Annotated in this window: 62 protein-coding genes and 2 pseudogenes (2 of these 64 running past the window's edge); 16 read left to right on the plus strand and 48 right to left on the minus strand. The window is 68.6% G+C overall.

The features are described 5' to 3' along the window. The 6 genes from N802_RS06055 to N802_RS06080 all read right to left on the minus strand — a co-directional run. Positions 1-264, minus strand: the start of a protein-coding gene (locus N802_RS06055) for an NADH-quinone oxidoreductase subunit D (RefSeq protein ID WP_035913614.1). The gene continues 1,164 nt to the left of window position 1, outside the view; 264 of the gene's 1,428 nt are visible here — the first part of the coding sequence; the start codon lies at positions 262-264; its stop codon lies beyond the left edge, outside the window. Further along, positions 264-1,076, minus strand: coding sequence for an NADH-quinone oxidoreductase subunit C (locus N802_RS06060; protein WP_035913619.1), 813 nt, complete (start codon positions 1,074-1,076; stop codon positions 264-266). Before N802_RS06060 ends, N802_RS06055 begins: the two co-directional genes overlap by 1 nt. Beyond that, on the minus strand, positions 1,073-1,669 hold the full coding sequence (locus N802_RS06065) for a NuoB/complex I 20 kDa subunit family protein (RefSeq protein WP_035913621.1): 597 nt from the start codon (positions 1,667-1,669) through the stop codon (positions 1,073-1,075). Before N802_RS06065 ends, N802_RS06060 begins: the two co-directional genes overlap by 4 nt. Positions 1,670-1,754: 85 nt before the next feature. Beyond that, positions 1,755-2,117: an NADH-quinone oxidoreductase subunit A gene (locus tag N802_RS06070; protein ID WP_035913623.1), complete on the minus strand. Its 363-nt coding sequence runs from the start codon at positions 2,115-2,117 to the stop codon at positions 1,755-1,757. Further along, entirely contained in the window at positions 2,114-3,418 is a 1,305-nt protein-coding gene (locus N802_RS06075; protein ID WP_035913626.1) for an FAD-dependent oxidoreductase, read from the minus strand. Before N802_RS06075 ends, N802_RS06070 begins: the two co-directional genes overlap by 4 nt. Before the next feature lie 105 nt (positions 3,419-3,523). After that, positions 3,524-4,219 carry a demethylmenaquinone methyltransferase gene (locus N802_RS06080; RefSeq protein WP_035913629.1) on the minus strand — a complete coding sequence of 232 codons (696 nt, stop codon included), beginning with the start codon at positions 4,217-4,219 and terminating at the stop codon, positions 3,524-3,526. 72 nt (positions 4,220-4,291) lie between these two features. Here N802_RS06080 and N802_RS06085 point away from each other — a divergent pair, with 72 nt between their 5' ends. Together N802_RS06085 and N802_RS06090 are read left to right on the plus strand one after the other, a co-directional pair. After that, positions 4,292-5,587 (plus strand): isochorismate synthase, encoded by a 1,296-nt coding sequence (locus N802_RS06085; protein WP_035913631.1) that lies wholly within the window; start codon positions 4,292-4,294, stop codon positions 5,585-5,587. Between the two features lie 158 nt (positions 5,588-5,745). Next, positions 5,746-6,414, plus strand: coding sequence for a SanA/YdcF family protein (locus tag N802_RS06090; protein WP_035913634.1), 669 nt, complete (start codon positions 5,746-5,748; stop codon positions 6,412-6,414). 157 nt (positions 6,415-6,571) lie between these two features. On the opposite strand, the gene N802_RS06095 is transcribed toward N802_RS06090, so the two are convergent. The 7 genes from N802_RS06095 to N802_RS06125 all read right to left on the minus strand — a co-directional run bounded on the left by N802_RS06095 (position 6,572) and on the right by N802_RS06125 (position 12,529). Then, positions 6,572-6,952: a hypothetical protein gene (locus N802_RS06095; protein ID WP_035913636.1), complete on the minus strand. Its 381-nt coding sequence runs from the start codon at positions 6,950-6,952 to the stop codon at positions 6,572-6,574. Beyond that, positions 6,952-8,184 (minus strand): geranylgeranyl reductase family protein, encoded by a 1,233-nt coding sequence (locus N802_RS06100; RefSeq protein WP_035913638.1) that lies wholly within the window; start codon positions 8,182-8,184, stop codon positions 6,952-6,954. Before N802_RS06100 ends, N802_RS06095 begins: the two co-directional genes overlap by 1 nt. 25 nt (positions 8,185-8,209) lie before the next feature. Continuing rightward, positions 8,210-9,997: a 2-succinyl-5-enolpyruvyl-6-hydroxy-3-cyclohexene-1-carboxylic-acid synthase gene (gene menD / locus N802_RS06105; RefSeq protein ID WP_035913640.1), complete on the minus strand. Its 1,788-nt coding sequence runs from the start codon at positions 9,995-9,997 to the stop codon at positions 8,210-8,212. Beyond that, positions 9,997-10,455 carry a DUF3817 domain-containing protein gene (locus tag N802_RS06110; RefSeq protein WP_035913643.1) on the minus strand — a complete coding sequence of 153 codons (459 nt, stop codon included), beginning with the start codon at positions 10,453-10,455 and terminating at the stop codon, positions 9,997-9,999. Before N802_RS06110 ends, menD begins: the two co-directional genes overlap by 1 nt. Next, entirely contained in the window at positions 10,452-11,663 is a 1,212-nt protein-coding gene (locus tag N802_RS19350) for a PGAP1-like alpha/beta domain-containing protein (protein WP_052109477.1), read from the minus strand. The genes N802_RS06110 and N802_RS19350 overlap by 4 nt, the downstream gene beginning before the upstream one ends. After that, the gene (locus N802_RS06120) at positions 11,660-11,902 is read right to left on the minus strand and encodes a hypothetical protein (RefSeq protein ID WP_035913645.1); all 243 of its coding nucleotides are present in this window, start codon (positions 11,900-11,902) and stop codon (positions 11,660-11,662) included. Before N802_RS06120 ends, N802_RS19350 begins: the two co-directional genes overlap by 4 nt. 123 nt (positions 11,903-12,025) lie before the next feature. Then, entirely contained in the window at positions 12,026-12,529 is a 504-nt protein-coding gene (locus N802_RS06125) for a shikimate kinase (protein WP_035913648.1), read from the minus strand. 115 nt (positions 12,530-12,644) lie between these two features. On the opposite strand from N802_RS06125, the gene N802_RS06130 reads away from it, so the two are divergent. Beyond that, positions 12,645-14,069 (plus strand): mycothione reductase, encoded by a 1,425-nt coding sequence (locus tag N802_RS06130; RefSeq protein ID WP_035913869.1) that lies wholly within the window; start codon positions 12,645-12,647, stop codon positions 14,067-14,069. Between the two features lie 8 nt (positions 14,070-14,077). Here N802_RS06130 and N802_RS06135 read toward each other — a convergent pair whose 3' ends face one another. The 4 genes from N802_RS06135 to N802_RS06150 are packed head-to-tail and all read right to left on the minus strand — an operon-like array spanning position 14,078 to position 17,486. Then, positions 14,078-15,364, minus strand: a complete 1,287-nt coding sequence (locus N802_RS06135) for an MFS transporter (RefSeq protein WP_035913649.1) — start codon at positions 15,362-15,364, stop codon at positions 14,078-14,080. A 9-nt stretch (positions 15,365-15,373) separates the two neighbouring features. Next, the gene (locus N802_RS06140; RefSeq protein WP_052109478.1) at positions 15,374-16,105 is read right to left on the minus strand and encodes a VOC family protein; all 732 of its coding nucleotides are present in this window, start codon (positions 16,103-16,105) and stop codon (positions 15,374-15,376) included. Beyond that, positions 16,102-17,085, minus strand: a complete 984-nt coding sequence (locus N802_RS06145; protein ID WP_035913651.1) for an o-succinylbenzoate synthase — start codon at positions 17,083-17,085, stop codon at positions 16,102-16,104. The genes N802_RS06140 and N802_RS06145 overlap by 4 nt, the downstream gene beginning before the upstream one ends. Beyond that, on the minus strand, positions 17,082-17,486 hold the full coding sequence (locus N802_RS06150) for a VOC family protein (RefSeq protein ID WP_035913655.1): 405 nt from the start codon (positions 17,484-17,486) through the stop codon (positions 17,082-17,084). The genes N802_RS06145 and N802_RS06150 overlap by 4 nt, the downstream gene beginning before the upstream one ends. A gap of 104 nt (positions 17,487-17,590) precedes the next feature. Here N802_RS06150 and N802_RS06155 point away from each other — a divergent pair, with 104 nt between their 5' ends. Continuing rightward, a complete protein-coding gene (locus tag N802_RS06155) occupies positions 17,591-17,827 on the plus strand; it encodes a hypothetical protein (RefSeq protein WP_156971303.1) in 237 nt (78 codons plus the stop codon). Between the two features lie 7 nt (positions 17,828-17,834). On the opposite strand, the gene N802_RS06160 is transcribed toward N802_RS06155, so the two are convergent. Next, positions 17,835-18,722, minus strand: coding sequence for a hypothetical protein (locus tag N802_RS06160; RefSeq protein ID WP_035913661.1), 888 nt, complete (start codon positions 18,720-18,722; stop codon positions 17,835-17,837). Positions 18,723-18,858: 136 nt separating this feature from the next. Here N802_RS06160 and N802_RS06165 point away from each other — a divergent pair, with 136 nt between their 5' ends. The 5 genes and pseudogenes from N802_RS06165 to N802_RS19865 form a co-directional block, all read left to right on the plus strand. Next, on the plus strand, positions 18,859-19,101 hold the full coding sequence (locus tag N802_RS06165; protein ID WP_035913664.1) for a hypothetical protein: 243 nt from the start codon (positions 18,859-18,861) through the stop codon (positions 19,099-19,101). Then, entirely contained in the window at positions 19,098-19,559 is a 462-nt protein-coding gene (locus tag N802_RS06170) for a TA system VapC family ribonuclease toxin (protein WP_052109480.1), read from the plus strand. The genes N802_RS06165 and N802_RS06170 overlap by 4 nt, the downstream gene beginning before the upstream one ends. Further along, positions 19,556-20,500 (plus strand): 1,4-dihydroxy-2-naphthoyl-CoA synthase, encoded by a 945-nt coding sequence (locus tag N802_RS06175; RefSeq protein WP_035913667.1) that lies wholly within the window; start codon positions 19,556-19,558, stop codon positions 20,498-20,500. The genes N802_RS06170 and N802_RS06175 overlap by 4 nt, the downstream gene beginning before the upstream one ends. Before the next feature lie 13 nt (positions 20,501-20,513). Further along, a pseudogene (locus tag N802_RS21155) lies at positions 20,514-20,648 on the plus strand (hypothetical protein); the annotation flags it as partial. A 35-nt stretch (positions 20,649-20,683) separates the two neighbouring features. Next, positions 20,684-20,857, plus strand: a pseudogene (locus N802_RS19865) (DUF3024 domain-containing protein); the annotation flags it as partial. A 6-nt stretch (positions 20,858-20,863) separates the two neighbouring features. Here N802_RS19865 and N802_RS06185 read toward each other — a convergent pair. Then, positions 20,864-21,505, minus strand: coding sequence for a hypothetical protein (locus N802_RS06185; RefSeq protein ID WP_035913669.1), 642 nt, complete (start codon positions 21,503-21,505; stop codon positions 20,864-20,866). A 123-nt stretch (positions 21,506-21,628) separates the two neighbouring features. Between N802_RS06185 and radC the strand changes: the two genes are divergently transcribed. Beyond that, positions 21,629-22,276, plus strand: coding sequence for a RadC family protein (gene radC, locus N802_RS06190; RefSeq protein ID WP_035913670.1), 648 nt, complete (start codon positions 21,629-21,631; stop codon positions 22,274-22,276). Here radC and N802_RS06195 read toward each other — a convergent pair. From N802_RS06195 to N802_RS06220, 6 genes are all read right to left on the minus strand, one after another. Beyond that, a complete protein-coding gene (locus N802_RS06195) occupies positions 22,260-23,405 on the minus strand; it encodes a restriction endonuclease subunit S (protein ID WP_035913671.1) in 1,146 nt (381 codons plus the stop codon). The two genes, radC and N802_RS06195, sit on opposite strands and share 17 nt — an antisense overlap. After that, positions 23,402-24,904, minus strand: a complete 1,503-nt coding sequence (locus N802_RS06200) for a class I SAM-dependent DNA methyltransferase (RefSeq protein ID WP_035913674.1) — start codon at positions 24,902-24,904, stop codon at positions 23,402-23,404. The genes N802_RS06195 and N802_RS06200 overlap by 4 nt, the downstream gene beginning before the upstream one ends. Further along, positions 24,901-25,764, minus strand: a complete 864-nt coding sequence (locus tag N802_RS06205) for a nucleotidyl transferase AbiEii/AbiGii toxin family protein (RefSeq protein ID WP_052109485.1) — start codon at positions 25,762-25,764, stop codon at positions 24,901-24,903. The genes N802_RS06200 and N802_RS06205 overlap by 4 nt, the downstream gene beginning before the upstream one ends. Then, a complete protein-coding gene (locus N802_RS06210; RefSeq protein ID WP_035913676.1) occupies positions 25,761-26,357 on the minus strand; it encodes a type IV toxin-antitoxin system AbiEi family antitoxin domain-containing protein in 597 nt (198 codons plus the stop codon). Before N802_RS06210 ends, N802_RS06205 begins: the two co-directional genes overlap by 4 nt. A gap of 63 nt (positions 26,358-26,420) precedes the next feature. Further along, complete coding sequence (gene hsdR / locus N802_RS06215; RefSeq protein WP_035913680.1) at positions 26,421-28,847, minus strand: EcoAI/FtnUII family type I restriction enzme subunit R; 2,427 nt, start codon at positions 28,845-28,847, stop codon at positions 26,421-26,423. Between the two features lie 40 nt (positions 28,848-28,887). After that, positions 28,888-29,343 carry a hypothetical protein gene (locus N802_RS06220; protein ID WP_035913681.1) on the minus strand — a complete coding sequence of 152 codons (456 nt, stop codon included), beginning with the start codon at positions 29,341-29,343 and terminating at the stop codon, positions 28,888-28,890. Between the two features lie 45 nt (positions 29,344-29,388). Between N802_RS06220 and menE the strand changes: the two genes are divergently transcribed. The 3 genes from menE to N802_RS06235 are packed head-to-tail and all read left to right on the plus strand — an operon-like array spanning position 29,389 to position 31,741. Further along, a complete protein-coding gene (gene menE / locus N802_RS06225; RefSeq protein WP_035913685.1) occupies positions 29,389-30,588 on the plus strand; it encodes an o-succinylbenzoate--CoA ligase in 1,200 nt (399 codons plus the stop codon). A 4-nt stretch (positions 30,589-30,592) separates the two neighbouring features. Then, positions 30,593-30,844, plus strand: coding sequence for a PLDc N-terminal domain-containing protein (locus N802_RS06230; RefSeq protein WP_035913688.1), 252 nt, complete (start codon positions 30,593-30,595; stop codon positions 30,842-30,844). A gap of 12 nt (positions 30,845-30,856) precedes the next feature. Beyond that, positions 30,857-31,741, plus strand: a complete 885-nt coding sequence (locus tag N802_RS06235; protein ID WP_035913692.1) for a 1,4-dihydroxy-2-naphthoate polyprenyltransferase — start codon at positions 30,857-30,859, stop codon at positions 31,739-31,741. A gap of 101 nt (positions 31,742-31,842) precedes the next feature. Here N802_RS06235 and N802_RS06240 read toward each other — a convergent pair whose 3' ends face one another. The 8 genes from N802_RS06240 to N802_RS06275 form a co-directional block, all read right to left on the minus strand. Next, a complete protein-coding gene (locus N802_RS06240; RefSeq protein ID WP_052109488.1) occupies positions 31,843-32,190 on the minus strand; it encodes a DUF4229 domain-containing protein in 348 nt (115 codons plus the stop codon). A gap of 13 nt (positions 32,191-32,203) precedes the next feature. Next, positions 32,204-33,199 carry a c-type cytochrome biogenesis protein CcsB gene (ccsB, locus tag N802_RS06245; protein ID WP_035913695.1) on the minus strand — a complete coding sequence of 332 codons (996 nt, stop codon included), beginning with the start codon at positions 33,197-33,199 and terminating at the stop codon, positions 32,204-32,206. Then, positions 33,196-34,788: a cytochrome c biogenesis protein ResB gene (gene resB / locus N802_RS06250; protein ID WP_035913698.1), complete on the minus strand. Its 1,593-nt coding sequence runs from the start codon at positions 34,786-34,788 to the stop codon at positions 33,196-33,198. Before resB ends, ccsB begins: the two co-directional genes overlap by 4 nt. After that, complete coding sequence (locus tag N802_RS06255; protein WP_035913701.1) at positions 34,788-35,525, minus strand: cytochrome c biogenesis CcdA family protein; 738 nt, start codon at positions 35,523-35,525, stop codon at positions 34,788-34,790. Before N802_RS06255 ends, resB begins: the two co-directional genes overlap by 1 nt. 22 nt (positions 35,526-35,547) lie before the next feature. After that, the gene (locus N802_RS06260) at positions 35,548-36,168 is read right to left on the minus strand and encodes a TlpA family protein disulfide reductase (protein WP_084071913.1); all 621 of its coding nucleotides are present in this window, start codon (positions 36,166-36,168) and stop codon (positions 35,548-35,550) included. After that, positions 36,165-36,824 carry a histidine phosphatase family protein gene (locus tag N802_RS06265; protein ID WP_035913703.1) on the minus strand — a complete coding sequence of 220 codons (660 nt, stop codon included), beginning with the start codon at positions 36,822-36,824 and terminating at the stop codon, positions 36,165-36,167. Before N802_RS06265 ends, N802_RS06260 begins: the two co-directional genes overlap by 4 nt. Positions 36,825-36,859: 35 nt before the next feature. Then, positions 36,860-38,200 carry a glutamate-1-semialdehyde 2,1-aminomutase gene (hemL, locus tag N802_RS06270; protein WP_035913882.1) on the minus strand — a complete coding sequence of 447 codons (1,341 nt, stop codon included), beginning with the start codon at positions 38,198-38,200 and terminating at the stop codon, positions 36,860-36,862. A gap of 71 nt (positions 38,201-38,271) precedes the next feature. Next, positions 38,272-38,766, minus strand: a complete 495-nt coding sequence (locus tag N802_RS06275; protein WP_035913705.1) for a MarR family winged helix-turn-helix transcriptional regulator — start codon at positions 38,764-38,766, stop codon at positions 38,272-38,274. A gap of 165 nt (positions 38,767-38,931) precedes the next feature. On the opposite strand from N802_RS06275, the gene N802_RS06280 reads away from it, so the two are divergent. After that, positions 38,932-39,474: a YceI family protein gene (locus N802_RS06280; protein WP_052109490.1), complete on the plus strand. Its 543-nt coding sequence runs from the start codon at positions 38,932-38,934 to the stop codon at positions 39,472-39,474. A 142-nt stretch (positions 39,475-39,616) separates the two neighbouring features. Here the strand turns inward: N802_RS06280 and hemB are convergent, their stop codons facing one another. The 11 genes from hemB to N802_RS06335 all read right to left on the minus strand — a co-directional run bounded on the left by hemB (position 39,617) and on the right by N802_RS06335 (position 50,591). Beyond that, positions 39,617-40,597, minus strand: a complete 981-nt coding sequence (gene hemB, locus N802_RS06285) for a porphobilinogen synthase (protein WP_052109515.1) — start codon at positions 40,595-40,597, stop codon at positions 39,617-39,619. A gap of 14 nt (positions 40,598-40,611) precedes the next feature. Then, a complete protein-coding gene (locus N802_RS06290; protein WP_035913708.1) occupies positions 40,612-42,237 on the minus strand; it encodes a bifunctional uroporphyrinogen-III C-methyltransferase/uroporphyrinogen-III synthase in 1,626 nt (541 codons plus the stop codon). A gap of 3 nt (positions 42,238-42,240) precedes the next feature. Beyond that, positions 42,241-43,248, minus strand: coding sequence for a hydroxymethylbilane synthase (hemC, locus tag N802_RS06295; RefSeq protein WP_035913709.1), 1,008 nt, complete (start codon positions 43,246-43,248; stop codon positions 42,241-42,243). After that, a complete protein-coding gene (locus N802_RS06300; RefSeq protein WP_035913712.1) occupies positions 43,245-44,570 on the minus strand; it encodes a glutamyl-tRNA reductase in 1,326 nt (441 codons plus the stop codon). Before N802_RS06300 ends, hemC begins: the two co-directional genes overlap by 4 nt. Next, entirely contained in the window at positions 44,567-45,259 is a 693-nt protein-coding gene (locus tag N802_RS06305; protein WP_035913715.1) for a redox-sensing transcriptional repressor Rex, read from the minus strand. The genes N802_RS06300 and N802_RS06305 overlap by 4 nt, the downstream gene beginning before the upstream one ends. A 369-nt stretch (positions 45,260-45,628) precedes the next feature. Continuing rightward, positions 45,629-45,907 (minus strand): glutaredoxin family protein, encoded by a 279-nt coding sequence (locus N802_RS06310; RefSeq protein ID WP_035913717.1) that lies wholly within the window; start codon positions 45,905-45,907, stop codon positions 45,629-45,631. Positions 45,908-45,920: 13 nt separating this feature from the next. Beyond that, on the minus strand, positions 45,921-47,432 hold the full coding sequence (locus tag N802_RS20595) for a lysophospholipid acyltransferase family protein (RefSeq protein WP_052109492.1): 1,512 nt from the start codon (positions 47,430-47,432) through the stop codon (positions 45,921-45,923). Further along, entirely contained in the window at positions 47,432-48,457 is a 1,026-nt protein-coding gene (locus N802_RS06325) for an NAD-dependent epimerase/dehydratase family protein (RefSeq protein ID WP_245613843.1), read from the minus strand. Before N802_RS06325 ends, N802_RS20595 begins: the two co-directional genes overlap by 1 nt. Before the next feature lie 240 nt (positions 48,458-48,697). After that, positions 48,698-48,796 (minus strand): 30S ribosomal protein bS22, encoded by a 99-nt coding sequence (locus N802_RS19870; RefSeq protein WP_003792170.1) that lies wholly within the window; start codon positions 48,794-48,796, stop codon positions 48,698-48,700. A 204-nt stretch (positions 48,797-49,000) separates the two neighbouring features. Beyond that, the gene (locus N802_RS06330) at positions 49,001-49,198 is read right to left on the minus strand and encodes a helix-turn-helix domain-containing protein (RefSeq protein WP_035913729.1); all 198 of its coding nucleotides are present in this window, start codon (positions 49,196-49,198) and stop codon (positions 49,001-49,003) included. 202 nt (positions 49,199-49,400) lie between these two features. Next, positions 49,401-50,591 carry an acetoin utilization protein AcuC gene (locus tag N802_RS06335; RefSeq protein ID WP_035913731.1) on the minus strand — a complete coding sequence of 397 codons (1,191 nt, stop codon included), beginning with the start codon at positions 50,589-50,591 and terminating at the stop codon, positions 49,401-49,403. Positions 50,592-50,678: 87 nt separating this feature from the next. Between N802_RS06335 and N802_RS06340 the strand changes: the two genes are divergently transcribed. Further along, positions 50,679-51,344 carry a potassium channel family protein gene (locus tag N802_RS06340; RefSeq protein WP_035913888.1) on the plus strand — a complete coding sequence of 222 codons (666 nt, stop codon included), beginning with the start codon at positions 50,679-50,681 and terminating at the stop codon, positions 51,342-51,344. Positions 51,345-51,392: 48 nt separating this feature from the next. Further along, entirely contained in the window at positions 51,393-52,847 is a 1,455-nt protein-coding gene (locus N802_RS06345; RefSeq protein WP_035913734.1) for an insulinase family protein, read from the plus strand. A gap of 20 nt (positions 52,848-52,867) precedes the next feature. On the opposite strand, the gene N802_RS06350 is transcribed toward N802_RS06345, so the two are convergent. The 4 genes from N802_RS06350 to N802_RS06365 form a co-directional block, all read right to left on the minus strand. Further along, positions 52,868-53,395: a GNAT family N-acetyltransferase gene (locus N802_RS06350; protein WP_035913735.1), complete on the minus strand. Its 528-nt coding sequence runs from the start codon at positions 53,393-53,395 to the stop codon at positions 52,868-52,870. A gap of 50 nt (positions 53,396-53,445) precedes the next feature. Continuing rightward, on the minus strand, positions 53,446-53,976 hold the full coding sequence (locus tag N802_RS06355; protein WP_052109493.1) for a GNAT family N-acetyltransferase: 531 nt from the start codon (positions 53,974-53,976) through the stop codon (positions 53,446-53,448). Next, positions 53,969-54,769, minus strand: coding sequence for a pyrroline-5-carboxylate reductase (proC, locus tag N802_RS06360; RefSeq protein WP_035913738.1), 801 nt, complete (start codon positions 54,767-54,769; stop codon positions 53,969-53,971). Before proC ends, N802_RS06355 begins: the two co-directional genes overlap by 8 nt. A gap of 86 nt (positions 54,770-54,855) precedes the next feature. After that, positions 54,856-55,294 carry the end of a proline dehydrogenase family protein gene (locus N802_RS06365; RefSeq protein WP_035913740.1) on the minus strand. Its footprint extends 512 nt past the window's final position, so the window shows 439 of its 951 coding nt (coding positions 513-951); the start codon falls outside the window, past its right edge; it ends in the stop codon at positions 54,856-54,858.

Genomic DNA, 55,294 nt, shown 5'->3' on the forward strand with positions numbered 1-55,294 from the left:
GCGGAGCACGCCGTGCGTCGACGGGTGCTGCGGCCCCATGTTGACGACGATGCGCTCCTCGTGGAGGGCGGTCGCCTCGTCGACGAGGTCGCCCCAGTCGCCGCCGGAGGCGTTGAAGACGCGAGCGCCTTCCTCGCGGTCGGCGTCCGTCGTCGCGTACGGATCGGCCTGACCGTCGCCGAGTGCCGAGTGCAGGCCGGGGCTCTGCTGGTCCGCCGGGATGTCCTCGTAGACCGTGTCGGCTGCGTTCTTTTGAGTGGCCATCAGTTGTACGACCTCCGCTCGTCGGGCGGGGGTACGACCCCACCCTTGTATTCCACGGGGATGCCACCCAGCGGATAGTCCTTGCGCTGGGGGTGCCCCGGCCAGTCGTCCGGCATGAGGATCCGGGTCAGCGCCGGGTGACCCTCGAAGACGATGCCGAACATGTCCCAGGTCTCGCGCTCGTGCCAGTCGGCGCCGGGCCACGTCTCGACGACCGACGGGATGGTCGGGTCGGATTCGGGGGCGCTCACCTCGAGCCGCACGCGGCGGTTGTGGGTGATCGACAGCAGGTGGTAGACCGCGTGCAGTTCACGCCCGGCCTCGTTGGGGAAGTGCACGCCCGAGACGCCGGTGCACATCTCGAACCGCAGGGCCGGGTCGTCGCGCAGGGCGCGGGCGACGGTCGGCAGGGCCTCGCGGGCGACGTGGAGGGTCAGCTCACCGCGGTCGACGACGACCCGCTCGATCGCAGCATCAAAGGCACTGGATGCCGTGCCGTCAGAGTTCAGAGCGGTCTCGAGGGTGCCCGTCAGCTCGTCGAAGTAGCTGCCATAGGGCTTCTCGGCGGCGCCGGGGAAGAGGATCGGGGTGCGCAGGCCGCCGTAGCCGGTCGTGTCGCCGCCCTTGGTGGGGCCGAACATGCCGCGACGCTCGCCGATCTGGACGGGCGACGTGTCACCTGCGGCGTTGGCCGCGGCGAGGTCGAGGTCCGTGGCGTGCAGGTTGCCGGAATCCACGGTCGGTTCCGGTGGGGTGGCCTTCGGCTCCTCGGGCGCCTTCTCGGCAGACTTCTCAGTGGGCTTGTCGCTCATGCGAGGAGGTTCTTCCCGGGCGTGGCGGTGAGGGCGCCGTGGTCGTGGGTCGGCGGCATGAGATGCGTCGGGGTGGCGCGGAGTGCGGCCTCCTCGGCAGCGCGAGCCGCGGCGACACGGTTGACGCCCAGCTTCGAGTTCTGGATCTGGTCGTGCAGCTCGATGATCGCGTTGAGCAGCATCTCGGGCCTCGGCGGACAGCCCGGGAGATAGATGTCGACCGGGATGATGTGGTCAACGCCCTGGACGATCGCGTAGTTGTTGAACATGCCGCCGGAGCTGGCGCAGACGCCCATCGAGATGACCCACTTGGGGTTGGGCATCTGGTCGTAGACCTGACGGACGACCGGCGCCATCTTGTTGGACACGCGCCCGGCGACGATCATCAGGTCCGCCTGACGGGGGGTCGCCGAGAAGCGCTCCATGCCGAAGCGGGCAATGTCGTAGTCCGGCGTACCCACGGCCATCATCTCGATGGCGCAGCAGGCCAGGCCGAACGTCGCCGGCCAGATCGAGGCCTTGCGCATGTAGCCGACGACGTTTTCGAGCGTCGTCAGGACGAAGCCAGCAGGCAGCTTCTCCTCGAGTCCCATCAGAGACCCCTTCCAGTCAGTTCAGTCAAAGCACACGGCTCAGTCAAAGCACACGGCTCAGGCAGAGCACAGGGCACGGAGATCATCAGTCCCACTCGAGTCCCCCGCGCTTCCACACATAGGCGTAGGCGACGAACACGGTGAGGATGAACAGCACCATCTCGACAAGCGCGAAGAGGCCGAGCTGGTCGAAGGCGACGGCGAACGGGTAGAGGAACACCGACTCGATGTCGAAGATGATGAAGAGCATCGCCGTGAGGAAGTACTTGATCGGCACGCGACCACCGCCGTGGGCGCGCGGCGTCGGCTGGATGCCGCACTCGTAGGGCTCGGACTTCGCGCGGTTGTAGCGCTTGGGTCCGACGACGAGGCTCGTACCCACCGACAGCGCTGCGAAGCCGAAGCCGAGCGCGAGGAGGAAGAGGATCGGGACGTAGGGGTTGCTCATCGCTGATCAACTCCCCTTTCGTTGCCAGGGTGTGCGGCGGCGCTGGTCACGCGCCCCATCGTAGAGGTCGTGACGCAGGTCTCAAGAGCGGCACGGTTCGGCGTGGTGAGGCGCCGGAGGACAAGCTTCATGAGGGCCTCCCGCGGGAGCGCCCACGTCGTGACGGCTCGCGTCACCGACGGACGTTCGAGGAGGCTGGTTGCGGTGCGTGCGAACCGGCGGTGAGAGCCCAGCGCGTCACGCACAACCGTGTCGTATGCCGTGAGCTCACCTTCGCGTTCCGCTGCGGTCCCGAGTGCGAGGGCTCGGTCCACCGCGGCCGCCGCGAGGCGCGCGGAGATGAGGGCCGACGCGACGCCTTCACCGGTCCAGGGGTTCGCGAGACCCGCCGCGTCGCCGAGGCGAAGCACACCGTTCTCGTGCCGTGGAGTGAGGTGTGACCCCGTGGCCAACCGGCCACCCTCGATCGGGCCGGTCATCGTCGCCGCGCTGAGTTCCCAGTTGCCGGGAAGCGCCCGGAGCCACTGCTCGAGGACGAAGGCGCACTTCTCGGTCGTGGCACTCGTGTCGCTGGCCAGGGCACCGACCCCAACCGTGACGTGGCCGTCGCCGCGACCCACGATCCAGCCGTGACCGGGGAGGGTCGCGCCGTCGGCGTCCGCGAGGCGGAGCCAGGACTCCACGTGGTCGTCGGTGCCGCGCGGGCTCGCGAAGTCCGCCGTCACCGCGACCGCACCCTCCGACTTTGTGCCCGACTGGGACACCCCCTCCCCCGACTTTGTGCCCCACTGGGACAGGCCCAGACCGGACGCGTCGATGACGACACCTGCCTCAATGCGGCTGTCGCGGCCATTTGCCCCGCGTAGCGACACCCCGCTGACGCGACCCGACTCGTCGGTCGCGAAGCCCGTGACCTCGGAACCGAAGCTGATGTGCACGCCGCGACTCACGGCATACGCGGAAAGGGTCTGGGCCAGAGCGGAACGCGAGCGGACGAGGCCGTGGACTGGTCGCCCGTCGACGTCGGGCCAGGCCAGCGCGAGGCGCATGCCGCCACCGACGAAGCGGACTCCCGTCGTGCGGTGCCAGGTGTCGGTCTCCGAGGCGGGGAGGCCCAGGGTCGCGAGCTCGGAGACTGCCGTCGGCGTGAGGGCCTCTGCCGAGTCGGAACCGGAGTGGTCGGCCGCGCGTTCAAGGACGAGGACGTCGTGTCCGGCTGCGCTCAGGTGTGCCGCAGCAGCGGAACCGGCCGGGCCGGCTCCGATGACGACGACGTCTGCACGCGCAGTGGCGAGGGTCACGAACACACCTTGCTTGTGAAAGTCTTCACGAATACCCGGCCTACTCTATGCAGCCGATTTCGCGCCTCTCACTAAGGCGAACCTAAGTCGCGAGTCGGGGATCCGTCAGCCGAGCTTCGTGGCCCGGTGCAGGGCGACGATCCCGCCCGACAGGTTGCGCCAGGCCACGTCGTTCCAACCCGCCTCGGCCACGCGGAGGGCAAGGGCGCGCTGGTCGGGCCAGGCCTGGATCGACTCGGCGAGGTAGACGTAGGACTCCGGGTTGGAGCTCACCTTGCGGGCGACGCGGGGCAGCGCCTCCATGAGGTACTCGCTGTAGACCTTGCGGAACGCCCCGTTGACCGGCTGGCTGAACTCGCAGATCACGAGGCGCCCACCGGGCTTGGTCACTCGGGCGAACTCGCGCAGGGCCGCGTCGACGTCGGCGACGTTGCGCAGCCCGAACGACATGGTCACGGCGTCGAACGAGTTGTCGACGAACGGCAGTTGCATCGCGTCCGCCGCCGTGAAGCCGAGGTCGTCGCGGCGCTTCTTGCCCACCCGCAGCATCCCGAGCGAGAAGTCGGCCGGCACGACGTGTACGCCCTTGTCGGCGAACGGCTCGCTCGACGTGCCCGTCCCGGCGGCGATGTCGAGGACCCGCTCCCCCGGCTTGGCGTCGACGGCCTTGAGGACGGCGCGGCGCCAGAGGCGGTCCTGGCCGAGGGACAACACGTCGTTGGTGACGTCGTACCTCTCGGCGACGTCGTCGAACATGGCAGCGACGTCACGGGGCTGCTTGTCGAGGGAGGCGCGGCTCATGTCGCCATCCTCTCACCGCGCCTGGGCGGTTCAGTGCGGGCCACCGGTCGTCTCGGGGTTACGCTCAGCGTGATGACGTCCCTGCCCACGTCCGAGTCGGACATCGCACACCTCGCGCCCCTCGTCACCCGCACCGTCGCGCTGTCCCCGGAGGACGGCACGGCCCTGCTGGGCCTGCTGCCCGCGACGAGCCCGCGCGACGCACTGTCATGGGTTCGACGAGGCGAGGGCCTGGTCGGCTGGGGCCGTGCCGCCTCGGTGACAACCCATGGGGCTGCCCGCTTCGAGGAACTCGAGTCCTGGTGGCGCGACGTGTCCTCGTCCGCGGTCGTGCGCGACGAGGTCGACCTGCCCGGCACCGGCCCGGTCGCCTTCGGCGCCATCTCGTATGCCGCTGACTCGCCTTCCGGCGCGACTCTCGTCGTGCCTTCGGTCGTCGTCGGGCGTCGAGGTGACCAGTGGTGGGTGACGACGACCTCTCCTGACGCCCTGCCCGGGAGTGCGGACCCTGTCGCTCATGACGACGTCGCGTCACCGGGCGAGGTGGCCTTCGCCGACGGTTCGCTGTCACCGACGGAGTGGGCCGGTGCTGTCGCCGAGGCGGTGTCGCGGATCCAGGCGGGCGCCTTGGACAAGGTGGTGCTCGCGCGCGACCTCGACGTGCAGACGTCGGCACCGATCGACGTGCGGTGGCTGCTGGGGCGTCTCGCCGAGAACTACGAGTCGACGTGGGTCTTCGCCGTTGACGGTCTGGTCGGCGCGACGCCGGAGATGCTGGTGCGCCGCGAGAAGGGCCTCGTCACCTCGCGCGTGTTGGCGGGGACGATCCAACGCACTGGGGACGACGAGCACGACCTCGCTCTGGCCGGTTCCCTGGCCCGCTCGTCGAAGGACCTCGAGGAGCACGAGTACGCGGTGCGCTCCGTGGCCGACGCGCTTGCCCCGCACTGCTCCTCGATGAACGTGCCCGAGGCCCCCTTCGTCCTGCACCTGTCCAACGTCATGCACCTTGCGACGGACGTGGCCGGGGTGCTCACCGACGAGACGTCGTCACTGGCGCTCGCAGCCTCGCTGCACCCGAGCGCCGCGGTGTGCGGGACGCCGACTCCGGTGGCCGATGCGCTCATCTCCGAACTCGAGCACATGGACCGTGGCCGCTATGCCGGACCGGTCGGGTGGATGGACGCCCGCGGCGACGGCGAGTGGGGAATTGCCTTGCGTTCAGGGTCGATTCACCATGACGACGCGCAGCGCATGACGCTCTATGCCGGGTGCGGCATCGTCGCAGGCTCGGTCCCCGAGGCCGAAGTGGCCGAGTCCGACGCCAAGCTCATCCCCATGCGCGACGCCCTCACCGCGCGTCCCTAACTCACCCAATAGGACGGTTCGGCACACACCCTCCCGTCCCGAACTCACCGAATTCCTCGGTTCGGAACACACCCTCCCGTATGCCGTCCGCCCGCCTCCCGTGCGTTTCCCACCCAATTCCACGCTTCCCAACAGGCGCGCGAGGCACACTTCACCGCGTGAAGAGACTGTGGGAACGACGCTGGGTTCGCGCCTTGACCGTGCCGGTCGTGCTGGGACTGCTGGGCGTGCTCGGCCCCTGGCTCTGGGTGTCGATCGCTTCGGCTGACCGGGTGCACGAGGTCGCTGAGGCTCCCGAGGCACCAGTCGCTCTCGTGCTCGGGGCGGGCATCAGCCCAAGCGGTGAGCCGACGCCCTACCTCAAGGCGCGACTCGACGCCGCCAAGGAGCTCCACGACGCGGGCAAGGTCCGCGTCCTCCTCGTCTCTGGCGACAACCGCACCCACGCCTACGACGAGCCCACGGCGATGCGCGACTACCTCGTGGCGGCCGGTGTGCCTACAGAGGCGGTGGTCATGGACTTCGCCGGCCGCGACACCTACGACTCGTGCCAGCGCGCCCATCGCATCTTCGGCGTGGACGACGTGACGGTGGTCTCGCAGCGCTATCACGTGGGCCGCGCGGTGGCCCTGTGTCGGGCAGCGGGAATGGCCACCCAGGGTGTGGGCGACACGACGGTCCAGGGCCGCTTCCCGCGTGACTGGCAGGTCGGCGTGGTTCGCGAGAAGGTCGCCAACATCAAGGCCGTCGTTGACGTCGTCAGCGGCCGCGACCCGGTGCTCGGGCAGCAGGAGCCGGGCGTCCGCGACGCCCTCGCCAGTTCCTGACGTCGGAGCCGGGCACAGTGCGCGGCAAACGCACCTCCCAGCCGGGTCCCTGAGCACGACGTCGTATGCCGTCCGCCCCTTTGCCGCCCACCGTGCCCGGTCGCTACCCCTAGGAATCCCCTCGGCGCGACGAACACCTACCGCGTCCGCTACCGGATCAGCCGACGGTCAGGCCGACGGCGTCACGTGCGGCCTTGACACGGCGCGCCGTCGACCCTGCGCCTCCGACCTCCGGCACAGGACGCGACCTCACGGTGACGACGTCCTCGGCCCTGTAGGTCCAGTTGCGCACCCAACCCCTGCGCACCACCTTGTCGCCGTCGATGAGCAATCCGACGAAGGGCGCACGTGCCAGCAGGCCCGCGTTCGCGGCGGACCACACCCAGAACATCCAGTCCGGGTCGGACGACGCATCCATCTCCGGATCGAGGAAGCCCATGACCCCGGCGATCAGGAAGCTCGCGAGGATGCCGACCACCAGGGCCAGGTAGCCGGTCCCTCGCAGCAGCAGGCGACCGCTCGGAGCCACCCCGTCCATCAGGTGAAGGGAGGGCGGTGGTCCATCGCAATGGAGCGTCGTCCGGCCCAACGCCACACGCGCGCAGCACGGTCGCGGTCATCGTCGGTCACAAAGTTGCCCATCCAGCGCAACGCCAGGGTCATCGCGAAGTCAGAGCGCATCCCGATCGGGCCGAGAGCAGGCAGCACGCGCGGCACGGTGGCGATGCCGGCAAGTCGACGGGCGACCGAGAACGCCTCCCCGTAGTGCTCCTTGAGCAGCGCCGGCCACGACACCGACAGGTCGGTGTCGAGCAGGTCGACCACGAGTCGCCCGGTCTCGAGTCCGTAGTCGATGCCCTCGCCATTGAGCGGGTTGATGCACGCGGCCGCGTCGCCGATGAGTGCCCAGTTGGCCCCAGCGACACCACTGACGGCCCCACCCATCGGCAGGAGGGCACTCGTAGCCATCCGTGCCTCACCGCGCAGCCCGAAGTCGTGACGGACCTCCTCGACGTAGCGGGCCATGAGCGGCTTGACCGCCACCTCGGCCGGGCGCTTCGTCGTCGCCAGCGTCCCGGCGCCCACGTTCACCTGTCCCCCGCCGAGCGGGAAGATCCAGCCATAGCCAGACAGGATCTCGCCCTCCTCGCCGCGCAACTCGAGGTGCGAGCTGATCCACGGGTCATCCGAGCGGTCGGAGTCGACGTAGCACCGTCCAGCCACCGCATAGACGGTGTCCTTGTGCCACTCGCGCCCGAGAACCTTGCCCAGTCCCGAGCGCACACCGTCGGCCACCACGAGGCGCTCGCACTCGATCTCGAACGTCTCACCATCACGCTGGAAGGTCACCCCTCGAACTCGGCCGCCCTCGACGCGCGCATCCACGGCCTTGGCTCCCTCGACCCCGACGGCGCCTGACTTGAGCGCCACCGTGCGGAGGTGGTCGTCGAGTTCGGTCCGCGCCACTGCGGAGCCCCAGCTGGGCAGCGACCCGCCGGGCCAGGGCAGTTCGAGCACCTGCCCGAAGCCGTGCGCCCGCAGCCCCTGGTTGACCGTGTGCCCGCGCACCCACTCCTCGAGGCCCAGGCGCTGGAGTTCGGCGATCGCGCGCGGAGTCAGCCCGTCGCCGCAGGTCTTGTCGCGCGGGAAGATGGCCGCATCGGCCAGGACCACGTCGCGCCCGCCTCGTGCCGCCCAGGCCGCTGCTGCAGAGCCGGCCGGGCCGGCCCCAACGACGAGGACATCAGTACGCGCGGGGGTCGTGGTCACTGGCCCATTCTCGCAAGGGGTCCGCTCAGCCCGAAATCGCCAGTGCAGCGCGCGCGACTTCGCGGAGCCGCTCGTGCGCGCCCCGGTGCGATTCGGCGTCGACCGGCACCTCGACGACGGTGATCCCGGCCGGCTTCGCGGACAACGCTTCGGCTGCCGCTTCACGCGTCTCGGCAAGAACGTGGCGTATGCCGTGTGCTCGGCACAGTGCCCCGAAGTCCGTTCCGGTCGGGGTGCCGAAAATGCGGGTGAAGTCGTCGGCCCGCTCGGGGGCCCCGTGCTCAAGGGTCCGGAAGATGCCTCCGCCCCCGTCGTTGGTGACGAGGATCGTGAGGTCCGGGTGCGGCTCGTCAGGGCCGACGGCGAGGGCGTTGGAGTCGTGGAGGAAGGTCAGGTCTCCCACCCAGGCGTAGCTGGGCGCATCTGTCGTCAGGGCCAGTCCGATGGCCGTGGACAGGCAGCCGTCGATGCCGGCCAGGCCTCGGTTGGCCGCGACCGTCAAGGGGGCCGACCGGGGGGTCAAGCCGAGGTCGAGGTCGCGCACGGGGTTCGACGACCCGACGAAGAGCTGGGCGCCATCGGGCAGGGACTCCCCCACCACCGAGGCGACCGCGAGCCCGGTCCCCCATGGCGCTGCATCCTTCTGAACTGCCTCTGCCACAAGCGATCCGGCATCCCGCCAAGACGTGGCCCACGACTCGTCGACGACGACGTCACCCGTCGCGCGACCGATCAACTCGGTCAGCTCACCCACGCGTGAAACCACGTGACTGGGATCTGCCCAGTCAGGACCCGCCGGATGGACGTGGACCTCGACGCCCTCCGCGCGCAGCAGGCCGCCGACCGCGCGAGAAAGGGTGACCCGACCGGCAACGACGATTCGGTCTGGCAGGTGGGCTCCAACCCATTCACGGTCTGTGAGGAGCAGAGGCCCATGCGGGATGACCAAGGATCTGTCGTGGTCGCCCACGGGCTCCGCGATGACAGGGAAGCCCTGGGCTCGAGCCCACGCGACAACCTGGCTCGAGCGAACGGACGAGAAGGTGAGGTCACCGACGACGACCAGGGTCCGCGGCACATCGGCGATCGATTCCGCGCCGCTGAACCATCCATCCCCTGGCACCTGCACCCACGGCGCCCCGTCAGCCCGCCCCTCATGAACCCCGGATCCATCCCGACTTTGTGCCCCAACGGGACGCGTCGAGCGGGCCGAAGGCCCCGCGGACGTGCCCCGTTGGGGCACAAAGTCGGGGGTGAGGGGGTCGCGGAAGCCGACGTTGAGGTGGACCGGACCACCGGCACCGGCGAGCGACCCGCCCATCAGGTCGCCGAGGGCGGCGGAGAGTGCGCGGCATACGGAAGTGCGGTGGAAGGCACCCACCGACTCGACGGACTCCGGCGCGGGCAGGTCCACCGACCACCGCACGGCTCCGCCGAAAATGCCCGGCTGCACCGTGGTCTGGTTGGCCCCGGTCCCGCGCAACTCCGCTGGACGATCCGCTGACAGCACGATGAGAGGCACGCCAGTGTGGTGCGCCTCGAGCACCGCGGGATGCAGGTTCGCCACCGCAGTGCCCGACGTCGTGATCACGGGGACCGGCGTGCCAGAACCCTTCGCCAGGCCCAGCGCCAGGAACCCGGCCGTCCGCTCATCGACCCGCACGTGGAGGCGGAGGCGACCTTCCCGCTCGGCCTGTTGCACGGCATACGCCAAAGGAGCCGAACGCGAACCCGGAGCGAGGACGACCTCGCGAACGCCACCGCGGATCAACTCGTCCACGAGGACGTGAGCGAGCGCGGTGGACGGATTCATCAGCTACCCGACGCGGGAGGTCCAACGAAGAGTGCGGCCCCCGTCAGCCCGGCCACCGCGACCACGCCGACGACCGCCGCGAGCGCGGGGTTGCGGGTCAGCCACGCGAGCAGCCGCTCGGGCAGCGAAGACGGAGACTCCCCACCGACGGCGAAGCGCCAGGGGCCTTCGAGCTGCCCGGCGGACTCGGCACTGCGGTCGAACAGGATCGTCGCGAACGGCGGCACCGCGCTGACGAGCGACATCAGGCCAGTGCGCAGCGACCACTTCTGGTTGACCCACGTCGCGATGGCGACGAGGCCGTAGGCAATGAAGACGACTCCGTGGAGCATCCCGAAGATCCGGACACCGAGTTCGGTCGTCTCGGTGACGTACTTGAGGAACATGCCGAAGAGCAGAAGGGCCCACGTGATCGCCTCGGCGACGGCCACGCGGCGGAAGAGCAGTTTGGGAGTCACGAGTCGCGATTCTGCCACCGTCGCTCCGACCGGAACTCACGCACCACGGGCGTCGACCCCGCTGCAGGGGTGAGCGCGACCCCGAGCCCCGCCGTCCATGTCCGCAGCGCGACGTCGCCGGAGCGCTCGGCTCGACCGGCTGTCTCGCCGTAGGCCACGAGGCCATGGGCGCCCGCGCTCCCGGGCGCTGCCGCCTTCACCGTCGTCCAGTTGCGGCGGTGTGGTGGAGGTGCCACGTCGAGCATCGGCACCGCGTCCGTTGCGTGCTGCAGAGAGAGAACCGACGTGGAGTCGGGGATGGGGAAGGCGTCGATCGGCGATCCTGCCGTGAGCACGTGCGTGACCCGATGATTGCGCGCGAACTCGGGATCGGACGCCAGGGCGGCAGCCACGATCCCACCCTGGCTGTGACCGACGATGACGACGCGGTCGCGCGGTCCGGCGCGACCGGCCTGAGCCAGCGACAGCGCCTTCGCCGCAGCGATCTTGGACGCACTGGTCGCCCGCAGCATCAACGACACGTTCGCCGGCCAGTCCATGGGAATCTCACCACCCCGCGCCCACCCATCCACGCCTTCGCTGTGCGTCCCCGGCACTTGCAGCACCCAGGTCGTCGTCCCGTCAGCAGCAGGAACCTCGATGACGCGCACCCGCCCATCGGCACCCAGCGATTCCACCCCGGCGAGCAGGGAGGTGGTGGAGGTCGGATCGGGAACCCGCGCCAACGGCTCGGCACGCGCCACACGGACATCCCAGCCGGTGCCCTCGTCGAGCAACCCGAACGCCTGCCCGGTGACCTCCGTGACGAGCCACGCAGTCGTCATCGCTTGCGCGTGAAGTCCGGCCACCAGACCGCCCACCGTCTCCTCGGCCCACGCGTAGGAGCGGGCGGCACTCGACAGCGTGTCAGCGAGTTCACGCATCCGCTCCACGACGCCGCGGCTGTCGGAGATCGTTCCCCGCAACTCTCGTCGCGCCTGGCTGACGAGTGGCAGGAGATCGAGCGGTGCGCCCAGGATGCCTGGCCCCTGAGCCCATTCGGCTCCCAGACCCTGGGTCGCACGGCTGGCGATGATGACCTGGGCATCCTGGGGCGTCGACTCCGAGATGGCGTCTGCTCCCATGCGCATCCCTGCGGCCGCACGCTGGAGGTCCTCCACGGCCACCTCAACGCCACCCTCGCCGCCCGTGACGACGAGGTCGCTCATGCCGCGCGCTCCGCCTCGGATGCCACCCGGTCGAGCAGGTCAGCGACCGCGTCCTCACGCTCTGCGAGCTCTCGCAGCTCTCGAACGCGTCGGGAGATGAGCCGCCTGAACTCCTCCGCTGACGACGACCGCCAACTCAGCTCCGACACCCCCACCAGCAGTCTCAACTCGGCTCGGGTCGCCTCGGCAGCCAGCCGCCACCGCCCGGCCCTGACTCTCAGTTCCTCTGCGCCATTCATGCGAACATCCCACTCGCACAGCGCTATTCACGTCCACCCGCACCAGACGATCTGTGGACGGCAGGCCTCATCAGGGACACCTGTGGACAACGCCGGCGCCCTCAAGCCCTCCAGGTCGGCCTGTCAGGAGTGGCCGGGATCGAGCCCCAAGGAGGCGAGCGCCTTCCGAGCGATGTCGTAGGGGTCACCCTCGGTGGACACGGTCACACCGTGCTCGTCGGCACCGAGCGGCTCCAGCGCCGAGACGTCGTCCTTCAGATGCTGAGCCCCCTCGGCCCCGACCCGGTTTCGCAGCGTCGCCCGGTTCGCCGTCACGTGGCAGAAGCGCACGTGCGGCCGCCCCTTCCGAAGGGCGTCCCGATCCCTGCGCCGCAGCGCCGGACAGCAGAGGACGGCATCACGGCCGGTCGACTCGTATCCGTCGATCCACGACCCGACGACCTTGAGCCAGTTGTCCATACCCGCGTCGTCGAGCGTCCCCGCCCGATAGGCCTCGCGGTCGGCCGGCTCGAAGAAGGCCTCGCCCTCGATGAAGTCCCACGATGTCTCCGCCGCGATGGCCCGCCCGACCGAGGTCTTCCCAGAGCCGGAGACACCCATCACGACAATCACGTCACTGGTGTCCATGCTTCGAGGCTACGCCCGCTGGGTTGTGAGGGCGAGTGCCAAAGGAGTCACCACTGACGCCTCTGGCACTCACGGCGGGTCCGACGGCCGGGACCACACGGCATACGCTGAATTCATGGCGCGTCACCACGACCTCATCATCATCGGCACAGGGTCGGGCAACTCGCTCATCACGCCCGAACTCGAGGGGCTCGACATCGCGATCGTCGAGGAGGGCACCTTCGGCGGCACCTGCCTCAACGTCGGCTGCATCCCGACGAAGATGCTCGTCCTGCCCGCCGACCGTGTCGTGGACGCGCACGAGGCCGAAAGGCTCGGCGTCACCATCGGCGGCGACGTGACCGTCGACTGGCCTGCGATTCGCGACCGTATCTTCACCGACCGCATCGACCTCATCGCAGCTGGCGGCGAGGACTACCGACGTGGTCAGAACTTCGTGACCGTGTATGCCGTCCGCGCCCGTTTCGTCGGTCCGCGTCGGCTGGCGCTGGAGTCGGGTGAGGCGATCACCGCGGACCGCATCGTCGTCGCGGCCGGATCGCGTGCCGACCTGCTCGACGTCGACGGTCTCGACCAGGCGGACCCGGCGCGCGGCGTCCACACGAGTGACACCGTCATGCGCATGGACGAGTTGCCTCGCCGGATGGCCATCGTGGGCGGCGGGTTCGTGGCGTGCGAGTTCGCCCACGTCTTCAGCGCTCTCGGCGTCGAGGTGACCCAGATCCAGCGGTCGGGCGCGCTGCTGCGAAGCGAGGAGGCCGAGATCTCGCAGCGCTACACGGAGTTGGCGCACGGCCGTCACGACCTCCGGCTCGACACACAGGTCGAGTCGGCCACCCGCGACTCCGCGACCGGCGCGTGGACGCTCGCGCTCAAGGGTCGTGATGGCGCCACGGACGTCGAGGTGGACACCGTGCTCGTGGCCGTGGGCCGCACGCCCAACGGGCCCCGGCTCGAGGTCGAGGCCGGCGGCATCGAGGTGGACGAGGACAGGGTGGTCATCGTGGACGCGCAGCAGCGCACGACTGCCGAGGGCGTCTGGGCCCTGGGCGACGTCGCGAACCCCTGGCAGCTCAAGCACGTCGCCAACCACGAGGCCCGGGTCGTCGCCCACAACCTCGCAGTCGACACGGGGCGCCACGCGGACGCCGATGCCAAGCCGGTCGAGGCCGACCACCGCTACGTCCCGCACGCGGTGTTCGGTCATCCGCAGGTCGCCGCGTTCGGACCGACCCGGGCCGAGCTCGACGCGGCGGGGACCGACCACGTGAGCTACACGCAGTCGTTCGGCGACACGGCATACGGATGGGCGTTGGAGGACACGACCGGCATCCTGACGATCCACGCGGACCCGGCCACCGGGCTCATTCTCGCTGCGCACTGCATGGGCCCGCACGCCTCCACGCTGATCCAGCCGCTCATCCAGGCGGCGTCCTTCGGGCAGAAGGCTCGTGACGTCGCACGTGGTCAGTACTGGATTCACCCCGCACTCGCCGAGGTGGTCGAGAACGCCCTCCTCGGCCTCGACCTCACCGACTGACCCTCCGGTCAGGGCGTGGGGCTGCGGGCGTCGTATCGCAGGAACCCGGGTGTGACCCGCGCGAGCACGAACATCGCTGCGACACAGGCCAACCCGCCAACGACAGCCATCATGCCCTCACCGATTCCCTCGGCAACGAACCCGCCGAGGAACTCACCCAACCGCGGTCCGCCCGCCACGACGACGATGAACACGCCCTGAAGGCGTCCGCGCAGGTGGTCCGGTGTCGCCGACTGCAGGATCGTCGTCCGGAACACCGCACTCACCGAGTCGGCCCCACCGGCGATCGCCATCGCGGCGAGCCCCACCCAGAGCGCCTGCTCGCGCGTGAGCACCTCCCCCGCTGCGAGCATCGCGGCACCGAGTCCGGCGATCGCGGCACCCCACCCGACGATCGAGATGAGGATCGCGCGGCCCTGGTGGATCACCGTGCCCAGCCGACCGGAGAAGAACATCGCCCCGATCCCACCTACCGCGGCCGCCGCGGTGAGCGCGCCGACCGTGGTCGCGCCCCCGCCGAAGATCACGGCACCTGCCGCCGGGAAGAGCACGCGCGGCTGGGCCAGCACCATCGCGCAGATGTCGGCGATGAACGTCATGCGCACATTGGGGCGCGTCGCGAGGAACGCGAAGCCGTCGAGAACCGACCGTATGCCGGGTGCTCGCCTCGACGGCTCGCTCTCACCTTGGTCGCCGGATTCCGGTGGAAGAGAGGGCAATCGGGCCAATCCCCACAGCGCCGCCGTCGTGATGAGGGCGTCGACGGTGTAGGCCGTCCTGAAGCCACCCCAGTCGACGAGGACGCCGGCGAGCAACGGGCCGATGGTCATCGACGCGTTCATCGCGAACACCGACAGGGCGTTGGCCGCCGGCAACTGGTCGCGTCGCAGGATGCGCGGATAGATGGACGTGCGTGCCGGGCTGGCCACCGCGAAGGCGGCGTTCCACGCTGCGACGAGGACATAGAGCACCCACACCTGGGTGTTCCCCACCCACGCCTGGAGGGCGCAGAGCACCGAGACGACGAACGCCACTGACTGCGCAATGAGTCCGACGATGCGCCGGTCGAAGTGGTCGACCAAGGTCCCGCCATAGAGCCCCATCACGACCAGGGGGATCAGCGCACACAGCCCCACGATGCCCACTGACGCCGTCGACCGCGTCAGGTCGTAGACCTGCAGGCCGATGGCGACCACCGCGAGCTGGGATCCGACGTTCGAGAGGGTGAAGCCGGCATACAGGCGTCGATAGTCCGCATTGCTCCGCAACGGTTCGAGGTCGAGGAGCAGCGGCACCCTGTGACCTTATGGTGAGCGGCGGGTGAGGCAGTACACACGCCCCACGGGGTCACGCATGACCGTCCATTCGTCGGGATTCGGCTCACCGACGAAGGTGGCGCCCGCGGCTTCGTGGGTGACGCGGCTTGCGCCGCGGTCGTGGCACGCGAAGTCGACGTGCGCCCCCACCTCGCCCGTCACGGTGTCGAGTCGTTGGAGGAGCAGACCGATGGGTATGCCGTCCGGCCGAGCGAGTCGCTCGAACTCTCGTCCCGCAGGGCGACGGTTCCAGCCCGTCAGCTTCTCCCAGAAGGAGCACTCCTGGTCGAAGAGCGTGGAGGGGATGTCGAGGCAGACCTGATCGAGGAGGTCGGGTTCGCCGATGCGGATCTGGGTGGTCGGCGACCCAGCGTGTGCCCACGACGTGATGCAGAACGTGAAGCCGCCCGGTGAACGCATGACGATCACGGTCCCGTCGGGGTAGCGATGCACGACTGTCGCACCGAGCCGTGCCGCTTCGGCGGCGCCAGCGCCGACGTCATCCACGTCCAGGTCGAGGTGCACCCCGCCACCGCTGAAGACGCGCTGGACCTTGACCCACGGGTCGCCACCTTCGGGGATCAGCGTCGCGAACTCTTCCCGCTCGCCGCGCCTGGTCGAGATTCGGGTCCGAGTGACGTTCTGCCAGAAGGCTTCCGATGCGTCAGCATCACCCTCGACCGTGTCGAGGAACGCCCATATCCACTTGATGCCGATCATGCTTCTTTCCAGCAGGACGCGACTCGCTCGCGCCACCACTGGATGCGGTCGGGCGAGGCGGCAAATCGGTCGAGGAGCGCGGGGTCGGGCGTGACACGGCGCACGGGGAGCGCACCACCGACTGGCACGAGCGAGTCGGTCGTGACGTCCCCCTCGAGCAAGGCAACCGTGCCGAGACCGCAGGCGTGGTCGAGCTGCGGAAGTGCCGCTGCGAGGGCGACGCACGCCGCCATTCCCACGCTCGTGTCAAGCGCCGACGAGACCACGGCAGGGAGCCCACACTGCTCGACGACGTCGAGCGCTCGTCGGACTCCCCCGAGGGGTGCGGCCTTGATGACGATGAGGTCGGCCGCGTCGAGGTCGCGCACCCGCATCGGGTCCTCGGCCTTGCGGATCGACTCGTCCGCCGCCACAGGGACGTCGATCCCGTTGCGTGCCAAGGCGATTCGCAGATCGCGCAACTCCTCGACCGTGGCGCACGGCTGCTCCGCGTACTCGATGTCATATGCCGCGAGTCGCCCAAGAACGTCCGTCGCCGTGTCGACGTCCCACGCCCCGTTGGCGTCGACCCGGACCCGAGCGGAAGGTCCCATCGCGTCGCGAACCGCAGCGACACGGCATACGTCATCGTCTGTCGTCTGTCCGCGTTCGGCGACCTTGACCTTGGCGGTCGTCGCACCCGAGAAGCGTTGCAGGACACCGGAGACGGCGTGGGGGTCAACAGCCGGCACGGTGGCGTTGACGGGGACTGACTCGCGAACGGGCTCGGGCCATCCCTCCCACGCGGCCTCGACCGCCGCGGCGAGCCAGCGGCTGGCCTCGGGCGGGGCGTATTCGAGGAAGGCGCCGAACTCCCCCCAGCCTGTCGGCCCTTGGACGAGCGCAACCTCGCGCTCGGTCACGCCACGGAACTTCACCCGCATCGGGATCGAGACGACCCGCAGGCTGTCGAGGAGGTCGGTCAGACTGGGTGTGCTCATCGGTCGCGCGACGAGAGGACGCAGAACTCGTTGCCCTCCGGATCGGCGAGCACGGTCCAGGTGACGTCCGCCGGTTGTCCGACATCGACGCGAGTCGCACCTCGTTCGAGCAGGGAGGCAATCTCCGCGTCGCGGTCCTGGGTGGTGTGGGGGGCGAGATCGATGTGCAGGCGGTTCTTGATCGTCTTGGCCTCCTCGACGCGGACGAAGACCAGCTCCTGCGGTTGGCGGCGCCACTCCTCGAGCGTGTCGATGGGGTCCTCGGTCGCCTCTGGTGGCGAGACGACGACCTCCTCGTCGTCCTCGTAGCCGATCTTCCAGCCCAACGTCTCCGCCCACCAGCGTGCTTGGGCTGCGTTGTCGTGGCAGTCGATGACGGTCGTGTACCAAAGCAGGGCCATACGCCCGAACCTACTCGGGCGCCTGGACGGCGGAGCCGAGGGTTTGGGCCGTTCGCGTCATGCCGCACGAGACGCTCCGACGGCATCATGGAGGGATGCAGACCATGATCAGCATCGACTCAGCCCTCCTCAAGCAGGCACGTGGCTATGCCAAGCGGACCGGGCTCACCTGGAACGACTTCGCCGAGCAGGCGCTGCGTTCGCACTTGGAGACCGTCGATCCCGACGGCAAGGTCGAGACAGGCGCTGGCGAGGAACCGGGCGAGAAGACCCGCTTCGTCGTGGTTCCCGACGAACTGATCGAGGCCGAGGGCGACGCTGACTACATCTGGACGCGCTGACAGACGGCTACCCATCGGTGGCAACAGGCTGCTCAGGAGTCATCGCGCGAAGGTGAAGTGCTGCGTCACGCGTTGAAACAATCGCCTCTCGGAACGAGCCGACCAGGTAGTTGCCGGATCCCAGCACCAAGACGTCCAGCTGCAGCCGATCCCACCCTCGGAGGAGCGGCGTCTGGGGCGCAACCGCGCGGGCCACGGCTTGAACCTTGTCGTGGGGAGCCGATCGGAGGTTGAAGAGAGTTCGCAGCAGCGTTGTGGGAACGATGCGCCCCTGACCCACGAGGTCGTTGGCCTTCGCCGCAGCGGTCAGCGTCGCGCACGCCATCGCCTCGTCAGGCAGGCTGCCACGCAGGAGCGCGGGTTGTGCTGCCACCGCTGTCGCCAGGAGGCGCCGCGAAGCGGTCAACACCTCCGTGCCGAAGAGGAGCTCCGAGACCCGCGTCAGTTCGTGGTCGATGCGAGCCACACGTTCACGGAGTTCTGGCGGGACTCGGCTGAGGTCGATTTCCTCGTGGGGCAGGGCGTGGGCGTCGAGCGCAGTCAGGCGGTCCTCACCACCGACGAGGAGGGAGAGCCAACTCAGGATCTGCTCGTGCTTGGCCGGCGTGGGAGGAGGCGGCGGCGTGGGCGGCACCACGGGGCGTCCCCGACCGAGCTCCCTCGCGGTGTGCTCGAAGCCGCTCCCCTCGACCGGCCGCTTGCGGACGTTGACGACCTCGTTGTCGATGACAACGAGGTGAAGCAGGTCTCCGAGATTGCTGTTGCCCGGACCGCCGTAGTGGCGGTCATCCGGCTCGCCATAGGGGTAGTCGTCGAAGCCAGGCTCGCCCCTGCCTGCACCCCAATGCGGCTCGGGGTTTGGGTCCCGGTCGAAGCTCAGGATGTTGTCGTTCATGCGTTCCAGCCTCCGGTTCGAGTCGGACGGCCACCATGCCGCCCCGGGTTCGAACGGTGCCAGAAGACCGCGAGACGCCCGGCGAGTTATCCACAGGCCATTGCATCATGATGCGCGACCATGATGCACTGATGCCATGCGCACGACAGTGACCATCGCCGACGACGTCCTCAGGGAAGCTCGCCTCGAGGCGGCGCGCACCAACCAGAGCGTGAGCAGCGTTCTCGAGGCGGCGTTGCGAGAACATCTGGTGCGCACCCAGTCGGCGGCGCGGGTGGACTTTGTCCTCCCCACCTTCGGCGGCGGCGGTCTGCTCATCGACATCCTCGACAAGGAGGCGTTGGCCGAGGCCCTCGGAGACAACGAGCCCATCGCATGATCGTTTTCGACGTCAATGTCTTCGTCTACGCCATCGACAATGTGTCAACGCACCATGCGGAAGCGCGAGACGTCCTCCAGAGCAGCCTCGGTGGCTCGGAGACCGTCGCGATCCTGGAACCGACCCTGGTCAGCATGGCCCGGATCGTCACCCATCACAGGCTCATGGCGACCCCGTTGAGCCCTGAGGACGCGCTGGAGTTCTGCGAGGCCGTCCGCGGTGCACCGGCGGCGCTCCCATCTCCCCCGACTCCGAGGGCATGGGGCTACTTCCACGACCTGGTGACTCGGCTCGGCATGAGGGGTTCCGACCTCAGCGACGTGTGGCTGGCCGCACAGGCTCAAGCTCTGGGCGCGCGCTTCGTGACCTTCGACCGCGGCTTCAGGCGCTTCGCCGAGCTGGACGTCAGGATCCTCGGCACGCGACCGGCAGGCCCGGCGTTAGGCTCCGACGCGTGAGTGCGATCAGTGGCGTGAGTGAGACGTTCGACCCGGCTGCGTGGGACGAGGTGGAGGGCTTCGACTTCACCGACATCACCTACCACCGGGCCAAGGGCCTCGGCGCCGTGCGCATCGCATTCGACCGGCCCGACGTGCTCAATGCCTTCCGGCCGCACACCGTCGACGAGCTCTACCGCGCGCTCGACCACGCGCGGCGCACCCCCGACGTCGGCGTCGTCCTCGTCACCGGCAACGGACCTTCCCCGCGTGAGGGGTCATCCAAGGAGACGCAGGGCTGGGCGTTCTGCACCGGCGGCGACCAGCGCATCCGCGGTCGCTCGGGCTACCAGTACGCCGACGGCCTCACCGCCGACACGGTCGATGAGCGCCGGGTCAAGGCCGAGGGCGGACGCCTCCACATCCTCGAGGTGCAGCGCCTCATCCGCACGATGCCCAAGGTCGTCATCTGCCTCGTCAACGGCTGGGCTGCCGGCGGTGGCCACTCGCTGCACGTCGTCTGCGACATGACGATGGCCTCGCGTGAGCACGCCCGCTTCAAGCAGACCGACGCGGACGTGGGCTCGTTCGACGGCGGCTACGGCAGCGCGTACCTCGCCAAGATGGTCGGCCAGAAGTTCGCCCGCGAGATCTTCTTCCTCGGGCGCACCTACTCCGCTGACGACATGCACCGCATGGGCGCAGTCAACATCGTCAGCGACCACGCCGAGCTCGAGTCCGACGCCCTCCAGGTCGCTCGCGAGATCATGGCGAAGTCGCCACAGGCGCAGCGCATGCTCAAGTTCTCGTTCAACCTGCTCGACGACGGGCTCATGGGCCAGCAGGTCTTCGCTGGTGAGGCGACGCGCCTCGCCTACATGACCGATGAGGCCGTCGAGGGTCGCGACCAGTTCCTCGAGAAGCGCGACCCCGACTGGTCCCCCTTCCCCTGGTACTTCTGACGGAGAATCTCGTATGCCGTCCGCTCACCTTCCCGAGACCGACCTCCGCCGGGTGGAGCAGTTCTGCCGAGCGATGTGGCCCGAGAAGTTCGTCGATCAAGTGCAGGCGGAGTACCACGTCCGCGGTCGCACGGTCACGCTGTGTGAGCGGCGAGCCCGTGAGACGGGACTGGCGACTGGGTCCAGGAGACGTTCGCCCAGTTGCGTTTCCGCCCGGACGCGGGCGACTGGACCCTCCATTGGTCCGACCGCAATTCACGCTGGCACGAGTACCACGAGGGCAACATTTTCATCGGCACCACGGCCCAACTCCTCGCCGAGATCGACGAGGACCCCACCAGCATCTTCATAGGCTGAGAGAACTCAGCCTTCATCGCCCTCGACCACGTCGAGAAGCAACTTGTCCGCGATGTCCACCTGGAACCAGTGGCGCGGGTTACGTACGCACTGGGCGGCAGACTCGCGCTCATCCACGACCCTCCTGCCGTTCTCGCCGGTGTGCCACGCAGTCGCCATATTGAAGAACTTCAAGCGACCTCCGCACCGCACGCAGGTTCCCTTGAGGCGCAGGAGCGCCAACTGCCCGTGACCCCGTCGGTTCGTGACACCGGCAAGCACTGGGAGAAACGGCACCTTCGAAAAGTGCATCAGCCGATGCTTGGCAAGCCGCCTGAGCGACCACAGGACGGTGCTGAGCATGAGAAGAAGGGCGAGCAGGGCCAACGCACCGAACGCTTGGAGGACTACGGTGGCGCTGACCGCATCGCCCAGACCGTCCGGTCTGGCTCGCCAGAGACGGCGGACGCCCTCGGCGCCGACAAGCAGGCTCCCGATGCTCATGAGACTCGCAACCACCGAGAGCAACTGGTCCGTCGCGGGGAGGAGTCGCGCCTTGCGGACGGTGTAGGTCTGCGCCTCCTCGGCCGGTCCCCCGATCGTCGTCGGCCCGTTGAAGATTCCGCCGATGAAGCCGTCGACCTGGATCGTCTGATTGATGTCACGCATTGCCCCTGCTCCCCTGCTCTCGTTCGAGTGATGCCATACAGGTTGCCTGAGGGCACTGACAGTCCGGCGAGTCCCTGTGGACAACGGAACATGCCGAAGCCTCTCAACGCCTAGCGTCGACCCGTGAGCACATCCCAAGATCAACCCCGGGAACGGCTGATGTCTCTGGGTGCGGTGGCGCTCTCGGATGCCGAGCTTGTGGCGATTCACCTCGGGACGGGTAGGCAGGGCGAGAGTGTGTTGGGGCTGGCGCGCACGCTCCTCGTGGAATGGGGCGGCGTGGGAGGTCTCGCGCGCGCGGACGTCGACGAACTCGCCCGAACGCCCGGCGTCGGCCCGGCGAAAGCCTGTCGGCTCGTCGCAGCATTCGCCTTGGCCGGACGGGTCACGCCGCCCGAGGGAGTCGTAGTGCGCACGTCGGCCGACATTGCTGACCTAGCCATCCCGCGGATCGGTCTCGCCCGGACCGAGCAGGTCCTGGCAATTCTGCTCGATGGTTCTCATCGCGTATGCCGCGTGCTCACGGTCGCGGCCGGGGGTGCTACGTCCAGCGTGGTTCCGGTCCGTGAGGTGTTGTCACTGGCACTCCGTCACGATTCGGTGGCGATCGCCCTTGCTCACAACCACCCGAGCGGCTCGGTCAGCCCGAGCCTTGAGGATGTGGCCGTGACCGATCGCCTGAGACGGGCAGCGGGTGAGGTGGGAGTCCGGTTCCTCGACCATGTCGTGGTTGCCGGCGACCAATGGCGCAGCATCACCGCAGCGAGCTGAACACCTCGTTCCGCGCCGCCGGGAGTAATGCAGACCCGAGAACGTCACGTCGGCTTCGAATCGACGTCAAGGAAGAGTGCACGCGGGCGACCCTCGCGACCTGCTCCTGGACTTCGGGGGTGGGCACCGGGATCTGAATCCGCGAGAAGGTTGCCAGGCTCAGTGTTCGATTTCGATCAGCCGACCCTGGGGATGCTTCCTGGAGTTGATGCAGGCCCTCTCCGCTGACCAGGAAGAGCCTCACCCACTCGAGTAGAACGTCCGTCCCCAGCAGGCGGTACTGGAGGAACCGGTTGCTGGCGATTCTCGAACTGTCCTCGGCCTTCGTGGTCGTGACGGCGCCTTCCCATGCCTTGATGTTGCTCACCAGGAGGCGATCCGGAACAAGGTGGAAGTACCGGAGCTTCGAGAGACCCTCTCGGGTCGTCGCTGGGTACCGAATCATGCCGCGCCCGAACCCCCGCACGCCCACGGGCAAGTAACTGGCTCCGTCCTCATGATCAAACCAAGGACGATCGATTTCCAGTAGGTCAGCGGCGGCCCGTCGCGGTGCCTTGGCCGCGCTCGCAACTGCTCCCTCGACGAGGTCTGCGACTCGGCGTGCTGACTTGGCGTCAACCTCACTTCGCGCACGACTCGCCGACTCCACACGTTCGAGGTGGGTGGCGATGCGACACTGCTCCACGATCGGCGGCAGCGGCACCTCGATCGCCTCGAAATTCTTGATGGACAACGTTCGGTTCCGATCGGCCGAGCCTGGGGAAGCGGCGCCCAACCTCGCGATGCCCTCTTCCGACAGGAGCCAAGATGCGACAAAGCGCAGGTCAACATTGTGGTCTCGGGTCGCATAGGTAAGGAAGCGATTGGAGGCGATCCTGCCGGACTCATCGTTGGGCGTGACCGCCACCGCTCCTTCCCATCCCTTGATATTGCTGACCACAAGTCGATCGCGCTCAAGCTCGAAGAAGCGCAGTTTGCCCAGATCTGCACCCAACACAGGGTCGTACTGAAACAGGCCCCGGCCGAAGCCCCTGACGCCGATTGGTGTGTACGTGGCGGCGAGGTCAACCTCAACGGGTTGGCGCTGAAGTTCGAGGATCTCCCCTATACGCGCCTTGCGAACCTTCACGCGGAGAAGTCCTTGATCTCGCGCTGGAGTTCCTCAAGCAGCGCCAGCAGCTCGTGCTCGGTGTCGACGAGCTCTGCAACCAACTCAGCCGGAGGTCGATGCGTCAGGTCGTCGGGCCGGTGCGGGTTGCGCAGATCGAGGTTGTAGCCGCTCTCGACGACGTCAGCGACAGCGACCTTCCACGCCTGATCGGTCTCGACGCGCCCCTCACGCGAACTGCCGCCCCACCAGGCCTCGCATGGCCCGAACTCCTCGTGCGTCATCGGCTTGGTCTTGGTGTAGTTCTTCCGTCCCTCCGGGAGCGGGTGCTCGTAGAACCAGATGTGGTCGGCCTGCTTGCCCTTCTCGAAGAAGAGGACGTTGCTGGGGATCAGCGTGTACGGCGCGAAGACCCCGTTGGGCAGTCGCAGCACCGTGTGCAGGTTGAACTTCGACAGCAGGTCGGCCTTGATCCGACCCCCGATGCCCTGGTCGAAGAGCACCGAGTTGGGGACGACGATCCCGCACCTTCCGTTGCGCTTCTCGAGCCGCGCCATGACCGCTTGGAGGAAGAGCCACACGGTTTCCGCCGTGCGCATCCCGGACGGGAAGTTGTCCTGGACACCCTTCTCCTCTTCACCACCGAAGGGTGGGTTGGTGAGGATCACGTCCACCCCGTCGCGACGCATATCGGCAACGGTGCTCGTCAGCGCATTCGTCTGCACGGCCTTGGCGTCGTCGACCCCATGCAGGAGGAAGTTCATCTCGGCCAGAAGGAACGGCATCGACTTCTTCTCGACGCCGCGGATCGAACCCTTGACCTTCTCCCGCTGCTTGGCTGTGGCCGCCTGAGCCAGCATGTGTTCGAAGGCCTCGACGAGGAACCCACCAGTGCCCATCGCTGGATCCATGACGACCTCGCCGACCTGCGGGTCGACCCGGTCAGTGATGAACCGCACTAACGGACGCGGGGTGTAGAACTCGCCAGAGTCGCCGGCGGCGTCCCGCATCTCCTTGAGCATCGACTCGTAGAGGTGGGCCATCGTGTGCAGGTCGTCCGCGTTCGCGAAGTCGACCCTGCTCAACTGGTCGACGAGGTCCTTGAGGAGGTGGCCGCTCATCATCCGGTTCTCGACGTTCTTGAAGATCGCGGCCAAGGTGTCACGCTGGTCGCCGGCACGGCCCGACCCGCGCAGCTCCTTGAGATGCGGGAGCAACTGGTCGTTGACGAAGTCCCTGAGAGGTTCGCCAGTCAGATGATTCTGGCCTTCGGCCCATTGGGACCAGCGGTAGCGCCCCTCGATCGCGGGACGGTACGCGCCGTCGAGCAGAGCGCGCTCTTGTTCCACTTCATCGAACGCCCTGAGAAAGAGCAGCCATGCGAGCTGGGGCAGCCGGTCGAGCTCACCGTTGAGTCCAGCGTCCTTGCGCATGATGTTGCGCGACTCCTTGATGACGCCCTGGAGGCGCGCGCGTGTCGTCGGGGGCTGAGCTGCCTTCTTCGCGCGAGGTGGGGTCACGAGGTGGTCCGTTCTGTCAGCGCTGCAGCGTGAACCGCCGCGACGAGGTCGTATGCCGCATCGGTCGCGCCGGCGGTGAGGTCAAGATCTGCCGCAAAGGCGGCATACGGCTGTGTCCAGTCACCAGGGGGCAAGGGCAGCGGCGATCCGGGAGGGGAACCGTCGCGTTCCTGTGACACGATCCTGATTCGCTCGCCGAGCCGCGATCCGTCGGTCAGCAGCCCCGCCTCGATGAGCAGGACGAGGTCCACGAGATCCTTGACCCGGGAGGACGGCCGGTCGTGGGCATAGATGCGTGAGTACGCGTGGAACTTCTCGGCCGCATGCTGGTAGACGTCCACCGCCTCGACGGTGACTGGTTCAAGCCCCGGAATCGCCACCGGTGCGGGAATGACCATGCGCTCGGTCGCCCCGCGCACCTCGTCGAGCTGCCCGATGAGGTCAACCTTGACACGCTCGAACTCCGCCCCCTCCAAGAACGCCAGCACGTCGACGCGCCATGCCTGAGCGGGAGCGTCCTCACCGCGCAAGAGCACCGCCTTGCCCACGCGGAACGAGAAGCCGTCCTCGATCTCTCCCTGTTCGAGGAGTTCATCAAAGTCGTCGCGCAGCGTGGCTTGGTCGCGAGTCAACGCGATTCTGCCCACGAGATCGATGTCCTTCGTGGCACGAGCGCTGGTCGCGAGGCGCACCTCGAGGCAATACCCACCCTTGAGCACGAGACCCGCAGGCCCGAGGCGTGCGAGGAGTCGTTGGAACACCAGGGCTCGGCGGAGTCGGTTCGCATCGACGCCGCGATCAGAGGCAGCGAGTCGGATCCGATCGCCGAAGGACCGGTGACGAGCGTTGCCCTGGGTCACTTGGCCTCCACCCTGGCGAGGGCGCGCTCAAGCCTAAGAGCAGCCCGATCCGACGAACTCGTTGCTCGTCGGAGGAGACGACGACGTGTCGTGAGCGCACGCTCGAGCGCATCGGCAACCGCGGCGTCGACGAGCTCCTGCGAGACATCGCCTTGCGACACATCGAGGATCGTGCGCTCGGGCGTGGTGACGCGCCACGCCCCTCGAGATTCGATGTCGGCGCTCGTCAGCTCACCGACATGAGCCACCACGGCGTCGTCCACTGCGCGAAAGCCCGATGGCACCGTCAGGTGGATTCGGGACGGATTCGCGTCCGACAGTTCGTGGACCACCAGCGCCGAGTCATGCGACACCACCCCACGATTCCCGCTCCACAGGGTCCACCGGGCAAACGAGTCGTCCGGACTGCTCGGCCAGCCGGGCAGGCGGAAGAGCCCCCGATCCACGCGAACCCAGTTGCCGTGATCCGCGTGATACTTCTGTGCCTGGTAGCTGTAGCCGAGGTCTAGCGCCTGTGCCGCGGTGAAATAGCCCGCTTGCGTGAAGGCGATCTCGTGGAGCTGGCGACGCAGATCCTGACTCGGCCCGGGCATGATCGAACTTTAGCAGGCTCTCTAACCTCAATGAAACCTTTAGTTTTACGGGATTCAGTTCCGTCAAGATACAGATTTGTCAGAGTAGATCCACTCCTGAACCTCGTTGATGACAGAGCCCAGCGTGACACCTCCACCCAGCGTGCTCACGATGTCACGGGGCGAACCCAGGTCGGAGATCGGTGGCAGGCGCACCACCTCCGGCGAGGTGATCTCGTCAACGCCATGGACGGCATACCGATCAAGAAGTGCGTTCAGCACGGCTCGCGCTGTCTCGGACCGTGCCTCCATGTCGACGTGGTGGGCCTCGCGAGCACGCCGCACTCTCTCGGCACGGGTCCGCGCAGGCACGTTCCAGGCCACCTGCATGAGGACGTCCAGCGGATCGACCCCATCCTCTCCCGTGGGGCTGAGGTCGGAGAGGTCGATGTCGGCCGCCTTGAGCTCAGCGAGCACCTCTTGCCGAGAAGGCTGTCGCGCCCAGCGGTCCGCCAAAGCGTGTGGACCGCTGGCCAGCTGGCGCACCCGCCCGGCCACATACTCGCCGTACTCCGTGAGGACCAGCTTGCCCGTGGACGTGTCGGGGACCTGGACGGCCTCGGCAACCACAAAGAAGTGCCCATCGTCCACCGTGAGCTTCTCGGGCCTCTGGTGTCCTGCCCCATCCGGAGGGGACACCTCGTCCTCGCCTACGGGATCCGTCACCGTGAATGGCGGCGCAGGGTCGGCGACGGTCGACGGCGACGGGTCGGTCGGATCGCCCCCGGTGTCCTCGTCTTCAGCGCCCGGGTCATCGTCCTCGGTGTTGTCAACGACCCACGAAGGGAAGCCGTCGAAGTCCGGATCGGCGAAGTGGCTGGTCGCACCGACAAAGTCGACGATCTCGAAGGACGCCTTGCCCTTGTCCGGGTACAGGCGAGTTCCACGCCCGATGATCTGCTTGAACTCGACCGCCGACCCCACCGGTCGGAACAGCACGACGTACTTGAGGTCCTCGATGTCAACACCGGTCGACAGCAGCCGTGATGTCGTTGCGACGACGGGCGAAGTCCGTTCGGGATCCGAGAAGGCCTCGAGAAGGCGGACCTTCTCACCCTCCGCGCCGACGATGCGCACCACCCACTCCGGATCCGCCGCCACGAGAGTGGGATTCGCGTTGACCATGGCTCGGCGCATGTCGTCGGCGTGCTGCTGATCGACGCAGAAGATGATCATCCTTGCGGTCGGGTCCCGTCTCAGAATCCTCGACAGGAACGACGCGACCAGGTCCGTCCGCATCAGCAGGCGAACGACTCGCTCGAAGTCTCGAGTGGAGTAGCGCCCCTCGGGAATCTCCCGACCGAAGCGGTCGAGCTGTCCCGGATCCGGTTCCCACCCTTCGGTGTCCGGGCTGAGCAAGACTCGCCGCACTCGATAGGGCGCGAGGAAGCCGTCCTCGATCCCCTGGCGCAGGGAATAGGTGAAGACCGGTTCACCGAAATATCTGAAGGTGTCGACGGTGTCGCCCTGCTTTGGCGTTGCGGTCAGCCCGACCTGAACGGCAGAGTCGAAGTGCTCAAGGATCTGACGCCACGACGAGTTCTCGGCTGCGCTACCGCGGTGGCATTCATCAACGATGACAACGTCGAAGAAGTCCGACGGGTAGTCCCGGAAGAGCTTCCCCTCATCGTCACCACCGGCCAGGGCTTGATAGGTCGCGAAGTAGATCTCCCGGGAACGGTTGGCACCACCCGCGACCCGCCACAGCGGATCGGCTCCGAACGCCACCGTGAAGTCCTTGCGCCTCGGCTGTTCAACGAGAGCATCGCGATCGGCGAGGTAGAGCACCCTGTGGTTGCGCCCGGGGTTGACGATCCGCGCGTGGGCGCGCAACTTCTGGACCAACTGCATCGCCGTGAACGTCTTGCCCGTGCCAGTCGCCATGAGCAGCAGAATGCGACGCTCGCCCCGCGCGATCGCGGACAGCACGCGATGAACCGCCACCGTCTGGTACCACCGGGGTTCAATGACGTCGCCAGATGCCGTGCGCTTGATCCGGTTGAACGGCTGCTGCAGCAGTTCCGCTCCATCCTTGTCGAGACCATGGGCACTCGCGTACCGGCTCCAGGCCTCGGCGGGCGTCATGAACGAGTCAACGACGCGCTCCGTGCCTGCCAGAAGATCGCGCTCGATGATCTCCTTCCCGTTGCTCGCGTAGGCAATCGGGACGTCGAGTTGCTCTGCGTAGCGCACCGCCTGCTGCACTCCATCCGCGGCGGATCGGTAGGCCCGCTTGGCTTCCACGACCGCAACTGGGAGGCCAGACACGACCTCGAGGACGTAGTCGACGCGACCTGCTCCGAGCTCCCGCTCAACACCGCTGCCCGACACCACTCGCATAGCCGTCACGGGGTACTCCGGCCGAATGAGTTCGTCCGCCCATCCCACCTTCGCGAGCGCAGGCAGGATCACATCACGGCACGTGTCCCTCTCCGGCGGCCCCTGCAGCATGCCGCAAACCTACTGTCCATGGCAGACGCTCGCTCGGCGATCAGCCGGAGCCGCCGATGTCGACCTCGTAGGCCTCATAGATCAGGTCCGCCCCACGCTGACGGTGTCGAATGATCCGCCCGACCAGGGCCGTCGCTGCTTCCCGGTGTGCCGCAACGGCTTCCGCGCTCTCAAGCCCCGCCTCGCGCTCTCCCAACAACCGCTGCACGACCTCGACGAAATCCAGGTGCTCGTCCATCTGGACCTTTGCGACCGACGCCAGCCGGGGAGCCCGCGCGACCGCGTCGGCATACAACCCACCCGGAGCTTCGGTCAGCGAACGGTGGTCCCGAAGGTCGTGCTCCAACTCGGTCAACGCCGCCCGCACCCGCCGCCGCCACAACGCCCCCAACCCCACGGGTAGCGCGAGGGCCGCGTCGAGTGCCGCCATCGACTCACCCAGCTCGGCACGGTGAGCCCGCAACTTGTCCAGGTATGCCGCGAACTCGGGGTCCATCCGCCCATCATCCTCACGATCGCGCGCGCTGCCTAGAGTTGCCGCATGAGGATCGAACCGCTCGCCGTGCCGACGGGCCCGCGCGTTCTCGAGATCCTCCCGCGTCTCGCGCTCGCCCTCGAGGGTGGTCACCCCATTGCCCCGTATGCCGTGGGCTCCCCTCCCCCGGACCTCATACCTCACGACGTGCTTGAGTCCACCGACGTCCCCGAAGACCTCGCCGTCGTTGTCGGGACATCGGGTTCGACGGGCACGCCGAAGCGGGCGATGCTCACGGCGGGCAACCTCAGGAGCAGCATCGACGCCACCCATTCACGCCTCGGCGGTCCTGGTCAGTGGCTCCTCACGATGCCTGCCCACCACATCGCCGGGCTCCAAGTGCTGCTCCGGTCCCTTGTCGCGGGCACCACGCCGCACGTCATGGACACCAGTGACGGCTTCACACCTGCGGCGTTCACCAGCGCGGTCGACGAGATGTGGACCGCGCCGAGTCGGGCCGGTGGAGCGGGAGGTGAGCGGACGGCATACGTCTCCGTCGTTCCGACCCAACTCGTTCGGCTGCTCGGCGACCCCGACGCGACCGAACGCCTCGGGCGCTTCACCGGCGTCCTCATTGGCGGTGCCGCCACGCACCCCGACCTCCTCAGCCGCGCGGCCGATGCCGGCGTCACGGCCGTCACGACCTACGGGATGAGCGAGACCGCTGGCGGGTGCGTCTACTCCGGCAGCCCCCTCGACGGCACGAGCGTGTCGTTCGACAGCGACGGCCGAATCCACCTGAGCGGTCCGACCATCGCCCACGGCTACCTCGGCGACCCCGACCGCACCCGCGCGGCGTTCCCCGAGCCAGAGGTGTTCCGGACCGACGACATCGGGCACCTTGACGAGGACGGGCTCCTCCACGTCGACGGACGCATTGACGACCTCATCAACACCGGCGGGCTCAAGGTCGCCCCGCGCCTCGTGGAGGAAGCCGTCACGCGTCTCGAGGGCATCGCCGAGGCGGTCGCCGTCGGCATCCCCGACCCGGAGTGGGGCGAGGCCGTCGCAGTCGCCCTCGTCCGGACTGCATCGCGCCCCAACCACCCACTCACGGTGAGCGACCTGCGCCGCCAGTTGGACGGCATACTCGCGAAACACGCCCTTCCCCGAGCGCTCCTGGAGGTCGAGGCGATCCCCAGCCGCGGGCCCGGGAAGCCGGACCGTGTCGCGGTGAAAGCGCTCTTCACGACCGTGGGAGAATAGGCACGTGCTCCGTTTCCTGCCCGTGCTCATCGCTGTTGCGTTGTCGATCTACTGCGTCGTCGACTGCATCCAGAGCGACGAGCACCGCGTCCGGGGCCTGCCCAAGCTCGTGTGGGTCTTCGTCATCCTGCTGTTCCCGTTCGCCGGGTCAGTCGCGTGGCTCTTCGCCGGCCGCCCCAAGGCTAGCCCGCCGCCGCCACGCCGCCCGATGCCGCGCGGCCCCGATGACGACCCCGACTTCCTCAAAGGACTCTAGGCACCAACGCCCATGGCCACGTACCAAGAGTGGGTCGCCGGTGCGCGCCCACGCACCCTCTTCGCTGCCATCGCCCCCGTCGTCATCGGGACCGCCGCAGCCACACAGCACTCCGACCCCGACTACGCGATCGCGGTGTTGGCCGCTGTCGTCGCGCTGGCGCTGCAGGTCGGGGTGAACTACGCCAACGACTACTCCGACGGCATCCGCGGGACTGATGACTCACGCGTCGGGCCCGTCCGTCTCGTGGGGCAGCAACTGGCCGATCCCAAGAACGTCAAGGCCGCTGCGTTCCTGTCCTTCGGCTTCGGCGCCATCGCCGGTCTGGCTCTCGTGGCGCTGGCCGAGGCGTGGATCCTGCTGCCCATCGGCCTCGCGTCGATCTGGGCAGGGTGGAAGTACACCGGGGGCGACAACCCCTACGGCTACCGCGGCCTCGGTGAGGTCTTCGTCTTCGTCTTCTTCGGGCTCGTGGCGACCCTCGGCACGCTCTATGCACAGACCGGCGCCGTGACGTGGTTCGGGCTCGCCGCCGCAGTCGGCGTCGGCGCGATCGCGTCCGCGATTCTCGTCGTCAACAACCTGCGCGACATTCCCACCGACACGACCTCGGGCAAGCAGACGCTGGCCGTGCGCCTCGGCGACCGCGGCACCCGCTACCTGTGGCTCGGCCTCATCGTCGTCAGCGTGCTCGCCGTGGGTGTCATGGCAATCTGGGAGGTCTGGGCGCTCGTGGGCCTGCTCTCCGTGGCCGCCATCTGGCGTGCCATCCAACTCGTCATGAACGGCGGGGAGGGACGTCGGCTCGTCCCGGTGCTGGGTGCGACGGGGAAGTACGAGCTCGTCTATGCCGTGACCGTCCTGGTCGGCGTCCTCATCGCCCGCGCCCTCGCCTGAACCCGATTCGGTCACGTCGGACTGTCGAGGTAGTAGGAAACGCCGTCCCCAGGTCGACGGGTACGGCGTTTCTTACTACCTCGACTGCAGCTCAGACGAGCTCAGCGGAAGTCGGAGTCGCTCTCCGGCGCGTCGCCCGAGGCGTTGCCCGGGCCAGAAGCAGCGCGCCCGCCCGGCCGGTCGATCTCGGCGTCCTCGGCGGCCTCGTCGCTGCGTCCGGCGGCCTCACGCTTGCGCTCGATCCGCTCGTCGACCCGGCCCGCGATCGCAGCTGAGGCCTGCTGGCGGAACGGCTTGAGCACGATGGCCGAGATGATCAGCGACGCGACAGCGGCGATGACCACTGCGAGCAACTGCTCCTCACGGTCACGCAGACCGAGCAGCCACGTCGCGGCCAGGCAGCCGACGAAGATCAGCGTGCGCAGGATGAGATAACGAACCATCGCCATGTCGAAGAGTCCCTCAGAGTCCCGAGTAGGAGTGCTGGCCGACGAAGTACACGTTCACGACGGCGTAGTTGATGATGATGCAGGCGAAGCCGGCCACCGCGATCCAGGTCGCCGACTGCCGCCGCCACCCACGGGTCACCCGCGCGTGAAGATACGCCGCGTAGACGACCCAGATGATGAAGGTCCAGACCTCCTTGGGGTCCCAGTTCCAGTAGGAACCCCAGGCCTGACGGGCCCAGATGGCGCCGGCGATGAGGGTGAACGTCCACAGGGGGAAGGAGATGATGTGCAGCCCGTAGGTCAGCCGCTCGAGAACGCGCCCCTCGGGCAGCGCCCGCAGCACCCGCCACACACCCCGCTCCGACCCGAATCGGTCCTGGGCGAGGTAGAGCAGCGCCACGACGAACCCGACGGCGAAGAGCCCCACGGAGATCGTGGCCACCGTGACGTGGATGACGAGCCAGATGCTCTTCAGTGACGGCATGAGTTCGGCCGCCTCGGTGTACCAGACCGTGTTGGCGAGCCCGAGCAGGATCAGAACCGGCGCGACCACGAAGACGCCGAGCCAGCGCAGGTCACGGCGCAGGCCCCACAGCACGAACACGAGCATCGTGAACAGGGCGGAGGCGACGCCGAACTCGAACATGTTGCCCAGCGGCCACCGCTCCACGGACAACCCGCGCAACGCCGCCGACACCGCGAGCAGCACCGTGCCGAGGATCGCGAAGGTCTGGGCGACGCCGCCGGCCTTGCGGGCACGCAGGGGCACTTCCGGTTCCACCGTCCCGGGCACTTCGGCAGACAGCGAAGAGGCCGCCTCCCCCAGCGACGAGCCACCGCCAGCGGCGACCAGTGCGCGGTCGGCCACGTCTGCGGACTCGGCCACATCGTCACGGGCGGGGAGCCACCCGGCCAAGTAGCCGGCATACCCGAGCATGGACAGCGTGAGGACCGCCATCGCGGAGTAGAGGCTCAGGTTGGCGTAGGTCGCCAGGGTCTCGTGGGTCACGTGCGTCGTTCCTTCAGTCGCGTGAGGACGTCATCGAGCTCATCGCCCATGCCCTCGTCGTCGTCCTTGGCCAGGCCGCCGATGCTCACTACGGTACGGCCCTCCTCCGCCGCGGGCGCAACCCGCACGAAGACCCGGCGCCGGCGGATGGTCAAGGACAGGATCAGCCCGAGCAGCGCCACCAACGACGACACGAGCGTGAGCTCCTTGCCGGGGTCGCTGCGGATCGAGATTCCGGCGAAGCGGTCGACCCCGTCGAAGGTGATCGACCCCTGCCCGCCGGGGAGGGTGTAGGTCTGGCCGGGCGTGAGCCAGATGCGGAGGAGATCGCTCCCCTCCTTGTTCTTGAGCTGGGTCATCTCGGAGGTGTTGAGCGAGTAGACCGACTGCGGACGCCCGCCCGGGAAGAGGTCGCCCTCGAACGCCGACAGTGCGAGCGCAGGCTCAAGCATGTCTGGGAAGACCGAGCGTGGACCCTGGTCGTCGAGCACGGCCGTCGGCAGGAAGAGCCCTGCGAACCCGAGTTGCTTGCCCACCGGACCCGCCCCGGCGACCTTGATGGCACCGACCGACGTATAGAAGTTGTCCTGTGCGAGGAACGGCGTCGACTCGGAATAGGTGACCTTGCCGTTGGCGTCCTTGACGGTGATGTGCGGCGCGTAGCCGTTGCCGAGGAGGAAGGCCGTGCCGCCGCCGGTCTCGAGCGGTCCGTTGACGCGGATGACCTTCTTCTCCGGTTCCGCGCCGGGTTCCTTCGTGAAATCGACGTATGCCGTGAAGTCCCGTGGCGATCCGAACTGGCCTTTGCCCTTGACGTCGGTCTCGAACTGGGCGTCGAAGTCGGTGAGCGTCATCGAGAACGGCTCGAACTCGGAGACATCGACGAGGGGGCCCGGGCTGATCGTGTCGTAGCGCGCCACTGTGTTGGCGAAGGTCTGCCCGACGGGAATGATCACGTCGCCCTTCCAGCCGAGCAGGTGCCCCCACGCCATGCCGACGATGACGCCGATCAGGGCGAGGTGGAAGGCGAGGTTGCCGGTCTCCTTGAGGTAGCCCTTCTCGGCCGACACGGTCGTCGCGTCGTGGGAGTGGGTCCGGAAGCGGCCGCTCTTGAGTGCGCCGCGGACCCGCTCCAGCACCTCGTCAGGGGTGCCGTCGACCTCGACGGAGTCGTGGGCGGCCAGTCGCTCCAACCGTTTCGGCGCACGAGGAGGCTGCGCCCGCATCGCCCTCCAGTGGACCTTGGACCGTGGGAGGACACAACCGACGAGCGAGACGAAGAGCAGGATGTAGATGGCCGCGAACCAGGGCGAGGCATAGACCTCGAAGAAACCGAGACGGTCGAGGATCGGGCCGGCCGTCTCGTGTCGGGCGATCCAATCGGTCGTGCGGACGGCGTCGATGGAACGCTGCGGGAAGATCGATCCGGGCAACGCGGCAATCGCGAGGAGCAGCAACAGGAAGAGCGCCGTCCGCATGGACGTGAGCTGGCGCCACGCGAAGCGCAGCAGGCCCAGCGGCCCCAGCGTCGGCTGGGTGACGTCGTCGCGCTCGTTGCGGGGGTCCTTGGGCTGGGTCGACAGGCTCATCAGATCGGCACCACGAACCCGTTGATGAACTCGACCTGCAGCCAGCGGGTGAGCGACTCCCACACGCCGGTGACAAGGAGCAGACCCACCACGATGAGGAGCCCTCCGCCCAGGAACTGGATCACGCGGTGGTGCCTGCGGACCCAGGCCGAGACGCGACCGAACCGCTCGATCCCGGCGGCGGCGAGGATGAACGGCAGCCCAAGACCGAGGGCATAGGCCGTCGCGAGGGTCACGGCGCGACCGGTGCTGGGGTCGGTCACCGACGCCGAGAGGGTGAGCACGGCCGCGAGCGTCGGTCCCGTGCAGGGCGCCCACCCGAGGCCGAAGACGGCGCCCAGAAGCGGCGCCCCCAGCAAGCCGGCTCGGGGGCGCCAGGACGGCGCCAACTGACGCTGGGACCCGAGTCCGAGGAAGAGCAGCCCCATGAGGATGACGATGACGCCGCCCACGCGCATGAGCGTCTCGCGGTGCACGGCCAGGCTCCGGCCCAGCGTGCCGATGAAGATCGACAGCAGGATGAACACCACGGCGAACCCGAGCACGAACAGCACCGCACCCAGCACCATGCGACCGCGTGAACGCTGCTCCAGCGCCGTGTCGCTCAGGCCGGTGACGTAGCCGAGGAAGCCCGGCACGAGCGGCAGCACGCACGGCGACGCGAAGGACACGAGCCCGGCGAGCGCCGCCACGAGGACGGCAAGCGGCAGGGCTCCGGAAGCGATCTGGTCTGACATGAGTGTGGGTTCGACGCGCCGATCAGGACTTCAGCACGTCGTCGATGAGGCCCTGCAACGTCGCCGCGGTGACGACACCGCTCGCACGGGCCGCGACCCGGCCCTCACGGTCGAGGACGAGGGTGGACGGCGGCGACGTCGGGGCCTGCCGACCGAAGGCGAGGATGAGCACACCCGACTCGTCGGTGAGGCTGGGGTACGTCATCTTCTGGGTCTCGACGAACGCCCGACCCCGCTCGGGCGACTCCCGGAAGTCGATCCCCATGAACTGGACCGGCTTCTTGGCGGCCTGCACATCGGTCCAGACCTTCTCGAGGTCCGGGATCTCCTCGATGCACGGCGGGCACCACGAGCCCCAGAGGTTGACGACGACGACGTCCTTGCCTCGGGCCGACTCGCTCGACCACGTCTCACCGTCGAGGGTCGTGCCCTCCAGGGTGACCGGGTCCAGTCGCTTGTCTGCCGGGATCTGCTCGATCGCCCCGTTGCCGGCGATGTAGCCCTTCTGGTCGCCCTTCTTGGCCTGCTCCGCAATGGAGTTGGGATCCGAGGAACACGCTCCGAGCGCGACGAGAGCAGCGACAGAGGTGAGGGCAAGGGCACTGCGGCGCGACACGGCATACCGAGTGGTTCGACGGGTCATGCACCGGCTCCGGACTGGGCCATCGGCAGCAAGGCAGCCGCCGGCTCGCTGTAGGCGAGCGACTCGAGCTCGTCCCCGCGATAGGTGAGCGAGGTCAGGGAGGCAAGTGAGCACTCGCGCTTGCGCGGGTCGTGCACGAAGCGGCGCCCCTCGATGGCCAGACGCAGCATCCAGATCGGCGCCTGGTGCGACACGATGACGGCCTCGTGACCACGAGCCTTCTCACGGGCGTCGTCGACGGCCGCCTGCATCCGCTCGGCGAGCTGCACGTAGGGCTCACCCCACGACGGGCGCATCGGGTTGATCATGAGCTTCCACATCTTGGGGTCGCGGAAGATGCCCTTGCCGCCGGCGACAGCACGTCCCTCGAAGGCGTTCTCGGCCTCGAGCGCCCGCGGGTCGAGGTCGATCTCGAGGTCGTGCGCCGCCGCGATGGGCGCCGCAGTCTCACGGGCCCGCTCGAGCGGGCTGGAGATGACGTGGGTGATGTCGTGGTCGGCGAGGTGGTTCGCGACAAGATCCGCCATCTCGCGGCCGAGTTCCGAGAGGTGGAACTCGGGCAGGCGCCCATAGAGGATGCGGTCGGGATTGTGGACCTCACCGTGCCGCACGAGGTGCACGACCGTGCGCACGGCGGTCGGGTCGGGCGGCGTCATGGTCCCGATTGTCGCAAACGAACCTGAGCGCCCGCTCAACCGGCTTGCGCTGCGGACCTGGCGGCTGCGGGGAGAGCGTCGACAACCTGACCGATCGCCTCATCGTCGTGGGCGCCACTGACGAACCAGGCCTCGAACGCGCTCGGCGGCAGGTGCACTCCCGACTCGAGCATGGAATGGAAGAAGCGACCGTATGCCGTGGTGTCCTGATCGCGTGCCTCGTCATAGTTCGTGACGGCGGCCTCCCGGAAGAAGATCGAGAACATCGAACCGGCCCACTGGACCGTGTGGGCCACGCCCTCGGCGGTCAGCGCCGAGCTGGCGGCGTCGGCGATGGTGCGCGCGGTCGCCTCGAGTCGCGGGTAGAGGTCGTCGGTGCAGCCCTTGAGCGTGGCCAGCCCCGCGGCGGTGGCGACCGGGTTCCCGCTGAGGGTGCCGGCCTGGTAGACGGGGCCGAGGGGCGCGAGGTGGCCCATGATCTCGGCGCTGGCACCGAAGGCGGCCGCCGGGAAGCCGCCACCCATGACCTTGCCGAAGGTGAAGATGTCAGGTGCCCCGACGGCATACGGGCCCTCGAGACCGAACCACCCCGCCGAGCTGCAGCGGAAGCCGGTCATGACCTCGTCCGAGATGAGCAGCGCGCCGTGCTCGTGGGTGATGCGACGCATGGCCTCGGTGAAGCCGGGCGCCGGCGGGACGACGCCCATGTTGCCGGCGGCGGCCTCGGTGATGACTGCCGCGATTTCGCTGCCGCGAGCCGCGAAGGTGGCCTCGAGGGCCGCGACGTCGTTGTAGGGCAGGACGATCGTGTCGGCCGTCATCTCGGACGGCACGCCGGCGGAGTCGGGCAGGGCCAGGGTCGCGACGCCAGAGCCGGCCGCGGCAAGGAGGGCGTCGACGTGGCCGTGGTAGCACCCGGCGAACTTCACGATCACCGCGCGACCCGTGACACCTCGCGCGAGGCGCACTGCGCTCATGGTGGCCTCGGTGCCGGACGAGACGAGACGGACCTGCTCGACCGGCTCGATCCGCCGGACGATCTCCTCGGCGAGCAGCACCTCGTTCTCGCTCGGCGTGCCGAAGGAGAAGCCCTTGGCTGCCGCAGTCCGAACGGCCTCGAGCACGTCGGGGTGGGCGTGGCCCAGGATCATCGGCCCCCACGAGCAGAGCAGGTCGACGTAGCGACGACCATCAACGTCGGTGAGCCACGGCCCCTCCGCCGACGCGATGAACCGCGGGGTCCCGCCCACCGCACGGAACGCGCGCACCGGCGAGTTCACACCGCCGGGGATGATCCGGGTGGCTCGTTCGAGAAGGGCTGCGGACGCGGGGGCGTCAGAGGCGGCTGGTGCAGCGGGCGAGGGGCTGGACGTCATGCGCCCATTGTCACGCCTGGGCATGACCCGTCAGAGCGGCCCCCTGCTCCTCACCCTGGATGGGGTCGGTCTCAGCGGACCTCGTCGTCCGGCCGGGTGCCGGGGACGAGGTGCTCTCGCACCACGGCGAACATGTCATAGAGCGCCGAGACCTGCTCTGTGCTGAGGAGATCGATGAAGTGGGTGCGCACGGATTCGACGTGGGTCGGAGCCGCGCTCTCGATCGTCCGGCGACCCTCGGCCGTGAGCGACAGGGCCACGCCGCGACCGTCCTCGGGCGTCGGCTCGCGCCGCACCCAGCCACGGTCCTCGAGACGCTTGGCGGTGTGGGTGACCCGGCTACGACTCTGGACGACGAGGTCGGCGAGCACCGACATGCGCGCACGGTCGCCCTCCTGCTCGGAGAGCATCGAGAGCAGTTCGTACTCGGGGAGGCTGAGGCCGGAGCCAGTCAGATCCCGGTCCAGTGCGACCTGGAGCTCGCGATGTGCGCGCAGGTAGGCCCGCCAGGCAAGTTGCTCGTCATGGGACAGCCAGCGCGTCGCTGGGGTGTCTGCGTTGGCCACGGCAGGAACACTAGCGAACGCCGGATGAACACCTGAGGCTGCCCCCAGCCTGTGAGTGTGACGCGGATCACGGCCCACGAGGAAAGAAGTTGAAATATCTACTAATAGTCTGTGGTTGAACGATCTGAAAGGCACGACCCCCACCCTCACAAGGAGTTCGCAGACATGAGCACCACCGCCATCCAGACCCAGCTTCCCGCCGGCACCTGGGCGATCGACTCTTCGCACACCGAGGTCGGCTTCGTGGCCCGCCACCTCATGGTGAGCAAGGTCCGCGGCTACTTCAAGGACGTCACCGGCACCGTCGAGATCGCCGAGGACATCACGAAGTCCGTCGTCGACGTGACGGCCCAGACGGCCTCCGTCGAGACTGGCAGCGCCGACCGTGACGGTCACCTCAAGAGCGCCGACTTCTTCGACGTCGAGCAGTTCCCGACGATGACCTTCAAGTCCACCTCCTTCGACGGCGAGAAGCTCACCGGCGACCTCACCATCAAGGACGTCACCAAGCCCGTCACGTTCGACGTCGACTTCGGCGGCGTCGGCCAGGACCCGTGGGGCAACACCAAGGCCGGCTTCGAGGCCACCGCCACGGTCAACCGCAAGGACTGGGACCTCAACTGGAACGCCGCGCTCGAGGGCGGCGGCGTGCTCGTCTCCGACAAGATCACGCTCAACATCGACGTGCAGCTCGCCAAGCAGGCCTGAGCCAGCACCCCCTGAACGGCGCCCGCGCGCTGACCCTCCCCCTCCGGTCAGTCGCGCGGGCGCTCTTGTTTTGCTCAACTGATTGCCCGTCTGGGACAACGGTGAGGCGCTCTGCGCCGATGACGACGTCCCAGACGGGCAATCAGATGAGGTTCGCGACGTCGAGGGCGCTGTAGGTCAGGATGATCTGCGCACCCGCCCGCTTGATGTGCAGCAGGGACTCGAGCACGGCGCGGTCGCCGTCGATCCAGCCGCGCTCGGCAGCCGCCTTGATCTGGGAGTACTCCCCCGAGATCTGGTAGGCCGCAACCGGCACCGTGGACACCTCGGCGGCCATCGCGATGATGTCGAGGTGGGTCTGGGCCGGCTTGACCATGACGATGTCGGCGCCCTCGGCGAGATCGAGCTCGAGCTCCCGGACCGCTTCGGTCGCGTTCGCAGGATCCTGCTGGTATGCCGCTCGGTCGCCTTCCAGGGACGACTCCACCGCCTCCCGGAACGGGCCGTAGAGCGCTGAGGTGTACTTGACGGCATACGCGAGAAGGATCGTGTCGGTGAAGCCGGCCTCGTCGAGCGCCTGGCGCACATATCCGACCTGACCGTCCATCATCCCGCTCAGCCCGAGGACGTGGGCGCCGGCGCGAGCCTGCGCGAGCCCCATCGAGGCGTAGCGATCGAGGGTGGCGTCGTTGTCCACCCGGCCTGCCGCGTCGAGCACGCCACAGTGACCGTGGTCGGTGAACTCGTCGAGGCACAGGTCGGCCATGACGACGAGGTCGTCACCCACCGCATCGCGCACCGCCCGCAGAGCCACGTTGAGGACGCCGTCCTCGGCATCCGCACCCGAGCCCGTAGCGTCCTTGGCGTCGTCCTCGGGCACCCCGAAGATCATCATTCCGCCAAGGCCTGCCTCGACGCAGCGATGCGCCTCGGCCACGAGGGAGTCCATCGTGTGCTGGACGACGCCGGGCATGGCCTCGATCGGCTGCGGTTCGTCAATGCCCTCCCGCACGAAGACGGGCAGGACGAGATCGGCGGGGTGCAGGCGCGTCTGCGCGACGAGGCGACGAACGGCCGCGGTCTGACGGAGGCGGCGCGGTCGCACCGGAAGGGCGGGGCTCACGCGCTCGCCTCCCGTCACTTGGCGCGACGACGAGCGGCGGGCCGCTTCTGGCTCGGCCGCACAGCGGTCGTGCCGGCCTCCGCCGCAGCGAGCGCCAGTGCGCGACCGTGGTCGGCGAGGGCATCGACGAGGTGGTCCGCCGAGGGCTCCGGCGCCAGGACGTCGACCCGCAGGCCACACTCCTCCGCGGTCTTCGCCGTGGCCGGGCCGATGCAGGCGATGACCGTCGACGGGTGCGGCTTGCCGGCGATGCCGACGAGGTTGCGCACCGTGGAGCTCGACGTGAAGACCACGGCGTCGAAGTTGCCGCTCTTGATCGAGTCGCGAATCTCTGCCGCCGGAGGAGCTGCCCGGACGGTCCGGTAGGCCGTGACGTCGTCGACCTCCCAGCCCATCTCCTGGAGCCCCGCGACGAGCGTCTCGGTCGCGATGTCCGCGCGCGGCAGGAAGACCCGGTTGATCGGGTCGAGCAGGTCGTCGAAGGGCGGCCACTCGTCGAGGAGCCCCTGGGCCGACTGCTCGCCCTCTGGGACGAGGTCGGGGTTGATGCCCCAGGCCCGCAGCGCGTCGGCGGTCACGCCACCGACAGCGGCAATCTTGAGTCCCGCGAACGAGCGGGCGTCGAGACCGAACTCCTCGAACTTCTCGCGGATCGCCTTGACCGCGTTGACCGAGGTGAAGCCGACCCACTCGTAGCGGCCGGTGACCAGGCCCTTGATCGCGCGCTCGATCTGCTGCGGCGTGCGCGGCGGCTCGACCGAGATCGTCGGAACGGTCAGCGCCTCCGCGCCAAAGCGCTCGAGACGCCGGACCATGGAGCCCGACTGGTCCTTGGTCCGCGGGACGAGGACGTTCCAGCCGAAGAGCGGCTTGGTCTCGAACCACGACAGGGTGTCGCGGAGGTTCACGTTGTCGCCCACGACGGCGAGCGCCGGGAACTGCATCGACTTGGCCGCCTTGGCGACCTCGCCGAGGGTCGTGGTGACAGTGACCTGCTGGACCGTGGTGCCGCGCTCGGTGATGGCCACCGGCGTCTCGTCGGGGCGTCCGGCTTCGCGCAGCGCCTCGAGGGTGCCCACCAACGTCTCGGGCTGGCCCAGGACGACGACGGTGACCGACTTGTCCGTGGCCACGGCGAGGTCCTTGAGCTTCTCGCCGGCGGTGATCACGTGGATTCCGCGCGAATGGGTCGTCGTGAGCGGCACACCGGCATAGGTCGGCACGGCACTCACCGAGCTCACGCCCGGGACGACCTCGAACTGGATCCCGGCCTTGACGCAGGCCGCCGCCTCCTCGGCGAGTCCGTTGAAGGTGGCCGGGTCGCCATCCATGAGACGCACGACGAGGCCGCGCGGGTGGGCCTTGGCTGCCTTGACGACGAGCTTGGCGCGCGACGCGTGCGTCAGCGGGGTGCCGTGCTCGCCGTGACCGGCGTCGATGACGTCGACGTCTGCGCGCGCGTGACGCTCGACGACGCCCTCGCGGGCGACCTGGTCGATGACGACGGCGTCGGCCTCTTGGAGGTACTCGAGCGCACGCACAGTCATGAGCCCGGCATCACCGGGTCCGGCGCCGACAAAGGCGACCCGGGCGGGGGTGCGTGCGGTCGTGGTGGGTCGGCTCGAGCGGGTGGTGCTCACTGGTCACGCTCCGTGGCGTTCGGTGTGGACGGTGGAGATGGTGTGGACGTTCTGGGTGGTGCTGACGTTCTCGGTGGTGCTGACGTTCTCGGTCGTGCGCAGGGGCGCGAGGTCGGCCGCGCCGTCCTCGAGCAGGGTTCGGGCCAGCGCGCGGCCCAGGCTGTCGGCGTCGGCCGGGCTGCCCGTGACGGAGCGGCGGAGGTCGCCGGCACCGTCGGGGCTGCCCACGACCGCACGCAGGGAGAGTTCGTCACCCGCGTCACCGAGCACGATCTCGGCGAGGGCTCCAACGGGCGCCGAGCAGCCCGCCTCGAGCTCGGCGAGGACCGCGCGCTCGGCGAGGACGCAGGCACGGGTGTCCGCGTCCTCGAGAGCCATGACAGCGTCACGCGTGGCCGCGTCGTCGACGCGGACCTCCACGGCGAGTGCGCCCTGACCAGGGGCCGGAAGCATCTGGATCGGGTCGATGACCTCGGTGACGACGGCGGTGCGTCCCAGTCGCGACAACCCGGCATAGGCCAGGATCACCGCGTCGAGGTCTCCGCTCGTGACCTTGCCGAGTCGGGTGTCGACATTGCCGCGCAGTCCGCGGACGTCGAGACCCAGGCCGAGCGCCTCGAGCTGAGCGCGCCGACGCGGCGAGCCTGTCCCGACGGTGGAGCCGGCGGGCAGTTCACCCAACGTGAGCCCGTCGCGCGCCACGAGAGCGTCGCGGGGGTCCTCACGCACGGGGATGGCGGCGACGACGAGGTCGTCCTCGGGCGTCGTCGGCAGGTCCTTGAGCGAGTGCACGGCCAGGTCGACAGTTCCCTCGCGCAGCGCGTCGCGCAGTGCCGAGACGAACACGCCGGTGCCACCGAGCGAAGCCAGCGGCGTCGACTGGTCCCGATCGCCCTCAGTGGTGATCTCGACGAGTTCGACGTCGTGGCCCAGGGCGCGCAACTGATCGGCCACCCACGACGACTGGGTCGTCGCGAGCGCCGAGCGGCGCGTGCCGAGTCGGAGGGTCATGAGCCGACCTCCTCGTCGTCGATCGAGGGCAGCGCCGGTGGGGTCGACACGACCGACACCTCCCGCGGGTCGAGGTCGAACAGCTCACTGAGCGCCTTGGCGTAGCTGCCACCCTGGCCAGACTGCGCCATCTCCTTGACGCGCACGGTCGGTGCGTGAAGGAGCTTCTCGACGATGCGGTGAACGGCGCGCTCGACCTCGGCGCGGTCGTGGTCCGTGAGGTCGGGGGTGCGGCGGCCGAGGCGGCGCATCTCGTCATCGACCACGTCCTGGGCACGTGAACGCAGCGCAGCCACGGTTGGTGCCACTGCCTCTGCGGACCGCTCGGTGAGGTATGCGGCGACCTCAGCCGTGACGATGTCGCGGGCTTCACTCACCTGGGGGACCTCACCGGCGTGGCTGAGCAGTTCGCCCAACTCACCGAGCCCGACCCGCGTGGCTGTGTCAAGGTCTCCGACCGCGAGGTCGATGTCGTGGGGCAGGGCGAGGTCGATGTAGACCTGTGGGCGCCCGTCACGGGACTGTGCGGCGGCAGCAGCGTCGCTGGCGGTGACGACGACACCGGTGGCCCCGGTGCTGGAGATGATGATGTCGGCGTCCGAGAGCGCCTCGCTGCGCTCTCCCCATGGTCGGGACGTCCCGCCCACTCGCTCGGCCAGGCGTTCCGCGCGCGTCGCGCCGCGGTTGATGACGGTCACGGAGGCGACGCCGACCTGGCTCGCCGTCGAGGCGGCAAGCGCGCCCATGCCGCCAGCACCGATGACAAGAACCTCAGCGTCGTGGATCGAGCCGAGGACCTCCTGCGCAGCGGCGAGCCCGGCACCGACCAGGGAACGGCTCACGTCGTCGATGGCCGTCTCGGTGTGCACGCGCTTTCCGACCCGAAGCGCCTGCTGCAGAAGGGCGTTGAGCGCCGGACCGACATGGCCACGACGCTGGGCACGCGACAGCGAGTCGCGCAGCTGACCGAGGATCTGGGCCTCACCGACGGCCATGGAGTCGAGTCCGGAGGCCACCGAGAACGCGTGCGCGATGCCCCGGTCCTCGTAGTGGACGTAGAGGTGCGGCTGCAGGTCGGCGAGCGGGACCCCGGTCGCTGCCGCGAGGGCTTCGGACACGTCGGTCAGGGCGCCGTGGAAGGTCAGGCCCTCGGCATAGACCTCGGTGCGGTTGCAGGTCGAGACGACGACCGACTCGACGACGTGCTCGGAGCCGACGATGGCGCTCTCGAGGCGACCGCGAGCCCCAGAGTCGAGGGAGGCTGCCTCGAGCAACTCGAGTGGCGCACCGTGGTGAGAGAGTCCGAGGACGAGCAGGCTCACAGCGCAACCCCCTCGACGTCGTCGCTGGCCGCGAGGTCCAGCTCGCCGGTGCGACGCTGCTCGTGGAACGCGAGGATCTGCAGCTCGGTCGCCATGTCGACCTTGCGGACCATGACGTCGGCCGGGACGTCCAGGACGCAGGGCGCGAAGTTGAGGATCGAGCGGACGCCCGCACGCACGAGGTGGTCGGCGACGTCCTGCGCCGAGTCTGCGGGAGTCGCGATGACACCGATCGCGAGATGGTCCTCGCGGACAAGAGCTCCGAGGTCAGCCATCGGCCGGATGGGTAGGTCGCCCACCGCATTGCCCACGACCGACTCATCTCGGTCGAGCAGCGCGATGACGTTGAAGCCACGCGTCTCGAATCCGCTGTAGGACGCGAGCGCGCGACCGAGGTTGCCCATCCCAACAATGGCCACGGGCCAGTTCTGGGTCAGGCCGAGCGCCGTCGAGATCTCGTAGGCGAGCCGGTCGACCTCGTAGCCGACACCCCGCACGCCGTAGGAGCCGAGGTGAGAGAGGTCCTTGCGGAGCTTCGCCGAGCTCACGCCTGCCGCCGCCGCGAGCTCCTCGGAGCTGACGCTGCTGATGCCCCGCTCAGCGAGGCTCGTGAGGGCCTGAAGGTACCCCGGAAGTCGCGCCACTGATGCGTCGGGGATCCCCCGTCGGGCTGCGACATCGGCGGACACGTGGCCTTCGACTCCTCTTCACAGAAGGTGTGATGCGCCAGTCAGACTACGCATTTGTGAAGCCATGCACAAAGTCGCGGATGGGACCCCGAGACAAGGCCCACATCACGGTCTGGTAAAAGCGCGCTGCGAAACCGCTTCCGCTCCGTGCCGAGACCCCCTTGTATGCCGTCCGCTCCCGTTCCGTCTGCGCTGCGCGCCGGATATGCCATTCGCCGCAGGTCCATCCGCACTCCGCGCGCTGAGCGCGCTCCATGCTCCCGCCAGGCCCAGCCAGCGGCGAACGGCACACCCGTCGCTCCGCCAGGTCGCCTTCCAGCGGCGAACGGCACACCCATCGCTCCGCTCGGTCACCTTCCGCGCGGAGTCCTACGGGCGCGGGTTTGCCAGGGCTGCTCTCAGGCGGGCTTCGTTGACTCGCCAGAAGTCGTGCTGGCGGCCGTCGACGAAGGTCACGGGGATCTCCTCGGCGTACTTGGCCATGAGGTCGGGGTGGTCGAGGATCGACACCTCCTCGAAGGACTCGCCCAGGTCTGCGGTGACGGCCGCAATGATCGCGCGGGCGTCGTCGCAGAGGTGACAGCCGGGTTTGCCGATGAGGAGGACGCGCGGTTCGGGGGCGGGCTGTGGGACTGGGGCGGACGGCATACGGGATCGCCTGTCAGAAGAAGACCGAGCGGCGCTGCATGAGCAGCGAGTAGAGCGTCTGCTGGATCGTCTCGCGCACCTGGTCGGTGAGGTCGAAGACGAGCATGGGGTCGTCGGCGGCGGCTGCTCCGTGGGAGGCGGTCTCGATCGGCGCGCCGAACTCGATGATCCACTTGGAGGGCAGCGGGATGAGACCGAGCGGGCCCAGCAGGGGGAAGGTCGGCGTGATCGGGGCATAGGGCAGACCGAAGAGGCGCGCAATCGTCGACATGTTGCCGATGATCGGGGCGATCTCCTCGGCACCGACGACCGACGTCGGGATGATCGGCACGCCCGCCTTGAGCGCGGCCGCGACGAACCCACCGCGACCGAATCGCTGCAGCTTGTAGCGCTCCTTGAACGGCTTGCCCACCCCCTTGAAACCCTCGGGGAAGACCCCCACGAGCTCGCCCTTCTGGAAGAGCCGGTCGACGTCGTGGGTCGTGGCGAGGGTCGACCCACCTCGACGTGCGAACGCGCCGAGGACCGGTGTCTGGAAGACGAGGTCTGCGCCCAGGGCTCGCATGACCCGGTGCTTCGGGTGCTCGTCGTGGACGGCCTGGGCCACCATGAGCGAGTCGATCGCGACGGTGCCGGAGTGGTTGCTCACGATGAGCGCGCCACCCTCGTCGGGGATGTTCTCGAGGCCGCGGACCTCGACCCGGAACCACTTGCGATAGATCGGGCGAAGCATCGGGAAGACGACGTTCTCGGCGAAATGCTCGTCGTAGCCGAACTCGTCGACCGAGTAGTCGCCCTCGATCCGTCGGCGCACGTAGGCAAGGACCGCGGCGATCTTGTGCTCGACGTCCTCCGGCGAGATGCCGGCGCCCTGCGCGGCGATGCGCATCGCCGCGATCGAGGCGCTGAGCAACTCCTCGATGCCCGGCACCGGCAGGGACATGTCGGTCTGCGTTGCCGTCGGGTCGGGGGACGGCGTGCGTGGCGTCGGCTCCGGTGGGGCGGCCACACGGAGATGGCGCCGCGCGGCCTCGTCCGCCGCGCGCTTCGCTCGCGGACTCTGAGGACGTATGCCGGCCTGCGCACTCGCCTTGGACGAGGCCTTCGCGCGGGCGGTGGGCCGCGGACGATGGGCGGCGCGCTTCGTGCCGGGGACCGGTGCGGGCACGTCCGCCCGCGGGGTTGCCCTGGTCGCGGACTTCGGGGCGGACTTCGGCGCGGACTTGCGCGCGGACTGCGACGCTGCCGACGCGGCGTTCCGGGCGGCGGGTCGCTCGGCGGCCTTCTTCGACGTCGCGGGCATGGTCGCCTCGGGCGCTGCCGCAGTCGACAGCAGCGGGGTGGAGCGGCGCCGGGCGCGCTCCCCCGAGGCGCGAGCGGCGCCGGCGGCCAGCGTGGACGGCTTCGCGGACTTCCGGGTCGTGGCCTTCTTCGCGACGCTCTTCGCGGCCGACGACCGTTTGGACGCGACCGGTGCCTTCTTCCTGGGGGTCGGGTTCGGGGTGTTGGACTTGGTGGTCGCCATCAGTGCTTCCCTCGCGTGGGACGGCCGAGAACCTGCTGGGCTGCCCCGACGACGCCGCCGAGGACACCGCTGACCGCGTCGAACGAGGGCACGACCGGCGTGACGGTGCGGGCGTAGTCCTCGAAGGCCGCCCGCGTCGAGAACGACGGGTTGAATCCGAACGACTCGCGCATCGCCGTGGTGTCCATCCCGCGCCCGTAGGCCATGAACGACATCTGGTCAGGGCTGAAGTCGAGCAGGCCGAACTTCTTGCCGAGGCTCCCGATCGGACCGGCCGCGGCCATGGGGACCATGACGAAGGGGCGGCGCACGATCGCTGCGGCCTGGAGTGCCGTGAGGACGCCGTCGCCCGCGAGGTTGACGACACCGGTCGCCGACCCGGTGACGCCACGGACGAGGGCCGCGATGGCGTCGTCCTCGTGGAAGAACTGGAGCCGGGCGTCGTAGCCGAGCGGGATCGGAATGACGGGCAGGTTGAAGTAGTCCGTGATCGACGTGCGGATCCGCGGGCCGATGATGTTGGCGAACCGGAGCATGAGGATGTCGGTGTCGGGTCGTCGCCGGGCGAAGCCGCGGACGTAGCCCTCGACCTCGATCGAGTCCTTGCCGAACCCCGAGGACGGAAGCCGCTTGGCCGACATCTCCTCGGTGAACATCGCCGGGTCCCGAGGCGTCGAGCCATAGACGGCTGCTGTGGACTTCACGACGAGTCGCTTCACCGTCGCCGCCTTCTGGCACGCGGCGAGCAGCTGCATCGTGCCGATGACGTTGATCTCCTTCTGGGGGGTCCGGCCCCCGGCGAAGGTCGGCGTGGCGATGACGTTGGCGTGGACCACGGTGTCAACGTCGCCCTGCGCGATGACCTTGCCGATCATCGGGTTGCGGATGTCGGCGCGGATGAACTCCGCTCCACCGAGGTCGCGCGGCGGTGGGATGACATCCACCCCGATGACCCGCTCGACCGACGGGTCGGCCACCAGCCGACGCGCGAGCACGCCCCCGACGTATCGCGACACCCCCGTCACGAGTACCACTTTGCCCACAGGCACTGCCTCTCGTTGCGTCCGTCGTCGTGCGTCTGCCGTCGTGCTCGACCCTACTTCCCGTCGGCGGGTGACGGGAGGGGTTGTCACGCCTGTCGTGGGAGAGACCAGTCACGTGCCCCTCGGCGGGAGAGCGGCCGGTGGGCGGACGGCATACCCAGGTCTGAAAGAAGAACGACCCCCGCCGGAGGGCGGAGGTCGTTGCGTCGCGTCAGGGACGCGTCACTTCTTGTTGCGGCGCTGGTGGCGGGTCTTGCGAAGCAACTTGCGGTGCTTCTTCTTCGCCATGCGCTTGCGACGCTTCTTGATCACTGAACCCATGAGCAGTCCTTGCTGATTGGAGAAATTCCGAATGACGGTGGACCAGCAGCTGCTGGTCGGCCTGCGCGGCCGACCGGGCGCGCGTGTGTCGGGGGCCAACCCTACCGGCGGGCGGGCCGTCGCCCAAACGCGGCCCGTGGCGTCCGGACACTGACGAGGGCCGGACCTCTCGGCCCGGCCCTCGTCAGTGTTGTCGCGCTTCGGTCACGCAGTGCCCATGTAGGACTCCCGGAGGTACTTCTGCACCTCGTCCTCGGGGACCCTGAAGGAGCGACCGACTCGCACGGCCGGAAGCTCGCCCCCGTGCACCATGCGATAGACGGTCATCTTCGACACGCGCATGATCGAGGCAACCTCGGCAACGGTGAGAAACCGCACTTCGGCAAGACGTTCCTGGGACATCGCCACCTCGACTTCTGCACACGCGCATTGCCGGTTTCAACACCGACTGTCATCTACGGGCGTGCAAGAAGCAACCATAGGGGCTGGTGTGACGATTGGGGAAGCCACCGGAGCGGATTTTTCCGCAAGTCCAGCCGACACGCGGCTGCGGGGTGAGAATTCCGGCGCGCATCGGTCGGTGGTGGAGCACCCGAGGACGCCCTCAGTCGAACCACGGATCGAGGCCGTGCAGGGGGAACACGGCCTGACGAGTCGCGAGGATCGCGTCGTCCGGGGACCGGTCCGGATTGTGTCCTGCACCCCACGGGCGAACCCAGATCGGTAGTTCAGAGTCCGGCAGATCACCCATCGTCGAGGGTGCCTCACGGCCGAAGAGATCGCGCACATGCGCCCGCCACTCCTCGGGGACTGCGGTGGTCGGCGGCAACGGCGAGTGCGCGGCGATGGCCGTGAGGTGCGTCCACGAGCGGGGGACGACGTCGACCAGTTCGTAGCCACCACCACCCAGAGCCACCCACTTGCCGTCGGCGTGGTCGTGAGCCAGTCGGTGCAGGCTGTCGTGCGCGCGCCGCTGACCGTCGAGGGTGATGGCGAAATGCGCGAGGGGATCGAGTCGGTGACTGTCGCAACCATGCTGGCTGACGATCACGTCGGGGTCGAACGCGGCCACGACCTGCGGGACGACCGAATCGATGGCACGCAGCCACCCCGCGTCCGCGGTGCCCGGCGGGAGGGCGACGTTCACCGCCGTGCCACGGGCGTCGGGCCCGCCGATGTCCCCGGGCCACCCCGTGCCGGGGAAGAGCGCCCGCCCCGACTCGTGCACCGAGACCGTGAGGACGCGGGGGTCGTTCCAGAAGATCCGCTCGACGCCGTCGCCATGGTGGACGTCGATGTCGACATAGGCGACCCGCTCCGCGCCGTTGTCGAGGAGGCGCTGGATTCCGGCCGCGATGTCGTTGTAGATACAGAAGCCCGACGCGTGCGTCGCCATGGCGTGATGCAGCCCGCCGCAGAAGTTCACGCCGTGGTCGATCTCGCCGCTCCACACCGCATCACACAGGTCGACCGTGCCCTGGACGATCCGAGCGCTGGCGTCGTGCATGCCCTCGAAGGCCGGATCGTCGTCGGTGCCGAGGCCGCGGCGAACGTCGGCACTGTCAGGATCCGCCGATGCCGCCCGGACTGCTGCGATGTAGGCCGGATCGTGGATGGTGGCGAGCAACTCGTCGCTCGCCACCTCCGGGCTGACGAGCTCGACGTGGTCGAGGACACCCAGCGCCCGCGCCAGCCGCGCCGTCAGATCGAGCCGCACCGGCCCCATCGGATGTGTCGGGCCGAAGTTGTATGCCGTGAAGCCGTCGTCCCAGACAAGGCGCGTGCGGTGAGCCATGCGAGGCACGGTACCCGCCGTGCCCGGTCCGGGCGTTAGCCTCGACCCGACAGCATCATCGTGGAACCCCTCGTCCAGGAGGACGCCGTGGCAGGCAAGAACAGCGATCTCGACGTCCTCGTCATCGGGCTCGGGCGATTCGGCGGCGCCGCCGCCCTGGAACTTCGTCGTCTGGGGCACCGGGTCACCGCGATCGAGAAGGACGGGATGCTCGCCGAGAGATTCCTCGGCCGGATCAACTCGATCATCCACGCGGACGCGAGCGATGCCTCCGTGATCCGTGACGCCAAGGCCTCCCGCTACAAGGTTGCGGTCGTGGGCGTTGGCTCCTCACTCGAGGCCTCGGTGCTCGCCTCCGCCAACCTCGTCGACGCGGGCATCCCGGACATCTGGGCCAAGGCGATGTCGCCGGAGCACGCGCGCATCCTTGACCGGATCGGGGTGCAGCACATCGTTCGTCCGGAGGCGGACACCGGTCGCCGCGTCGCGCACCTCGTCGGTGGCAAGCTCCAGGACTACATCGAGTTCGACGACGGGTTCGCCATCGTCAAGATGCGCCCACCGACCGAGGCCGTCGGGTTCACGTTGGAGCAGAGCGCGATTCGCAGCAAGTACGGAGTGACGATCGTCGGGGTGAAGTCCCCGGGCGAGGACTTCACGTATGCCGTCCCCTCCACCAAGGTCTCGGCGCACGACACCCTCATCGTCAGCGGCCCCACCGAGTTGTTGGAGCGCCTCGCCGCCCGCCCCTGACCCCCCTTCGCCAGACGTCGGACCTGCGGGCGATTACAGTCCGGCAGCATGCAGCAGACCGAGGTCGACGGCGTTCCCACCTTCTGGGAGCAGGGGCCGGAACCATTCAGCGCCACTCTGATCTTCTTCGCTGGAGTCCGTCACGAGACTTTCCGTACTCGCGGGGTGGCTCACCTCGTCGAGCACCTCGTCATGTCGACCCTCCCCCGCGACCACCTCGACAAGAACGCTTCCGTCGACGTCGACACGATGCGCTTCTACGCGACCGGCCCACGTGACGAGGTGGTCGCCTTCCTTCACGGTGTATGCCGCGCGCTCGCCTCCCTGCCGCTGGATCGCCTTGATCGTGAGCTCAAGGTTCTCGCGGCCGAAGACGGCCAAGCCTGCGAGCCGCACCTCGGCTGGGCCTTCGCCAACCGTTCGGGACCCGTCGGGCCCGGTCTGCTCGGTGAGCTCGAACGCCAGGGGCGCGCGCCGAAGGCCGAGCACGTCACCGAGTTCGTCGACACCCACTGCGTTGGCGCCAACGCGGCGCTCCTGCTGTCGGGTCCAGTACCCGATGGACTGCGCCTCGACCTGCCCACGGGAACCCGCGCTTCGGACAAGGTATGGCGGCCCACACCCCTCGAGACTCCGGCGGTCATCGCCGGCCAGATCCCAGTCGTGACCCTGTCCTACGTCACACCGCGCCTCTTCGAAGGACACATCCTGCTTCACATACTCATCCAACGCGTCGAGGACGAGGTTCGCCACAGCCTGGGTCTGGCCTATGAGGTCAGTGATGACGGCGGCGGGGTCACCCCCGACCTCGGCCTCGTGAGCATCGCGACCGACGGCGCGGAGGAGGACAGCGGCGAGATCGTTCACGCTGTGTGGTCCGCCCTGACGCACCTTGCGACGCACGGGCCGAGCAAGGAGGAACTCGCGCACGAGAGGGCGCGACTCGAGGCACTTCTCGCGGACCCGCGGGCGACGATGGCCGTCCTCGAGATCGAGGTCATCCGTTTCCTGCGCCAGGCCCCCGTTCAGAGCCGCGAGGAGCTGCGCGAGGCCTACGCCGCTGTCACCGTGGAACAGGTGCGCGAGTGGGCCCGCATGGCCGTGGACAGCGCGCTCATCGGAGTGCCGGAACTGCCCGAGAAGCCGCTGCCCGGCGTCGTGGACCGATCCGAATGGGAGTTCCCGAGCCGGGCGCCCCTGGGCGGCCAGGTCTTCAAGCGACGACTCACCGCAGTGCTGCCACCGCGTGATCTCGCCGTGCAGGCGGGCGACGAGGGCATCACCGTGACAGCGGCTGGGACGACGACCGGGGGCACTTGGCCGGAGGTCGTCGGGGTCGGTCGCGCGCCCGGCTTCCGCTTCCTCCACTTCGCGGACGGGACAGCGGGCCCGATCTGGGCAAAGCACGTCAAAGACGGCGACCGTCTCCTCGCCCTCATCGACGAGCGCACGAGCCAAGTGGTGTGGGAGACGACGGTCGACGCCGCACTCGACATCGAATAGCCCCCGGAAGGCGAGGGCCCTCAGAAGTCGGTGGGCACCGATCCGCGGTCGCCGCCGAGAGCGAGCACCATGGCGACCTCGTCCTCGTCGTCCCCGTTCTGGACGCGCATCGGCCGACGCTTGCCCGTGGGGCGGAACCCGAATCCGCTGGCGAACGCCACGGCGCGGCCGTTGTCACTGCCCACCCAGTAGGCGAGCTGTGTCTGGCCCTGGTCGCGGGCGAGGGTGGCGCCGGCTCGCACGAGCTCGGTCGCCACGCCACTTCCACGGGCCTCTGGGGTGACCCACAGGCCGAACAACTCGGATGTCTTCGGGTTGTGGGCGGACGAACGCCCCACGCTGACGATGCCGAGCGGGCTCCCGTCGCGTTCGGCGATGAGGCGCGCGGAGCGGCTCATCCGGGTCCGCCAGAAGGCTTCGTCGTAGGCCTCTTCCTCCTCGACGGTGGCCACGAAGGCCTCGGGAGATTCCCGAAGCGCGGTCAGCCGGGTGTCGCGGTACTGCTGCCAGTCCTCTTCGCCCAGCGGGCGCACGCTGATCTCGCTCATGCCTCCACTCTTCCCGACAGCACTGACGACGGGCAACCCGGGGTCTGGCCTCAGCGCAGCTCGAGGGCGTACCCGAGTTCGCAGATCCCGCCGTAGAGCGGGTTGTCCCACGTGGTTCCGGTCGGGGCGAATCCGTGGCGTTCGTAGAGGCGTTGGGCCGGCTCGTTCTCCTTGGCCACCTCGAGATGGACGCGCGCGTAGCCGTCCTCCCGGGCGGCGTCGAGCGCGGTGGCGACGAGGAGGTCGCCGACGCCGCGTCCCCTCACGGACGCCGAGACCCACATGCCGATGAGGTAGATCTCCTCGGGCGGCTGCTCGTCGTCGTGGTAGATCGCCACCGTGCCGACGGGCCGGTCGCCGGCGAACGCGAGCCACACGTTCATGGTCGTGAGCCGAGCGCGCCAGGACTCGTCCGAGTAGGCCGCGCTCACGGCATACGTGTTCGCAAAAGCCCGAGGGGTGTCGAGGAGCGCGGCCAGACGAACGTCACGGTAGGTGCGGAGGTTGTCCTCGGTGACGGGCACGACACGGACAGGTTCGGCCATCTCGAGGGTGCCCATCACGCCGGCCGGCTCAGCCACCGGAGAGTTCCCGCGAGCGAACGGCCGCAGCCTCCATGGCGCTGATGAACGCGGCGCGAACCTTGTGGTCGTCGAGCTCACGCAGGGCAGCGGCCGTCGTGCCACCGGGTGATGTGACCTGCTCGCGCAGCACCGTGGGGTGCTGGCCCGTCTCGCGCAGCATCGTCGCGGCGCCGAAGAGCGTCTGGGTCACGAGTTCGGTCGCGGTCGAGCGAGGCATTCCCAGGACGACGCCGGCCTCGATCATGGCCTCGACGACATAGAAGATGTATGCCGGCCCGCTGCCGGAGATCGCCGTGACGGCGTCGAGCATCTTCTCGGGCACCTCGGTGACCTTGCCCGTGGCCGCGAGGAGCTCTGTGGCGTGCAGGAGCTGCTCGGGGACACAGTGTTTGCCGCCGCTCACTGCAGCCATGCCCTGGTCGACGAGCGCGGGCGTGTTGGGCATGACCCGCACGACCGAGCGCCCCTCGGGGAGGTGGCTCTCGATGAAGTCGGTGGTGATGCCGGCGGCGAGGCTCACCACGAGATTGCCCTCGGCAACGTGCGGGCTGATCTCCTCGATGAGCCCAGCCATGTCCTGCGGCTTCACGACGAGGACGAGTGTGTCGGCGGCTTCGGCGGCCTCGACGTTGGAGAGGACGCGCACGCCGTACTTGTCGGTGAGCTCGGCCGCGCGTTCAGGCCGTCGCTCGGTGATGACGAGCTCGTCGGCCGGGCGGCCGGCTCGCAGGAGACCCGAGAGCAGGGTCTCGCCCATGACGCCAGCACCGAAGATCGCAACCGTTCCCATGGCGCGAGACTAAGCCCTCGATACCTCTCGCTTCACACACGTTTCACGAGCGGGTATGCCGTCCGCCTGCCTCCCGGTGCGCCGCGTCAGCCCTTGGACGCGAGACTGCGCAGGAAGAACGCGAGGTTCGCGGGGCGCTCGGCCATGCGTCGCATGAGGTAGCCGTACCACTCCTCACCGAAGGGGATGTAGACGCGCATCTGGTGGCCACGATCGGCAATGCGCGTCTGCTCCTCCGGGCGGATGCCGTAGAGCATCTGGAACTCGTAGGAGTCGGGCTCGCGACCGTGCCTGCTCGCGAGCGCCCGGGCGATGTCGATGAGTCGCGGGTCGTGGCTGGCGATCATCGGGTAGCCCTCGCCCGCCATGAGGATCTTGAGGCACCGCACGTAGGAGAGGTCGACATCCTCGGCGTCCTGGTAGGCGACCGAGGCCGGCTCCTTGTAGGCGCCCTTGCAGAGGCGGACGCGGCTGCCTGCCGTGGCGAGATCCTTGCAGTCGGCCTCGGTGCGGTGGAGGTAGGAC

Source organism: Knoellia sinensis KCTC 19936 (assembly GCF_000768705.1).
Lineage (GTDB): Bacteria > Actinomycetota > Actinomycetes > Actinomycetales > Dermatophilaceae > Knoellia > Knoellia sinensis.

Excerpts from the sequence above, each read along its gene's own strand:
- N802_RS06095 (WP_035913636.1), bottom strand. The coding sequence starts at position 6,952 with ATGGACGGGGTGGCTCCGAGCGGTCGCCTGCTGCTGCGAGGGACCGGC.
- N802_RS06140 (WP_052109478.1), bottom strand. The coding sequence starts at position 16,105 with ATGATCGGCATCAAGTGGATATGGGCGTTCCTCGACACGGTCGAGGGT.
- N802_RS20595 (WP_052109492.1), bottom strand. The coding sequence starts at position 47,432 with ATGGCGACCACCAAGTCCAACACCCCGAACCCGACCCCCAGGAAGAAG.
- N802_RS06145 (WP_035913651.1), bottom strand. The coding sequence starts at position 17,085 with ATGAGCACACCCAGTCTGACCGACCTCCTCGACAGCCTGCGGGTCGTC.
- N802_RS06130 (WP_035913869.1), top strand. The coding sequence starts at position 12,645 with ATGGCGCGTCACCACGACCTCATCATCATCGGCACAGGGTCGGGCAAC.
- N802_RS06150 (WP_035913655.1), bottom strand. The coding sequence starts at position 17,486 with ATGGCCCTGCTTTGGTACACGACCGTCATCGACTGCCACGACAACGCA.
- N802_RS06330 (WP_035913729.1), bottom strand. The coding sequence starts at position 49,198 with ATGTCCCAGGAACGTCTTGCCGAAGTGCGGTTTCTCACCGTTGCCGAG.
- N802_RS06185 (WP_035913669.1), bottom strand. The coding sequence starts at position 21,505 with ATGCGTGACATCAATCAGACGATCCAGGTCGACGGCTTCATCGGCGGA.
- N802_RS06070 (WP_035913623.1), bottom strand. The coding sequence starts at position 2,117 with ATGAGCAACCCCTACGTCCCGATCCTCTTCCTCCTCGCGCTCGGCTTC.
- N802_RS06350 (WP_035913735.1), bottom strand. The coding sequence starts at position 53,395 with ATGAGCGAGATCAGCGTGCGCCCGCTGGGCGAAGAGGACTGGCAGCAG.
- N802_RS06255 (WP_035913701.1), bottom strand. The coding sequence starts at position 35,525 with ATGTCAGACCAGATCGCTTCCGGAGCCCTGCCGCTTGCCGTCCTCGTG.
- N802_RS06155 (WP_156971303.1), top strand. The coding sequence starts at position 17,591 with ATGATCAGCATCGACTCAGCCCTCCTCAAGCAGGCACGTGGCTATGCC.
- resB (WP_035913698.1), bottom strand. The coding sequence starts at position 34,788 with ATGAGCCTGTCGACCCAGCCCAAGGACCCCCGCAACGAGCGCGACGAC.
- menD (WP_035913640.1), bottom strand. The coding sequence starts at position 9,997 with ATGAATCCGTCCACCGCGCTCGCTCACGTCCTCGTGGACGAGTTGATC.
- N802_RS06060 (WP_035913619.1), bottom strand. The coding sequence starts at position 1,076 with ATGAGCGACAAGCCCACTGAGAAGTCTGCCGAGAAGGCGCCCGAGGAG.
- N802_RS06170 (WP_052109480.1), top strand. The coding sequence starts at position 19,098 with ATGATCGTTTTCGACGTCAATGTCTTCGTCTACGCCATCGACAATGTG.
- N802_RS06120 (WP_035913645.1), bottom strand. The coding sequence starts at position 11,902 with ATGAATGGCGCAGAGGAACTGAGAGTCAGGGCCGGGCGGTGGCGGCTG.
- N802_RS06080 (WP_035913629.1), bottom strand. The coding sequence starts at position 4,219 with ATGAGCCGCGCCTCCCTCGACAAGCAGCCCCGTGACGTCGCTGCCATG.
- N802_RS06125 (WP_035913648.1), bottom strand. The coding sequence starts at position 12,529 with ATGGACACCAGTGACGTGATTGTCGTGATGGGTGTCTCCGGCTCTGGG.
- menE (WP_035913685.1), top strand. The coding sequence starts at position 29,389 with ATGAGGATCGAACCGCTCGCCGTGCCGACGGGCCCGCGCGTTCTCGAG.
- N802_RS06065 (WP_035913621.1), bottom strand. The coding sequence starts at position 1,669 with ATGGGACTCGAGGAGAAGCTGCCTGCTGGCTTCGTCCTGACGACGCTC.
- proC (WP_035913738.1), bottom strand. The coding sequence starts at position 54,769 with ATGGGAACGGTTGCGATCTTCGGTGCTGGCGTCATGGGCGAGACCCTG.
- N802_RS06265 (WP_035913703.1), bottom strand. The coding sequence starts at position 36,824 with ATGACGCCGCCCGACCCGACCGCCGTGCGCACGGTCGTGCACCTCGTG.
- N802_RS06280 (WP_052109490.1), top strand. The coding sequence starts at position 38,932 with ATGAGCACCACCGCCATCCAGACCCAGCTTCCCGCCGGCACCTGGGCG.
- N802_RS06335 (WP_035913731.1), bottom strand. The coding sequence starts at position 50,591 with ATGGCTCACCGCACGCGCCTTGTCTGGGACGACGGCTTCACGGCATAC.
- N802_RS06235 (WP_035913692.1), top strand. The coding sequence starts at position 30,857 with ATGGCCACGTACCAAGAGTGGGTCGCCGGTGCGCGCCCACGCACCCTC.
- N802_RS06310 (WP_035913717.1), bottom strand. The coding sequence starts at position 45,907 with ATGCCGTCCGCCCCAGTCCCACAGCCCGCCCCCGAACCGCGCGTCCTC.
- hsdR (WP_035913680.1), bottom strand. The coding sequence starts at position 28,847 with ATGCTGCAGGGGCCGCCGGAGAGGGACACGTGCCGTGATGTGATCCTG.
- N802_RS19350 (WP_052109477.1), bottom strand. The coding sequence starts at position 11,663 with ATGAGCGACCTCGTCGTCACGGGCGGCGAGGGTGGCGTTGAGGTGGCC.
- N802_RS06160 (WP_035913661.1), bottom strand. The coding sequence starts at position 18,722 with ATGAACGACAACATCCTGAGCTTCGACCGGGACCCAAACCCCGAGCCG.
- N802_RS06345 (WP_035913734.1), top strand. The coding sequence starts at position 51,393 with ATGCAGCAGACCGAGGTCGACGGCGTTCCCACCTTCTGGGAGCAGGGG.
- N802_RS06260 (WP_084071913.1), bottom strand. The coding sequence starts at position 36,168 with ATGACCCGTCGAACCACTCGGTATGCCGTGTCGCGCCGCAGTGCCCTT.
- hemL (WP_035913882.1), bottom strand. The coding sequence starts at position 38,200 with ATGACGTCCAGCCCCTCGCCCGCTGCACCAGCCGCCTCTGACGCCCCC.
- hemC (WP_035913709.1), bottom strand. The coding sequence starts at position 43,248 with ATGACCCTCCGACTCGGCACGCGCCGCTCGGCGCTCGCGACGACCCAG.
- N802_RS06220 (WP_035913681.1), bottom strand. The coding sequence starts at position 29,343 with ATGGACCCCGAGTTCGCGGCATACCTGGACAAGTTGCGGGCTCACCGT.
- N802_RS19870 (WP_003792170.1), bottom strand. The coding sequence starts at position 48,796 with ATGGGTTCAGTGATCAAGAAGCGTCGCAAGCGCATGGCGAAGAAGAAG.
- N802_RS06085 (WP_035913631.1), top strand. The coding sequence starts at position 4,292 with ATGACGTCCCTGCCCACGTCCGAGTCGGACATCGCACACCTCGCGCCC.
- N802_RS06210 (WP_035913676.1), bottom strand. The coding sequence starts at position 26,357 with ATGCCCGGGCCGAGTCAGGATCTGCGTCGCCAGCTCCACGAGATCGCC.
- N802_RS06165 (WP_035913664.1), top strand. The coding sequence starts at position 18,859 with ATGCGCACGACAGTGACCATCGCCGACGACGTCCTCAGGGAAGCTCGC.
- N802_RS06240 (WP_052109488.1), bottom strand. The coding sequence starts at position 32,190 with ATGGCGATGGTTCGTTATCTCATCCTGCGCACGCTGATCTTCGTCGGC.